This is a genomic window from Mesorhizobium sp. M0830, assembly GCF_040319965.1.
Taxonomy (GTDB): domain Bacteria; phylum Pseudomonadota; class Alphaproteobacteria; order Rhizobiales; family Rhizobiaceae; genus Mesorhizobium.
This window is the reverse complement of record NZ_JAMYOR010000052.1, coordinates 1-48,561: the sequence shown is the minus strand read 5'-3', so window position 1 is coordinate 48,561 and position 48,561 is coordinate 1. Positions and strand designations below refer to the sequence as shown.

Here is a 48,561-nt window from a genome sequence, read left to right as displayed (position 1 = left end):
CTCCTTGCCCAGCATGAAGGTTGAATCAGATTTGCACGCCTAAGGGAATCCCACGCCGATTCAGCCTCAATTCATTCCGCTCTAGCGCCCCTTCCTCTACCCCGTCGATCGGGGGAGAGGTGGCTCGGCGTAGCCGAGACGGAGTGGGGGTCGACCTGGCACGAGCATGCATTCAAGCCAAGTCCGCGATCCCGTCGCGTGCACAAATCAGTCGAAGAACGCTTCGACCACGTTGCGCTTGCCGAGCATGAAGGCATCGGCGACATGCTGGAGCGGGGCCAGATCGACATCGGAGATGCCGGCGCGCACGATCTCGGCGAATCGTCGGTAGAGCATCGGGTACTCGGCCTCCGGCTCGTCATGAACCACCTTGCCGTCGACGGCGAGCTTCGAACCGCCGCCTGAAAGCACCATCGCGCCCTTGTCGGTCTCGGCCAGGATGTCCCAGCTTTGCGGGCCCGTCTGCAGCCAGTCGAGGTCCATCGTCACCGGCAACCCGTTCGAGGTGCGGAATGTGACGTGTGCGGCAACCGGGGATGCGCGGTTTTCGGGAAAATCGAGCGCCGCCGAAGTGATGAACATCGGCGGCAGGATGTGAGTGGCAATTGACAGCGCGTTGATGCCGGGATCGAAGACGCCAAAGCCGCCGGGGGCCCAGATCCATTCCTGGTTCGGGTGCCAGCGGCGCACGTCTTCCTTCCAGTTGATGGTGGCCGACTTGATTTTGGTCGAGTTCAGGAAGGCGCGAGCGGCCTCGACCGCCGGTGCATAGCGCGAGTGCCAGCTGGCGAACAGCGAGACGCCGTTCTGCGCGGCCAATGCCTTGAGGTTCTCGACTTCGCTGACCGTGGCGCCAGGCGGCTTTTCCAGGAAGACATGCTTCTTCGCCATCAGCGCCGTGCGCGCAGCGTCGTAGCGGAACTGCGGCGGCATGCAGAGCGAGACGGCCTCGAGCTCGGGTACGGCGTCGAGCATCGCTTCGATATCGGGGAAATTCGGGATGTTTTCCACCTTGCCGTGCCGGCTGGCAGCAGCGACCAGGCGATAGTTCTTGTCTTTCGCCAGGGCCGGCAGGTGTTGGTCGCGGACGATCTTGCCGACGCCGACGATGCCTATGTTGATGGGCTGGGACACGGCCGCTCCGTCTGTTGAATGATGGTGATGGCTTCTTATCAGAACACTTGCCCCGGGCAAGCCGACAGACCAACCTCAGTCTTCCTCGATCTGAGCGCCGGCGTTCGTCGGCCAGGAAGCCTAGATAGCCGATTCGCCTCGGCAACCGATTCGAAAGCTGGGCCGAGGCCTGGGTTCAGATCGGCACGTCGAAGGTGACGATCGACACTTCGCCTTCGAGCGCGCCCTGGAAGGCGGAAAGATGCGGCTCTTCGTCGGGCACGCCGTCCATGTCGCCGATCTGGTCGAGCTCGGCCTCGGCGTAGCCTTCCGCGGCAAGCGATTCGAGTGCCCGGCGCACCGCCGAATCGTCGTCGGGCGCGACCAGCATGACGTGGACGCCTTCCGGTTTGCCGCCCTTTTTCTTCCACACCCGGCCGGTGATGATGGTGACCGGGCGTTCTTCGTTGTCGTTCACGGGCCGATTCCTCTTGGCGATATGTGGGCGGGCGAGGGGGTTGTGACTGCTCATGCGGCCTTTTCGCATGAAGAAGAGCCGCGCAACAGCGCAAAGCCGTTCACTTTGCTAAGGCTTGGCACTTTCTTCCTCGCCCTTGCAAAATTGCGAAAGAAAATTACATGCGTTTTTCGCATGGCTGCCGAGCCTTGATTGGCGCGCAATATTTGGCGCTTCGGGCTTGACGGTTCGCGGTCTTACGAGTAGAAGCCGCCCAGTCAGAACCGATGTGAGGCTCTCCCTTCCGAAGCGACACGCTTTGGAGTTTGCCTCAAACAGGGTTCGTTTTACGAGCGAAAAGACATTTCCGGCGTGCACGAAGCGGCTTCCGCTTCCTCTGCGATTTGTTCGGGCAAGACCGCGAGGCGCGGTTTGTGGCCCGAATTTGCGTATGGAAATGACGCTTTGAGCGGCCCTGACCGGGCGAGACACGGAATTGAGAGACAAGAGGGTTTAATGCCTACCGTCAACCAGCTGATCCGCAAGCCGCGCATTGCGCCGGTGAAGCGCAACAAGGTCCCGGCCATGCAGCAGAACCCGCAGAAGCGGGGCGTCTGCACGCGCGTCTATACAACGACGCCGAAGAAGCCGAACTCGGCGCTGCGCAAGGTGGCCAAGATCCGCCTGACCAATGGTTTTGAAGTGATCGGGTACATCCCCGGCGAAGGCCACAACCTTCAGGAACACTCCGTGGTCATGATCCGCGGCGGTCGCGTCAAGGATCTTCCGGGCGTTCGCTACCACATCATCCGCGGCGTGCTCGACACGCAGGGTGTGAAGAACCGCAAGCAGCGCCGTTCGAAGTACGGCGCCAAGCGCCCGAAGTAAGGCGCTCGAAGTAAGATTTTCCGGCCTTGGCGCTGCTTGAGTGCGTCGGGCTATGAGATTGAGAGACAAAAGCCATGTCGCGTCGTCACAGTGCAGAAAAGCGTGAGATCAATCCGGACCCGAAGTTCGGCGATCTGATCGTCACCAAGTTCATGAACGCCGTCATGTATGACGGTAAGAAGTCGGTTGCCGAGACCATCGTCTATGGCGCACTCGACCAGGTTCAGTCGAAGACCAAGCAGGAGCCGGTCACGGTCTTCCATCAGGCACTCGACAATGTCGCGCCGCATGTGGAAGTGCGTTCGCGTCGTGTCGGCGGCGCCACCTACCAGGTTCCGGTCGACGTGCGCCCCGAGCGCCGCCAGGCATTGGCCATTCGCTGGCTGATCGCCGCGGCCCGCAACCGCAACGAGACCACGATGGTCGACCGCCTCTCCGGCGAGCTGATGGACGCGGCCAACAACCGCGGCACCGCCGTCAAGAAGCGTGAAGACACCCACAAGATGGCTGAAGCCAACCGCGCTTTCGCGCACTACCGCTGGTAAAGCGCGAACGAGACTGAGAGGCAGCTACGATGGCCCGCGAATACAAAATCGAAGACTACCGCAATTTCGGTATCATGGCGCATATTGACGCCGGCAAGACGACGACCACCGAGCGCGTCCTCTATTATACGGGCAAGTCGCACAAGATCGGCGAAGTCCACGACGGTGCTGCCACCATGGATTGGATGGAGCAGGAGCAGGAGCGCGGCATCACCATCACGTCCGCCGCGACCACGACCTTCTGGAAGGCTCGTGACGGCAAGATGCACCGCTTCAACATCATCGACACTCCCGGCCACGTCGACTTCACCATCGAAGTCGAGCGTTCGCTGCGCGTTCTCGACGGCGCTATCGCGTTGCTCGATGCCAATGCCGGTGTTGAGCCGCAGACGGAAACTGTCTGGCGTCAGGCCGACAAGTACCGCGTTCCGCGCATGATCTTCTGCAACAAGATGGACAAGATCGGCGCCGACTTCTATCGCTCGGTCGAGATGATCGGTTCGCGCCTTGGTGCTCACGCCGTCGTCATGCAGCTGCCTATCGGCGCCGAGACCGAGTTCAAGGGCGTTGTCGACCTCGTCGAGATGAACGCGCTGGTCTGGCGCGACGAGACGCTGGGCGCCGCCTGGGATGTCGTCGAGATCCCGGACGACCTCAAGGCTCGTGCCGAGGAATACCGCGAGAAGATGATCGAGGCCGCCGTCGAAATGGACGAGACGGCGCTTGAGAATTACCTCGAAGGCAAGATGCCGTCGAATGACGAAATCCGCGCGCTGATCCGCAAGGGCACCATCGCGGTGAAGTTCTACCCGATGTTCTGTGGCTCAGCCTTCAAGAACAAGGGCGTGCAGCCGCTGCTCGACGCCGTCGTCGAATATCTGCCGTCGCCGGCCGATGTTCCGGCCATCAAGGGCGTCGATGCCAAGACCGACGCCGAGATCGAGCGTCACGCCGACGACAACGAGCCGCTGTCGATGCTCGCCTTCAAGATCATGAACGACCCGTTCGTCGGTTCGCTGACCTTTGCCCGCATCTATTCGGGCAAGCTCACCAAGGGCATCTCGGTCGACAACACCGTGAAGGGCAAGAAGGAGCGCATCGGCCGCATGCTGCAGATGCATGCGAATTCGCGCGCCGACGTCGAAGAGGCTTTTGCCGGCGACATCGTGGCTCTGGCCGGTCTCAAGGACACGACCACCGGCGACACGCTCAGCGATCCGCTGCATCCTGTCATCCTCGAGCGCATGGAATTCCCCGATCCGGTCATCCAGATCGCGATCGAGCCGAAGACCAAGAACGACCAGGAAAAGATGGGCCTCGCCCTTCACCGCCTGGCCGCCGAGGATCCGTCCTTCCGCGTCAAGACCGACGAGGAAAGCGGCCAGACCATCATCTCCGGCATGGGTGAACTTCACCTCGACATCATCGTCGACCGCATGCGTCGCGAGTTCAAGGTCGAGGCCAATGTCGGCGCGCCGCAGGTGGCCTATCGCGAGACGATCACCCGCAGGCACGAGCAGGATTACACGCACAAGAAGCAGACCGGCGGTACCGGTCAATTCGCCCGCGTCAAGATCGTCTTCGAGCCGAACCCGGACAGCAGCGAATTCGAGTTCGAGACCAAGATCGTCGGCGGCGCCGTGCCGAAGGAATACATCCCCGGTGTCGAAAAGGGCATCAACAGCGTCATGACCTCGGGTCCGTTCGCGGGCTTCCCGATGATCGGCGTCAAGGCGACGCTGATCGATGGCGCCTACCACGATGTCGACTCCAGCGTCCTCGCCTTCGAAATCGCCGGCCGCGCCTGCTTCCGCGAAGCCGCACCCAAGCTTGGCGTGCAGCTGCTCGAGCCGATCATGAAGGTCGAAGTGGTGACGCCGGAAGACTACGTCGGCAGCGTCATCGGCGATCTGAATGGCCGTCGCGGCCAGATCCAGGGCCAGGAAGCACGTGGCGTGGCTGTGGTCATCAACGCGATGGTGCCGCTCGCCAACATGTTCAAGTATGTCGACAACCTGCGCTCGATGAGCCAGGGCCGTGCGGCCTACACGATGCAGTTCGATCACTACGAGCCGGTCCCCACGGCGGTGGCTCAGGAAGTCCAGAAGAAATACGCGTAAGGGTTCCTTAGCCGCCGGCGTCGCCTCCCTTGCGCGATCCGGATCTGAAGAGCGAATAACAATTTCCCCCAAGCGGGTAGAATAGACGGAGAACGATTATGGCCAAAGGTAAATTCGAGCGTAACAAGCCTCACGTGAACATCGGCACGATTGGCCACGTCGACCATGGCAAGACGTCGCTGACGGCGGCGATCACCAAGTATTTTGGCGAGTACAAGCGCTACGACCAGATCGACGCTGCGCCTGAGGAAAAGGCGCGCGGCATCACGATCTCGACGGCGCACGTCGAATACGAGACGGCCAACCGCCACTACGCTCACGTCGACTGCCCCGGCCACGCCGACTATGTGAAGAACATGATCACCGGTGCGGCGCAGATGGACGGCGCGATCCTGGTCGTGTCGGCCGCCGACGGCCCGATGCCGCAGACCCGCGAGCACATCCTGCTTGCCCGTCAGGTCGGCGTGCCGTCGATCGTGGTGTTCTTGAACAAGGTCGACCAGGTCGACGACGCCGAGCTGCTCGAACTGGTCGAGCTCGAGGTGCGCGAGCTTCTGACCAAGAACGAGTTCCCCGGCGACGACATTCCGATCGTCAAGGGTTCGGCGCTGGCGGCTCTTGAAGATTCGGACAAGAAGATCGGCGAGGACGCGATCCGCGAGCTGATGGCTGCGGTCGATGCCTATATCCCGACGCCAGTTCGTCCGCTCGACAAGCCGTTCCTGATGCCGATCGAGGACGTGTTCTCGATCTCGGGCCGTGGCACGGTCGTCACCGGCCGCGTCGAGCGCGGCGTGGTCAAGGTCGGCGAGGAACTCGAGATCATCGGCATCCGTCCGACGACCAAGACGACCTGCACCGGCGTCGAGATGTTCCGCAAGCTGCTCGACCAGGGCCAGGCCGGCGACAACATCGGCGCGCTGCTGCGCGGCGTCGACCGTGAAGGTGTCGAGCGCGGCCAGGTCCTGGCCAAGCCGGGTACGGTCAAGCCGCACAAGAAGTTCGTGGCCGAAGCCTACATCCTGACCAAGGACGAAGGTGGCCGTCACACGCCGTTCTTCACCAACTACCGTCCGCAGTTCTATTTCCGCACGACCGACGTGACCGGCATCGTGTCGCTGCCGGAAGGCACCGAGATGGTGATGCCGGGCGACAACATCACCGTCGATGTCGAGCTGATCGTGCCGATCGCCATGGAAGAGAAGCTGCGCTTCGCCATCCGTGAAGGCGGCCGCACCGTCGGTGCCGGCATCGTCGTCACCATCAAAGAGTAATTTGGACTTAAACCGATCTGTCGCGGGCGCTGCCCGCGCCGCGCCAGAACAAGGAAGTGACGCATGAACGGACAGAATATCCGCATCCGCCTGAAGGCGTTTGACCACCGCGTGCTCGACGCGTCGACGAAGGAAATCGTGTCGACGGCCAAGCGCACCGGTGCCAACGTCCGCGGCCCCATTCCGCTGCCGACGCGGATCGAAAAGTTTACGGTCAACCGGTCGCCTCACGTCGACAAGAAGAGCCGCGAGCAGTTCGAGATGCGCACGCACAAGCGTCTGCTCGACATCGTCGATCCGACCCCGCAGACGGTCGATGCTTTGATGAAGCTCGATCTGGCCGCCGGTGTCGACGTCGAGATCAAGCTCTAAGGGAATGAGAGCGCGGTAAGGGGCGGTGCCCCTGGCCCGGAACTCTAAAGGAATTGAACCGATGCGTTCAGGTGTGATTGCAAAGAAGGTGGGAATGACCCGCATCTACAACGATGCCGGGGAACATGTTCCCGTCACCGTTCTCCAGATGGAGAACTGCCAGGTCGTGGCCCAGCGCACGCAAGAGAAGAATGGCTACACCGCCGTTCAGCTCGGCGTTGGCCTTGCCAAGGTGAAGAACACGTCGAAGGCGATGCGCGGCCATTTCGCGACCGCTTCCGTCGAGCCGAAGGCGAAGGTCGCCGAGTTCCGCGTCTCCGCCGACAACATGATCGACGTCGGCGCCGAGATCACCGTCGAGCACTTCGTCGCCGGCCAGAAGGTCGATGTGACGGGCACGACGATCGGCAAGGGTTTCCAGGGCGTCATCAAGCGCCACCACATGGGTGGTGGCCGCGCGACGCACGGTAACTCGGTCTCGCACCGTACGCACGGTTCGACCGGCCAGCGCCAGGACCCGGGCAAGGTGTTCAAGGGCAAGCATATGGCTGGCCACATGGGCGACACCCGCGTCACCACGCAGAATGTCGAGATCGTCTCGACCGATGCCGACCGCGGCCTGATCCTGATCCGCGGTGCGGTTCCCGGATCGAAGGGCGCCTGGATCCTGGTCCGCGATGCGGCCAAGGTGGCACTGCCGGCCAATGCGCCGAAGCCCGCCGCGATCCGCGCCGTTGCGGCAGCTGCTAAGAACGAGGCTCCGGCCACAGAGGGAGCGGAATAATGGATCTCAAGATCACAACGCTTGGCGGCAAGGACGCCGGCAAGGTGAAACTCTCCGAGGAGATTTTCGGCCTTGATCCGCGCGAGGACATCCTGCAGCGCGTCGTGCGCTGGCAGCTCGCCAAGAAGCAGCAGGGCACGCACAAGGCCAAGGGCCGCGCCGAGATCGCGCGCACCGGCGCCAAGATGTACAAGCAGAAGGGTACGGGCCGCGCCCGCCACCATTCGGCACGCGCTCCGCAATTCCGCGGCGGCGGCAAGGCCCACGGGCCGGTCGTTCGCAGCCACGAGCACGAACTGCCGAAGAAGGTTCGCGCTCTCGGCCTGAAGCATGCTCTCTCGGCCAAGGCCAAGAGCGCGTCGATCATCATCATTGACGAGCTGAAGCTGACCGAGGCCAAGACGAAGGCGCTGATCGCGAATTTCGCGACGCTGGGCCTGACCAACGCCCTGCTGATCGGCGGCGCCGAGCTTGACAAGAATTTCAAGCTGGCGGCGACGAACATCCCCAACATCGACGTGCTGCCCATCCAGGGCATCAACGTCTACGACATTCTGCGCCGCGGCACGCTGGTCCTTTCGAAGGCCGCCGTCGAGGCTCTCGAGGAGCGCTTTAAATGACCGACCTTCGTCATTATGACGTGATCGTCTCGCCGGCGATCACCGAAAAGTCGACCATGGCCTCCGAGCAGAACCAGGTCGTCTTCAACGTCGCCAAGAAGGCGTCGAAGCCGGAAATCAAGGCCGCCGTCGAAGCGCTGTTCGGCGTCAAGGTGATGGCCGTGAACACGCTTGTCCGCAAGGGCAAGATCAAGCGCTTCCGTGGCACGGTTGGCCGCCAGAGCGACGTCAAGAAGGCGATCGTGACGCTGGCAGATGGCCAGTCGATCGACGTCGCGACGGGTCTCTGAGCAAGGCCGCGAGGACAACAAACATGGCACTGAAAAAATTCAACCCGGTAACGCCCAGCACCCGTCAGCTGGTCATCGTCGACCGCTCCGGCCTTTACAAGGGCAAGCCCGTCAAGGGTCTGACCGAAGGCCTGACCAAGTCGGGCGGCCGCAACAACCACGGCCGCATCACCGCCCGCTTCATCGGCGGTGGCCACAAGCGTTCGTACCGCATCATCGACTTCAAGCGCCGCAAGTTCGACGTTGTCGGCACGGTCGAGCGCATCGAATACGATCCGAACCGCACCGCCTTCATCGCGCTGATCAAGTATGACGATGGCGAGCTGTCCTACATCATCGCTCCGCAGCGTCTGGCTCCCGGCGACAAGATCGTCTCCGGCGAAGCGGTCGACGTGAAGCCGGGCAATGCGATGCCGCTGGCTTCGATGCCGGTCGGCACCATCGTCCACAACATCGAGCTGAAGCCGGGCAAGGGCGCTCAGGTCGCCCGTTCGGCCGGTGGGTATGGTCAGCTGGTCGGTCGTGACCAGGGCATGGCGATCCTGCGCCTCAACTCGGGCGAGCAGCGTGTCGTTCACGGCTCCTGCATGGCCACTGTCGGCGCCGTGTCCAATCCGGACCACGGCAACATCAATGACGGCAAGGCCGGTCGCACGGTCTGGCGTGGCAAGCGTCCGCACAATCGCGGCGTGACCATGAACCCGGTCGACCATCCGCACGGCGGCGGCGAAGGCCGCACTTCGGGTGGCCGCCATCCGGTTTCGCCTTGGGGCAAGCCGACCAAGGGCAAGAAGACGCGGTCCAACAAGGCGACCGACAAGTTCATCCTGCGCTCGCGCCATCAGCGCAAGAGCTAAGAAGAGGTAACGCCAAGTGACTCGTTCGATTTGGAAAGGCCCCTTCATTGACGGCTACCTTCTCAAGAAGGTGGACAAGGTTCGTGAAGGTGGTCGCAATGAGGTGATCAAGATGTGGAGCCGTCGCTCCACCATCCTGCCGCAGTTCGTCGGCTTCACCTTCGGTGTCTACAACGGCCAGAAGCATGTTCCCGTCTCGGTGAACGAGGACATGGTCGGTCACAAGTTCGGTGAATTCGCTCCGACCCGGACCTATTACGGTCACGGCGCGGATAAGAAGGCGAAGAGGAAATAATCATGGGCAAGGCCAAAGCTCCGCGCAGGCTTGCTGATAACGAAGCGCGCGCCGTGTTGCGCACGATCCGTATCAGCCCGCAGAAGCTGAACCTGGTTGCCGCGCTGATCCGCGGCAAGAAGGTCGCGACAGCGCTTTCCGATCTCGAATTCTCGGCCAAGCGGATTTCCGGCACGGTCAAGAAGACGCTGGAATCGGCAATCGCCAACGCGGAAAACAACCACGACCTGGATGTCGATGCACTGATCGTGGCGGAAGCCTATGTCGGCAAGTCGATCGTCATGAAGCGGTTCCATGCCCGTGGCCGTGGTCGCGCCAGCCGTATCGAGAAGCCGTTCTCGCACCTCACGATCGTCGTTCGTGAAGTCGAAGAAAAAGGGGAGGCCGCATAATGGGCCAGAAAGTCAATCCGATCGGTCTTCGCCTCGGCATCAACCGCACCTGGGATTCGCGCTGGTTCGCGAACACCGGCGAGTACGGCAAGCTGCTGCATGAGGACATCAAGATCCGCAAGTATCTCGAGAAGGAGCTCAAGCAGGCTGCCATCTCGAAGGTCGTGATCGAGCGTCCGCACAAGAAGTGCCGCGTCACCATCCATGCCGCGCGCCCGGGTCTGATCATCGGCAAGAAGGGCGCCGACATCGAGAAGCTTCGCAAGAAGCTGATGGAGATGACGAAGTCCGAGACGCACCTCAACATCGTTGAAGTGCGCAAGCCGGAAATCGACGCGACCCTGGTCGCCCAGTCGATCGCCCAGCAGCTTGAGCGTCGTATCGCGTTCCGCCGCGCTATGAAGCGTGCTGTTCAGTCGGCCATGCGCCTCGGTGCCGAAGGCATTCGCATCAACTGTGCCGGCCGTCTCGGCGGCGCCGAGATTGCGCGCATGGAATGGTATCGCGAAGGCCGCGTGCCGCTGCATACGCTTCGTGCGGACGTCGACTACGGCACTGCCGAAGCGCACACCGCTTATGGCATCTGCGGCGTCAAGGTCTGGGTGTTCAAGGGCGAGATCCTCGAGCACGACCCGATGGCTTCGGAGCGTCGTGCGACCGAAGGCGACGCTGCGCATGGCGGTGGTGGTGATCGCGAACGCGGTCGTCGTCGCGAAAACGCCTGAGACATTTAGGAATTTGGAGTTAGAACGATGCTGCAGCCAAAGCGCACAAAGTTCCGCAAGCAGTTCAAGGGCCGTATCCATGGTACCGCAAAGGGCGGCACCAATCTGGATTTCGGCGGTTTCGGGCTGAAGGCGCTTGAGCCGAACCGCGTTACCGCGCGCGAGATCGAGGCGGCACGCCGCGCGATCACGCGTGAAATGAAGCGCGCTGGTCGCGTCTGGATCCGTATTTTCCCGGACGTGCCGGTCACTTCGAAGCCGACCGAAGTCCGCATGGGTAAGGGCAAGGGCGCGGTCGACTACTGGGCGGCGCGCGTCAAGCCGGGCCGCATCATGTTCGAGATCGACGGCGTCAATGAAGAAACCGCCCGTGAGGCACTGCGTCTCGGCGCGGCCAAGCTCTCGGTCAAGACGCGCTTCGTGCAGCGCATCGCAGAATAAGGACGGGCTGATCATGAAAGCCGAAGACATCCGGACCAAGACCCAGGACCAGCTGACCGACGAACTGGCCAGCCTGAAGAAGGAGCAGTTCAACCTGCGCTTCCAGAAGGCCACCGGCCAGCTTGAGAAGACCGCGCGCGTGAGACAGGTCCGTAAGGACATTGCGCGTATCAAGACCATCGCTGCGGAAAAGTCCGCGGCTAAGAAGGCTTAAGGACGAAAACCATGCCAAAGCGCATTCTGCAGGGCACCGTCGTCAGCGACAAGAACGAGAAGACGGTTGTCGTCAAGGTCGAACGGCGCTTCACGCATCCCGTGATGAAGAAGACCGTGCGCATGACCAAGAAGTACAAGGCGCACGACGAGAACAATGCCCACAAGGTTGGCGATCAGGTGTTCATCCAGGAATCGAAGCCGATTTCCAAGGACAAGCGCTGGATCGTCGTGTCTTCGGACCAAGCCTGACCTCGGGCGTAAACAACGAATTTTGGACAGACCGGGGAGGGGCTTTGAGCCCATCCCGTTAGAAAAGAAGAAGGCGGCCAGTCATGATTCAGATGCAAACAAACCTCGACGTCGCGGATAATTCCGGCGCCCGTCGTGTCATGTGCATCAAGGTGCTGGGCGGCTCGAAGCGGAAATACGCTTCCGTGGGCGACATCATCGTGGTGTCGATCAAGGAAGCCATCCCGCGCGGCCGCGTGAAGAAGGGCGATGTGATGAAGGCGGTCGTGGTTCGCACGGCCAAGGACATCCGCCGCCCGGACGGCAGCGTGATCCGTTTCGACAAGAACGCGGCCGTTCTCGTCGACAACAAGAAAGAGCCGATCGGCACGCGTATCTTCGGACCGGTTCCGCGCGAACTCCGCGCCAAGAACCACATGAAGATCATCTCGCTCGCGCCTGAAGTGCTGTAAGGAGCCGGACCAATGCAAAAGATTAGAAAAGGCGACAAGGTCGTCGTGCTGGCCGGCAAGGACAAGGGCCGTTCGGGCGAAGTCCTCTCGGTACAGCCGAAGGAAGACACCGCGCTGGTGCGCGGCGTCAACATGATCCGTCGTCACCAGAAGCAGTCCCAGTCCCAAGAGGGCGGGATCATCACCAAGGAAGCGCCGATCCAGCTGTCGAACATCGCGCTGGCCGACCCCAAGGATGGCAAGCCGACCCGCGTCGGTTTCATCTTCCAGAAGGACGGCAAGAAGGTGCGCGTCGCCAAGCGCTCGGGAGAAGTCATCAATGGCTAAGGCTCAAACCACGAAGCCCAAGGCTGAAAGCAAACAGTCCAAGGCCCAGAACACGCCACGCCTGAAGCAGGTCTACAACGAGACCATCCGCAAGGCGCTGCAGGAACAGTTCGGCTACGACAACGAGATGCAGGTTCCCCGCATCGACAAGATCGTGCTGAACATGGGCGTTGGCGAAGCGACCGCGGATTCGAAGAAGCCTTCGATCGCGGCCGAGGACCTGGCGATGATCGCCGGGCAGAAGGCCGTCGTCACCCGCGCCCGCAACTCGATCGCCGGCTTCAAGGTCCGCGAGAAGATGCCGATCGGCGCCAAGGTCACGCTGCGCAAGGAACGCATGTACGAGTTCCTCGACCGCCTCGTGAACATCGCACTGCCGCGCGTCCGCGACTTCCGCGGACTGAATCCGAAGAGCTTCGATGGCCGTGGCAACTACGCCATGGGCATCAAGGAACACATCGTGTTCCCGGAGATCAACTACGACAAGGTTGATCAGATCTGGGGCATGGACGTCATCGTTTGTACGACTGCGAAGACGGACGACGAAGCCAGGGCATTGCTCAAGGCCTTCAACTTCCCCTTCCGCCAGTAACGGCAGCGAGAAAAGGAAAAATCTGAAATGGCAAAGACCAGCTCAGTCGAGAAGAACAACAGGCGCCGCAAGCTTGCCGACCAGTACGGTCCCAAGCGGGCTGCCCTCAAGGCGATCATCATGGATCAGTCCAAGCCGATGGAAGAGCGCTTCCGCGCTCAGCTGAAGCTTGCTGCCCTGCCGCGCAACTCGGCCAAGATCCGCATCCGCAACCGCTGCGAAGTCACCGGTCGTCCGCGTGCCTACTATCGCAAGCTCAAAGTATCGCGCATCGCGCTTCGTGATCTCGGCAACAACGGCCAGATCCCGGGCCTGGTCAAGTCGAGCTGGTAAGGAGGACATAACATGTCATTGAGCGATCCTCTCGGCGATATGCTGACCCGCATCCGCAACGCGTATGGCCGCAAGAAGTCGAGCGTTTCGACGCCGGCTTCGCGCCTGCGCACCCGCGTCCTCGACGTGCTGAAGGCTGAAGGCTATATCCGCGATTACAGCCAGACCGACTTCGACAACGGCAAGTCCGAAATCGAGATCGAGCTGAAGTATTTCGACGGCGCGCCGGTCGTGCGCGAAATCGCCCGCGTCTCGAAGCCAGGCCGCCGCGTCTATGTTTCGGCCAAGTCGATTCCGCAGGTCGCCAACGGCCTCGGCATCGCCATCCTTTCGACACCGAAGGGCGTGATGGCCGACCACGAAGCGCGCGAACAGAACGTCGGCGGTGAAATCCTCTGCCAGATCTTCTGATCTGGCGTGTGATCCGGAAAATTGGAATCCGGTCTTCGGGATCATCCCCGAAGACAGAGACCTGAAACAAGAGAAGTGACGAGGACAACAAAATGTCTCGTATTGGAAAGAAACCCGTTTCGCTGCCGCAGGGCGTGACCGCGACCGTCAACGGCCAGACCGTGACGGCGAAGGGCCCCAAGGGTGAGCTGAAGTTCGTGGTGAACGACGAAGTCCTGGTCAAGATGGAAGGCAGCGAGATCGCTGTCCAGCCGCGCGACCAGACCAAGACCGCCCGCTCCAAGTGGGGCATGTCGCGCACGCAGATCGTCAACATCCTGCAGGGCGTCAAGGACGGTTTCGAAAAGAAGCTCGAGATCACCGGCGTCGGCTATCGCGCGGCACTTCAGGGCAAGAACCTGCAGCTGGCACTTGGCTTCAGCCATGACGTCGTCTACGAGACGCCGCAGGGCATCACGATCACCGTGCCGAAGCCGACCGAAATCACGGTGGCAGGCATCGACAAGCAGCAGGTCGGCCAGGTTGCGGCCGAAATCCGCGAATACCGCGGTCCCGAGCCTTACAAGGGCAAGGGCGTCCGTTACGCTGGCGAGAAGATCGTCCGCAAGGAAGGCAAGAAGAAATAGTCGTGAATGGTGATTGGTGAATGGTGAAATGGCAGTAGGGTAGAGCAGGGGCCGGGTGGCACTCCGCTTCTACCGTTCACCATTTTTCCATTCACCATTCACTGCAAATCAACGCCGCGGGGAGCGGTCGCGGGAGGCGCTTTCGCCTACCGCACATGACGGCCCCCGTTTTTTGAAGGCAAGGAAGACTATCATGGGTACTAAGGAATCCACGCAGCGCCGTGCGCAGCGCGTCCGCCGCCAGATCAAGAAGGTCGCCGGCGAGCGTCCGCGTCTGTCTGTTCACCGCACGTCGAAGAACATCTATGTGCAGGTCATCGACGACGCCAAGGGCCACACCATCGTCGCTGCTTCGACGCTCGAGAAGGACCTCAAGGGTTCGCTCAAGACCGGCGCCGACACCGCCGCCGCCGCCGCGATCGGCAAGCTGATCGCCGAGCGCGCCACCAAGGCTGGCGTCAAGGAAGTCGTCTTCGACCGCGGTGCTTACATCTATCACGGCCGCGTCAAGGCGCTCGCCGAGGCTGCCCGCGAAGGTGGTCTGAGCTTCTAAAATTTCGCCCCGGTGACCCACAGAGGCGCCGGATCTTATCAGCAACCGTGCTTCCGGAAAAAAACAAGGAACAGGATATGGCACAGGAACGTAGGGATGGCGGCCGCGGCCGCGATCGTGAAGAACGCGATGACGGCATGGTGGACAAGCTCGTCCACATCAACCGCGTCGCCAAGGTCGTCAAGGGCGGCCGTCGCTTCGGTTTTGCAGCGCTCGTCGTCGTCGGTGACCAGAAGGGCCGCGTCGGCTTTGGTCACGGCAAGGCGCGCGAAGTGCCGGAAGCTATCCGCAAGGCAACTGAATCGGCCAAGCGCGACATGATCTTCGTGCCGCTGCGCTCGGGCCGTACGCTGCACCACGACGTCGAAGGACGCTGGGGCGCCGGACGCGTGCTGCTGCGCGCTGCAAAGCAGGGTACCGGCATCATCGCCGGTGGTCCGATGCGCGCTGTCTTCGAGACGCTCGGCATGCATGACGTGGTCGCCAAGTCGATGGGTTCGTCGAACCCTTACAACATGGTTCGCGCCACTTTCGACGCGCTGAAGAGCCAGATGCATCCCAAGGATGTGGCTGCTGCTCGCGGCATCAAGTATTCGACCCTTCAGGCCCGCCGCGGCACCGCCGTTGCGGCTGAAGAATAGTCGATCTGACCAGGGATTTTGACCATGGCCAAGAAAGCAACCAAGACCGTCACCGTTGAGCAGATCGGTTCGCCGATCCGCCGTCCGAAGGAACAGCGCGCGACGCTGGTCGGCCTCGGCCTCAACAAGATGCACAAGCAGCGCACGCTGGAAGATACGCCCTCCGTGCGCGGCATGATCGCTGCCGTCCAGCATCTCGTCCGCGTTGTGGACGAGGGCTGAGCCAGAGCGCAGGAGAACTCAGATGAAACTCACCGATCTGCGTGACAATGACGGCGCGACGCACTCCAAGAAGCGTCTCGGCCGTGGTATCGGCTCAGGCTCCGGCAAGACCGGCGGTCGCGGCGTCAAGGGCCAGAAGGCGCGCTCCGGCGTCGCCATCAACGGCTTCGAGGGTGGCCAGATGCCACTCTACCGGCGCCTGCCGAAGCGTGGCTTCAACAACATCTTCGCCAAGAGCTTCACCGTCGTCTCGCTGGCCCGCATCCAGGTGGCCATCGACGCCAAGAAGCTCGACGCCAAGGCAACCGTGACGGCCGAATCGCTGGTTGCCGCCGGCGTCATCCGCCGCGTCAAGGACGGCGTGCGCATCCTCTCGGACGGCGAGATCAAGGCGAAGCTCGCCTTTGACGTTGCCGGCGCCTCCAAGGCCGCGATCGAGAAGATCGAAAAGGCCGGCGGCTCGGTCAAACTGCCGGAAAAGGCAGCTGCCGAATAACGGCAATTTGATGCGCGATCGGCAGGAGTGGGATCGGTTTTTGCTCACGATTGCGCTTTGATCTGCCTAATCAAGCGGCCGCATCCACGCGGCCGCTTGCATGTTTAGAGCCCGGAGCTTATCTCGTGAGCTTCGGTGAAACGCACCGCCTGACCTCAAGGGCCATCAAGCGTTACCAAGCGGAGAATCAGGCATGGCTTCGGCTGCTGAACAATTAGCCTCGAATCTGAATTTCTCGGCCTTCGCCAAAGCGGAGGATCTGAAGAAGCGCATCTGGTTCACGATCGGCGCGCTGCTGGTCTATCGCCTCGGCACCTATATTCCGCTTCCCGGCATCAACCCCGACGCCTTCGCCCAGGCCTTCTCCTCGCAGAGCAAGGGCGTGCTGGGCATGTTCAACATGTTCGCCGGCGGCGCCGTACAGCGCATGGCGATCTTTGCACTCGGCATCATGCCTTACATCTCCGCCTCCATCATCATGCAGCTGATGACCTCGGTCATCCCTTCGCTGGAATCGCTGAAGAAGGAAGGCGAACAGGGCCGCAAGGTCATCAACCAATACACGCGCTACGGCACCGTGCTGCTTGCGCTGGTTCAGGCCTATGGCATTTCGGTGGGCCTGGAGAACGGCAACGGCATCGTCAGCGATCCCGGCATGTTCTTCCGCATCTCGACCGTCGTCACGCTGGTCGGCGGCACCATGTTCCTGATGTGGCTCGGCGAGCAGATCACCGCTCGCGGCATCGGTAACGGCATTTCGCTCATCATTTTCTCCGGCATCGTCGCCGGCCTGCCGCATGCCATCTCCGGCACGCTTGAGCTTGGCCGCACCGGCGCGCTATCGACCGGCCTGATCCTGGCGATCATCGTGCTCGCCATCGTCGTCATCGCCTTGATCGTGTTCTTCGAGCGCGCCCAGCGCCGCTTGCTGATCCAGTATCCGAAGCGCCAGGTCGGCAACCGCATGTTCCAGGGCGATACCTCGCACTTGCCGCTGAAGCTCAACACGTCGGGCGTCATTCCGCCGATTTTCGCCTCGTCGCTGCTGCTGCTGCCGGCCACCGTCGCCGGCTTCTCGCAGACGACCAACATGCCGGCCTGGGCAAGCACGATTCTGGCCTCGCTCGGCCACGGCCAGCCGCTCTACATGGCGTTCTATGCGGCGATGATCGTGTTCTTCGCCTTCTTCTACACTGCGATTGTCTTCAACCCGAAGGACACCGCCGACCAGCTCAAGAAGCATTCCGGCTTCATCCCGGGCTATCGTCCGGGCGAGCGCACCGCCGATTATATCGACTACGTTCTCACCCGCATCACCGTCGTCGGCGCCATCTATCTGGTGCTGGTGTGCCTGCTGCCGGAGTTCCTTATCTCGGCGACTGGCGTACCATTCTACCTTGGTGGCACATCGCTTCTGATCGTGGTCAGTGTCACGCTCGATACGGTTGCGCAGATTCAGGGTCACCTGATTGCGCACCAGTATGAAGGCCTGATCAAGAAGTCGAAGCTGCGCGGGGGGAAGAAAGCCAGATGAGGTTGATATTGCTTGGGCCGCCAGGGGCGGGCAAGGGGACACAAGCACAAAGACTGGTAGAAAAACACGGCATACCCCAGCTTTCGACGGGCGACATGCTGCGTGCTGCGGTCCAGGCTGGCACCGAAGTCGGCAAGCGCGCCAAGGCGGTGATGGATGCCGGTGAGCTGGTGTCCGACGCCATCGTCAACGCGATCGTCGCCGAGCGTATCGATCAGGCCGACTGCGCCAATGGGTTCATCCTCGACGGATATCCGCGGACGCTGGTGCAAGCGGACGCGGTCGAGCAGATGCTTTCGAATCGCTCCCAGGGGCTCGATGCCGTCATTGAGCTTGTCGTTGACGATAAGGCGCTGATCGGCCGGATCGTCAAGCGCGCCGACGAGGCACAGGCAGCCGGTCTGCCCGTTCGCAAGGACGACAATCCGGCCGTGTTCGAGGAGCGTCTGCGAGAGTACTACAAGAAGACGTCGCCGCTGATTGGCTACTACTATGCCAAGGGCAAGCTCCGGAGCGTCGACGGCATGGCCGATATCGATGCGGTGACGGAGCAGATCCAAGCGGTGCTCAAGGACGCAACGCGGGGAAATTAACGATTGCACTTGACGGAGGCGGTTCGCTGCGGTATGGCGGCCCGTCTTCCTATCAGGCATGGGCTTTGCTTGTCCGCAAGGGCAAGGCAGTCGCTTTGAACTGGAAACTCCCGCATGGGCCGGCCTCCACCGGACGCGGGGCAACTTAAGATAGCGCCGGACCCGCCTTTCTGAAGGTTGGCCGGCCCACATGGAGAAGAGAAGAACATGGCTCGTATAGCCGGCGTCAACATTCCGACCAACAAGCGCGTCGTCATCGCGCTTCAGTACATTCACGGCATTGGCAAGAAGTTCGCCCAGGAGATCGTCGACAAGGTCGGCATCCCGGCCGAACGTCGCGTCAACCAGCTCACCGACGCGGAAGTGCTGCAGATCCGCGAAGCCATCGACCGTGATTATCAGGTCGAGGGCGACCTGCGTCGCGAAGTCTCGATGAACATCAAGCGGCTCATGGACCTCGGCTGCTACCGTGGCCTGCGTCACCGCCGCTCGCTGCCGGTCCGCGGCCAGCGCACGCATACCAATGCGCGCACCCGCAAGGGCCCGGCCAAGTCGATCGCCGGCAAGAAGAAGTAAGTGAGCGAATAGCGAGTAGCCAATAGCGAGTAGGAATTCCTATTCGCTATTCCCTACTCACTACTCGCTCTCCAGGTGGAGCCGCTGGCATTACGGCGGTGTAGAGATCAACTGAAAGGACCATCATGGCCAAGGAAGCCGCCCGTGTTCGCCGTCGCGAACGCAAGAACATTTCGTCGGGCGTTGCCCACGTCAATTCGACCTTCAACAACACGATGATCACCATCACCGACGCGCAGGGCAATTCGATCGCCTGGTCGTCGGCCGGTGCCCAGGGCTTCAAGGGTTCGCGCAAGTCGACCCCGTTCGCTGCCCAGATGGCTGCCGAAGATGTTGCCAAGAAGGCCCAGGAACACGGCATGCGCATGCTCGAGGTCGAGGTCTGCGGACCTGGCTCGGGTCGTGAATCGGCGCTGCGCGCCCTGCAGGCGGCCGGCTTCACCATCACATCGATCCGTGATGTGACGCCGATCCCGCACAATGGCTGCCGCCCGCGCAAGAAGCGCCGCGTCTAAGCAATTTACCGAACGTCGCGCGAGCGCCCTTGGGGCGCTCCTCCACGGCATTCCAGGTCGCCCGCCACGATTGGATGGTGGCGGGTCAACGGAAGGAAAGCATCATGATCCAGAAAAATTGGCAGGAACTGATCAAGCCGAACAAGATCGAGTTCTCGTCGAAGAAGAAGACTCTGACCACGCTGGTCGCCGAGCCGCTCGAGCGTGGCTTTGGCCTGACGCTGGGCAACGCGCTGCGTCGCGTGCTTTTGTCTTCGCTGCGCGGTGCGGCCGTTACCGCCGTGCAGATCGACGGTGTTCTGCATGAATTCTCGTCAATCGCCGGCGTGCGCGAGGACGTGACCGACATCGTCTTGAACATCAAGGAAATCGCCATCCGCATGGAAGGCGATGGTCCCAAGCGCATGGTCGTTCGCAAGCAGGGACCGGGTGCGGTTCTTGCCGGCGATATCCAGACGGTCGGCGATGTCGAGATCCTCAACCCCGACCACGTCATCTGCACGCTGGACGAGGGTGCGGAAATCCGCATGGAATTCACCGTCGACACCGGCAAGGGCTACGTGCCGGCCGACCGCAACCGCGCCGAAGACGCTCCGATCGGTCTTATCCCGGTCGACAGTCTCTATTCGCCGGTCAAGAAGGTCTCCTACAAGGTCGAGAACACCCGCGAGGGCCAGGTTCTCGACTATGACAAGCTGACCATGACGATCGAGACCGACGGTTCGATCACCGGCGAGGACGCAGTGGCTTTCGCCGCCCGCATCCTGCAGGACCAGCTTGGCCTGTTCGTCAACTTCGACGAGCCGCAGAAGGAAGTTGCCACCGAGGCCGTCACCGAGCTCGCCTTCAACCCAGCGCTGCTCAAGAAGGTCGACGAACTCGAGCTTTCGGTCCGTTCGGCCAACTGCCTGAAGAACGACAACATCGTCTATATCGGCGACCTGATCCAGAAGACGGAAGCCGAGATGCTGCGCACCCCGAACTTCGGCCGCAAGTCGTTGAACGAGATCAAGGAAGTCCTGGCGGCGATGGGCCTGCACCTCGGCATGGAAGTGCCGGACTGGCCGCCGGAAAACATCGAAGACCTCGCCAAGCGTTACGAAGATCAATATTGAGCATGAATTCCAAGGATCGGCGGCGTGGGCCGCTCGATCCGACGGTCATGCGGAAAACCATCAGGGGCCTCGGCCTCTTGAACAACTGAAGAAGGAAAAGAGCCATGCGCCACGGTTTCAAAGGCCGTCGCTTCGCCCGAAGCATTAGCCATCGCAAGTCGATGTTCGCCAACCTCGCCGTGTCGCTGCTCGAGCATGAGCAGATCGTCACCACCCTGCCGAAGGCGAAGGATTTGCGTCCGATCGTCGAGAAGCTGGTGACGCTCGGCAAGCGCGGCGACCTGCACGCCCGCCGCCAGGTGATCGCGCAGATCGGCAATGAAGGCGTCGTCAAGCGCCTGTTCGACACCATCGCCCCGCGCTACTCCACCCGCAATGGAGGCTATCTGCGCATCATGAAGGCGGGCTTCCGCCACGGCGACAACGCCGCCATGGCCGTCATCGAGTTCGTCGATCGCGACACGTCGGCCAAGGGCGCTGGCGACCGCGCCCGCATCGAAGCCGAAGGCACCGAAGCGGACGCCGCAGCCGCATAAGGCTCGGTCTATCCTGGAATTCAAAGGGGCCTGCGGGCCCCTTTTTGTTTTGTGAACGTAGAAAACTTGCGGCCAGAGCCGATTTCTGGCCGGAACCAAGGGTCTTTGGCCGAAATAATCGGATCTCGGCGGCTTAGCCTTTCATTTTGCACAATCGTCGGGACAATGGCCCCGAACTCGCCTTGGAGGATTCGTGAATGCGCGCCAACCGACTGTCCCTTGTTCTGCTCTTCGCCATGACGGCGTTTGCGGCCGCACCGGTGGTCAGGCCGGCATTGGCCGAGGAGACCAAGACCGATCCCGGCCTGTCGGACGTGCTGACCGATCTGCTGCATGGCGTCGAAGGCGAGAATGCGACGTCCGGTCCCGACAAACGCGTGCCGTTCGGTCGTGAGGAGGTGCAGCTGTCGTTCGCTCCGTTGGTCAAGCAGACGGCGCCGGCCGTGGTCAATGTCTATGCCTCGCAGACCGCCAAGGTGACGTCGCCCTTCGACGGCGATCCGTTCTTCGAGGAATTCTTCGGCCGCTCGCAGCCGCGCGCCCAGTCGTCGCTCGGCTCCGGCGTGCTGGTCGACCCAACCGGCGTCGTAGTCACCAATTACCACGTCATCAAGGATGCCGATCAGGTCAAGGTGGCGACCGCGGATGGGCGTGAATTCGACAGCAAGGTGCTGCTCAAGGACGAGACGTTCGATCTTGCCGTGCTCAAGATCGCCTCCGACAAGCCGTTTCCGGTGATTGCCATCGGCGATTCCGACGCGCTCGAGGTCGGCGATCTGCTGCTGGCCATCGGCAACCCCTTCGGTGTCGGCCAGACCACCACCAGCGGCATCGTCTCGGCACTTGCCCGCAGCCATATCGGCGTGTCGGATTCCAGCTTCTTCATCCAGACCGACGCCGCCATCAACCCCGGCAATTCCGGCGGCGCGCTGATCAACATGGGCGGCCAGCTGGTCGGCATCAACACGGCCATCTACAGCCGCGGCGGTGGTTCGATCGGCATTGGCTTCGCCATTCCCTCGAATATGGTTCGCGCCTTCGCCGACGCCGCCAAGGCTGGGCTCGACTTCTTCGAGCGGCCCTATATCGGCGCCGAGTTCGAAGCGGTGACGCCGCAGATCGCTGAATCGCTCGGCATGGAAAAGCCGACCGGCGCACTGGTCTCGTCGATCGAGGCGACCGGACCGGCCGCCAAGGCGGGGCTCAAGCCCGGCGACGTCGTGCTGCAGCTCAACGGCAAGCCGGTCGAGAGCATCGAGGCGCTGGACTACCGGATGGCGACGCTGTCGATCGGCACCACCGCAAATTTCGCGGTTCTGACCAAGGGCCAGCAGGCGGCGATGGACATCGCGCTGGAGCGCGCTCCGGAGGGCATGAAGGCTGCCGAAGTGACTTTGCATGGCCGCAGCCCTTTTTCGGGCGCCAAGGTCGCGGAACTGTCGCCCCGGCTCGCCCAGCGGCTCGGCCTGCGCACTGACATCAAAGGTGTCACTGTGGTCGATATCAACCGCGATTCGCCGGCCGCCGATTTCGGCTTCCAGCCCGGCGACATCGTGCGCGAGGTGAACGGCACCACCATCGACACCGCGGCGACCCTGGAACTGGCGGCCAAGACTGATACGCGCTGGTGGCGCTTTACGGTCGAGCGCGGCGGGCAGATACTGCGTCAGGTGTTGCGTTATTAGGGCACAGCCCCGAGCATCAGGGCTCATGCTCCAACGAAAAGAAGTGCATGGCCGATCTGTTCAGCGTCGATGAACCGGAAAAAGCGTCGCCCGGGCGGCCGCTGGCCGACAGGCTGCGGCCGAGAAACCTTGGCGAAGTCGTCGGCCAGGAACATCTGACCGGCCCTGACGGCGCGCTGACCCGTTTGATCGGTTCCGGTTCGCTTGGCTCGATGATCTTCTGGGGACCGCCCGGCACCGGCAAGACGACGGTGGCGCGGTTGCTGGCCGGCGAAACCAGCCTGGCCTTCGAACAGATATCGGCGGTGTTTTCCGGCGTCGCCGATCTGAAGAAGGTGTTCGAGGCAGCCAAGCTGCGCCGTACGAACGGCCGCCAGACCTTGCTGTTCGTCGACGAGATCCACCGCTTCAACCGCGCCCAGCAGGACAGTTTTCTCCCTGTCATGGAGGACGGAACCGTCGTGCTGGTTGGCGCCACGACCGAGAATCCGTCCTTCGAGCTGAATGCCGCTCTGCTGTCACGCGCGCGCGTCCTGGTCTTCCATTCGTTGGGCGAGGAGAGCATCGCCAAGCTGATGGCACGGGCCGAGGAAACCGAGGGCAGGGCGCTGCCGCTCGACGAGGAGGCGCGGGCCATGCTGATTCGCATGAGCGATGGCGACGGCCGGGCGTCGCTGACGCTCGCCGAAGAAGTCTGGCGGGCAGCCAAACACGGTGAGGTCTTCGATCCCGAAGGACTGCAGCGCATCGTCCAGCGCCGCGCACCGATCTACGACAAAGGCCAGGACGGCCAATACAATCTGATCTCGGCGCTGCACAAATCGGTACGGGGCTCCGACCCCGACGCGGCGCTCTACTATCTCGCGCGCATGATCGATGCCGGAGAGGATCCGCTCTATCTTGGTCGCCGGCTGGTGCGCATGGCCATGGAAGACATCGGCCTTGCCGATCCGCAGGCGCTGGTCGTCGCCAACGCCGCCAAGGACGCCTACGACTATCTAGGTTCGCCCGAGGGCGAACTGGCTTTTGCCGAGGCCACCGTCTATCTCGCAACAGCGCCCAAATCCAACGCCGTCTATAACGCGTTCAAGGCAGCCACGCGGGCCGCGAAGGAACACGGGTCGCTGCTGCCGCCCAAGCACATCCTCAACGCACCGACGAAGCTGATGAAGGAGGAGGACTACGGTGCCGGCTACCGGTATGATCATGACGAGCCGGACGCCTTTTCGGGCCAGGACTATTTTCCGGAGAAGATGGGCCGCCAGACCTTTTATGATCCGCCCGAGCGCGGCTTCGAGCGCGACATCAGGAAGCGGCTCGATTATTGGGCGAAGCTGCGCAAGGAGCGGGGATAGCAGGCTTGCGTGCCCGGTCTCGTCACGCGTCGAAACGAGGTCTCGCCATGGGGCGTTTCCGCGGCGCGGCGGTCGTTCTCGCCGCGACGCTGGCTTGATGCCGTTGCCGAAGCGGCCATGGACCAGCTACGCCGCTGGCGGGCGGATAATCAGCCGGAGCGGATCGTGCCCGACGCAATCTGGTCCCCGGGGAAATGGCACGAGCTTGGCCTGCCGGTGGTGCATTGACCGAAACTGGTGGGCTTCACCAGGCAGCCAGCCGGCCGCGATAGCAGGGGCCGTTGTGTGGTAACCCAAAAAACCTTATCAAGGCGCACGACCGGGCGGTGGTCGTTGCCGTGATTTGGGCACCTCATTCGCAACAGGATCGCGCGTCGCGCGTGGAAAAATGACAAAAACCCTTCGCAAAACCCTTCGCAAATTCGCCATTGCCATCCCGCTTCTCGCCCTTGGCTTCTATTTCATTCCCATCCTGACGACGATCTTCATCGTTTGCGGCCTGATCGACGTGCTGCGCAACGATCGCAAGGACCTATCGCTGTTCAGCGGTTACTTCCTCGGCAACGGCCTGTTCACCTGGCTGCTGTCGCCGTTCAACCTGCTGGTCGATTTGCTCTGCTACAGAAACCCCGGCGTGTGGAAACTGGAACAGTTTCCCGCTGACTATCAGCGCGAGGTCAATGAGGTCCTGGACATCTTCAAGGCGCGCAAGGACGAGATCATCGCCGACATCGACGCCAATTTCGGCGCCGGCCGGCGCGGCATGTATGTCTACCAGTGGTACGGCAAGCACAAAATCGACAACGTCGCCGAGTTCAACAAGGATTTCAAATACATCAAGACCATCGCCGTTTCCGTCTTCAGCAAGCGCGAATCGACCTCCTGGCACTTCGGGCCGCTGCGGCTCAGCCTGCGCATCCTCTACAATCTGGTCCCGGTGAAATCGGAGATCTTCGTCGAGTGCGGCAACGTCAAGAACTACTGGTACGACAACCCGCTGTTCATTTTCGACGACACCCTGCTGCACCGCTCGGTCAACGAATATGACGGCCGCCGCTACTGCGTGTTCATGGACATCATCCGTCCGTCCCCTGTTCCCGGCCTGATCGCGGCCATGCTCGCCATCGTCTCGGTGAGCGTCGAGCGCATCAATTCGATGTTCTACAAGAACTGGAAGATGATCGGCTCGACCAAGCCAAAGAAGGCAGAGACGACCTGAGCTTAAATTTGTGAATACTCCACCGCCTAAAGGCGGTGGCTTCAAGTTACGGCTTAAAGCCGGATCGGTCCGCCGTTCGGCGGACAGGGCGCGAACTCACGTCACGTTGAAGTTGTCGTCGGGCTCGGGCGGCTCCTGGTTCATGATGTATTCGGCCCACATCTCGTCGGTCACATTCCCGCTGCTCACCACCCAATAGCCTCTCGCCCACAGGTGCTGGCCCCAGTAGCGCTTGCGCAGTATTGCGAACTCGCTCAGCAGCTTGTGCGAGCTGCGCCCCTTCAGGTGCTGCACCGCGCGCGACACCGACAGCCGCAGCGGGATCGACACCAGCATATGCACATGGTCGCGGTTGATCGAGCCGGCATGCACAATCATCTCGTGCGCGCGCGCCGTCTCGCGCAGCAACTCCCGGCACCGGTTTCCAACGTCGCCGCCAAGCACCGCGTAACGGCACTTCGTCACCCAAACCAGGTGATACTTGCAGTCCCAAACCGTGTGGCTGCCACGCTTGTACGCTTCCATCCAGCCAGTCTACACGGCAAGCGCCGCGATCCCAGCCTCCTAAAGGCGTGGGGTTCCTGATCCCCTATCGGGGACTCTAAATGCTGCTGGCTTCGCTGGCGGCATTTAGGCACATTTATAATATAATCGATTGCTACTTTAGTGTGATCGTAAGTTTTGCTATTATTTGCGCTTGCGGCGGCCGCCGGTTCAAGTGTACATCCCCCCTCAACTTGATGAATATTGTTCCGAATCGCGTGGGCTCCGTTCCCGTCTGTATCGGTAGGAGTCCCGGTTTGACCTCGACAATCCTGCACTTGTTTTCTTTGGCGGCCCCAAGTGACGAAGAACGAGACTTTCGGATTCTGCATAAGGACCTACCTATGTACGATCTTGCTTGGTGTTGCATTTGTAGCCATATATGTAGCGCTTGAAGAGCCAATATATTATTGGGATTTCGCTGCCTATTTCGAGATATTCAACCAGCAGGGTGTGTTGTTGGTCGAAGATCCTGTTCGGTGGCTGCGCTTGCTGAGGGGCTCTATCGCCACGGACGATTACAGCACGGCAATTTTGGCGCCCCTGATGCCGTTTTACTTACTATTTGGCGGATCGAGGCTTTCATATGTCGCCGGAGTGGTCGCGGTCTACCTGGTCCCGACCGCTCTTTTCATGGGCAGAATGAGCTACATGGAGGCGGTCTCCGAGACGTCTCCATCCTGGGGCTGGCCTGCGGTATGGATTGCGGCCTTTCTTTACACGCCGTTCTGGGCGGCAACGCTTCGCGGATGGCCGGATATCGGCGGTTGCCTGGCGCTTTCTGCAGCGACCTATTTTCTCTGGAAATCGAAGTTTCTGACCCGTGAACCGGTGATCAGCGGAATACGTGTCGGTGGGTACCTGTGGTTGGCGTTCATGCTGCGCCGCTGGTATGCCTATGCCGGTATAGGCGCTGGAATTTCGGCGGCCTTTTTCTGTTTGTTTCAGGCGGCAAAAGACCGGGACTTTCCGGTGCTCCTGAAAGCCGCGTTAGGCGGCGTGTGCGCGCTTCTCGTCGTCGCCGGAGCCGCACTGGCCTTCCAGCAACCTCTGATCCTCAGGATTCTGTGGACCAACTATGGTGATATCTACAGCGGATACAAGACGACCTTGGCATCCCAGCTCGATCAGGTGGTATCCCGGCTCAGCTATGTGAACTGGCTGTTGATAATATTTGGCCTTTACATCTCTTTTTTACGTCGCAATCGCTTTTCTTTATTCTGTGCCGTCGCTTCGATAACCACCTTTTTTCTATTCACTCGGACACAAGATCCGGACCTTCATCATTCGATGCCAATGTTTCTTTGGCTCTTTCCCGCATACGCCCAGGCAATCGTTGCGATCGTTTCGATGCCGGCGCTGAGATCGCGATTGTCGGCCGCCATCATAGTCGTTGTCGCCGGACTTGCTTTTTCGGGCACCTTTTTCCCGATCGGCCGCCAGTTGCTGTCGCCGATCAATTATGTTTATGCCAGCCAAGGTATTCTCCCTCTTCATCTTGACAGTATGTCTGAATACAAACGCCTTACTGATGACCTTACCAGGGAAATGCGTCCTGAGGACCGTTTTGCGGTATTTGCTTCAGGCTCTGTCATGAACAGCTGGCTGTTGTTCGCCCTGAAAAGAAGCCTATACCCTCACATTGAATGGCCTTGCCAAGTGGACAGTCGCGATGGATTCGCACCTGACACATTGAAGTCAAGATATGCTGTCGTAACCGACCCGCCCGTTACCCATTTGCAATCGGGCGCGCAGCTCTGCGTTACGCTTTCCAACCAGCATATTCTCGACGGGAAAGGCATCGGTACCGCCTACAGACGCCTCGCGGAATACAAGTTGTCCGGTGGCGTTACCGGTTATCTCTACGAACAGACGCGCCCGGTCAGCAAAGCTGAAGTGGACGCCCTCTACACCGACTTCAGGAAGAAATATCCAAGCTGGATAACACCTGAGTGGTGACCAGTTCGACTGGTCTGCGCAGTTCTGCCCAACGCAGGGATTGACCAGGCTGCCTCTGTAGGGGCAGTAAAACGGTCATGTTGAATCTGCTTCTCGTTGTGGTCGGTGGCGGCATCGGTGCCGGCATTCGTCATCTTACCAGCACGGGGGCGCTGCGCCTTGTCGGGCCCAACTATCCCTGGGGCACGATGGCCATCAACATCGTCGGCTCCTTCGCCATGGGCCTGTTCATCGCCATCCTGGCGCGTCGCGGCGGATCGAACGAACTTAGGCTGTTCGTTGCCACCGGCATGCTCGGCGGCTTCACCACTTTCTCAGCCTTTTCGCTCGATTTCGCGACGCTGTGGGAGCGGGGAGCGACACTGCCGGCGTTCGGATATGCGCTTGCCAGCGTCATTGGCGCCATTATCGCCCTGTTTCTGGGACTTTGGCTCGCAAGAACCGTTTCATAATGCTATTGCCGCGCCGAGAGCAGGGCCGAGCCCTGCCGGGAAACGGATAAGCGAAGAAGAATATGGCAGGCGTTGAACAGATCACGGTGGAGACCGGCGAGGCGGGCATGCGGCTCGATCGCTGGTTCAAGACCCATTTCCCGGGCCTTGGTTTCGGCCATCTGCAAAAGCTGCTTCGCTCCGGCCAGATTCGCGTCGATGGCGGCCGGGTCAAGGCCGACACGCGTGTCGAGCCCGGCCAGATGGTGCGTGTCCCGCCACTCGAAGTCGACAAGAAGGGCGAGAGCGCGCTGACCGGCCATTCGATCCGCAACCAGGGCGATGCCGATGTTCTCGCCAAGATGCTGATCCACGAGGACCCCAAGGTCTTCGTCTTCAACAAGCCGGCAGGCCTTGCGGTGCAGGGTGGCTCCGGCGTCACCCGCAATGTCGACGACATGCTGGAAGCCTGGCGCAACCAGAAGGGCGAGAAGCCGCGCCTGGTGCACAGGCTCGACCGTGACACCTCGGGTGTGCTGGTCGTCGCCCGAACGCGCCTTGCCGCCATGAAGCTCGCTGAAGCGTTTCGCGCCCGCGAGACCAAGAAGACGTATTGGGCGCTGGTCAAGGGCGTGCCGCCCAAGCGCGAGGACAAGATCTCGACCTGGCTGATCAAGGAGCCGACGCCGGATGGTGACCGCGTCCGCGTCGCCGCGCACGGCGAAAAGGGCGCCGACCACGCAGTGTCCTACTATCGCATCATCGAGCAGGCAGCGCAGACGATGACCTGGCTGGAGATGGAGCCCTATACGGGCCGGACCCACCAGCTTCGTGTCCATGCCGCTTATATCGGCTGCCCGATCCTGGGCGATCCGAAATATTTCGAGGCCGACACCAATTGGGATTTTCCGGGCGGCATTCAAAACCGCCTGCACCTGCATGCGCGCCGCATCATCATTCCGCATCCGGACAAGGGCGTCATCGATGTCACCGCGCCGATGCCGCCGCACATGCGCCAGAGCTGGAACCTGATCGGCTTCGACGACGCCAGCGCTGAGGACTGATCGTGAGCGGGGCCACCGACGCGCTCGCCACCGATACGCTTGATCGCCGCGATACGGTCGACATGGCCGCCGCCGCCATCATGGTCGGCCTGACTTTTTCCTGGGGACTGAACTACGTCGCCGCCAAGATTTCCTATGCCGGTTACGACCCGGTCTTCCTGTCGATCGCGCGCTCGATCGTCGGCGGCTTCTGCGTCTTCCTCTGGTGCCGGTGGCGCGGCATAGCGCTTTTCACGCGCGACGGGACATTGCGCGCCGGCATCGCCGTGGGCGTGCTGTTCGGCATCGAGTTCCTCTGCCTCTATGTCGGCCTGGAGCACACGACCGTCGCCCGCAACACGCTGCTGGTCAACACAATGCCGTTCTGGATGCTGCTCGGCGGCCATTTCCTGCTTGGCGAACAGATCACCTTGAGGAAATTCCTCGGTCTGTTGCTGGCCTTTGCCGGCCTTGCCGCAGTGTTTTCCGACAAGCTTGGCGGTGGCGGAGACATGCTGTTCGGCGATCTCCTGAGCCTCGGCTCCGGATTTTTCTGGGCCCTGACCAACATCCTCATCAAGCGGTCGAGGCTGGTCGAGGCGACTGCCGAAAAGCTTCTGCTCTACCAGCTCGCCGGTGCTGCAATTGTCGGCATATTGGTGCTGCCTCTCGCCGGTCCGCCCGTTCGCGATCCGACCGTACTGCCGACTTTGGCGCTGCTTTTCCAGGCGGTCTACATCGTCGCCTTCACCTATGTGCTGTGGTTCTGGCTGCTGCGGCGCTATCCGGCATCTGGCCTGTCCAGTTTTACCGTCCTGTCGCCGGTTTTCGGCGTTTTGTGCGGCGCCGTGTTCTTGAATGAGCCGCTGACCATGCGCATTTTCCTGGCACTTGGCCTGATTGCCGCCGGCCTGATCATCGTCAACCGGCCTGCGCGCAAGATCGTACCGGTGTGAGAGACCTCTATGCGTGATATCCTCAACGACCTCGAAGCGGGCAAGCATCTTTCCGACCCCGATCCGGTGCGCCGCGCCCAGATCCAGATGAAGACGCATCTGCCGAAGCGCTTCTACAAGACCGTCTCGGTCGCGCCGGTGGAAGACGGCTTTGCCGTGCATCTCGACGGCAAGCCGGTGCGCACGCCGGGCAAGGCGCTCCTGGCGCTGCCGACCGAGGCGGCGGCTGCGCTCGTCGCCAACGAGTTCGCCGCCCAGGGCGAGACCATCGATCCGGTGACCATGCCGGTGATGCGCCTCGTCAACACCGCCATCGACGGCGTTGCCAGCGATCCACAGGCGGTGCTGGAGGACATCCTGCGCTTTGCCTCGTCCGATCTGCTTTGCTATCGCGCCGACGCGCCGCAGGGGCTGGTGGAGCGGCAGAACCAACATTGGGATCCGGTTCTGGATTGGGCGAGGGAGACGCTCGGGGCAAGGTTCAACCTCGCCGAAGGAATCATCCATGTCGAGCAGCCGCGCGAAGCCATCGCCGTGCTGGGCAGCCATCTTGCCCGGCGCACCGATCCGCTGCGGCTCGCCGCCATCCATGTGATGACGTCGCTGACCGGCTCGGCGCTGCTGGCGCTGGCCGTCGATTTCGGCGAACTCGACGCCGACGGCGCCTGGGCTGCCGGGCATGTCGACGAGGACTGGCAGATCGAGCATTGGGGGCAGGATGCGGAGGCCGTCGCGCGCCGCTCGGCCCGCAAGCGCGACATGTTGGCAGCCACCGGTCTGCTCGAGGCGCTCAGGGGCTGACGGGTTCCACCGCTCGCTCGGATTCATCCCGCAGCGCACCTAATACCAAAGTCATAATCCCAAAGACGCGCTGCCTTTGGCCAGCGCTTTCTGTCATTTTTCCCGTTGATGGCTGCCCTGAGTCCGCGTTCGGAGGAGAACACGGATGTTGCCGCGCAGCTTCGAGGTCAACGGGTCTCACGGGAGGAAAACACAATGGCAATGGCATCGACCGCCGGCGGAACGAGCCGCGGCATGACGCGGGAAGAGAAGAAGGTCATCTTCGCTTCCTCGCTCGGCACCGTTTTCGAATGGTACGATTTCTATCTCTACGGCTCGCTCGCAGTGTTCATCGGCTCGACGTTTTTCAGTCCGACCATTCCGGAAGCGACGCGCAATATCTTCGCGCTGCTGGCTTTCGCGGCCGGCTTCCTGGTGCGCCCGTTCGGCGCACTGCTGTTCGGCCGCATCGGCGACCTTGTAGGCCGTAAATATACGTTCCTTGTCACCATGACGATTATGGGCCTGTCGACCTTCCTGGTCGGTCTGCTGCCTGGTTATGCGACCTTGGGTATCGCCGCCCCGATGATCCTGATCATCCTGCGCATGCTGCAGGGCCTGGCGCTGGGCGGCGAATATGGCGGCGCGGCCACTTACGTCGCCGAGCACGCCCCGGACAATCGGCGAGGCTACTACACTTCCTGGATCCAGACGACGGCGACGCTCGGCCTGTTCCTGTCGCTAATTGTGATCCTGATCGTACAGGCTTCATTGAGCAAGGAAAGCTATGCCGCCTGGGGCTGGCGTATTCCGTTCATCGTCTCCTTCCTGCTGCTCGGCATCTCGATCTGGATCCGGCTTTCGCTCTCCGAATCGCCGACCTTCCAGCGCATGAAGGATGAGGGAAAGGGCTCCAAGGCGCCGCTCACGGAAGCCTTTGGCCAATGGAAGAATGCCAGGATTGCCCTGCTGGCGCTGCTCGGCCTCACCGCCGGTCAGGCTGTGGTCTGGTACAACGGCCAGTTCTATGCGCTGTTCTTCCTGACCAACGTGCTCAAGGTTGACGCGCAGTCGGTCAACATCATGATCGCCATCGCACTGGCGGTCGGTTCGATCTTCTTCGTCGTCTTCGGCTGGCTCTCCGACAAGATCGGCCGCAAGCCGATCATCATGGCGGGTCTTGCTCTGGCTATCGTCTGTACCTTCCCGCTGTTCAAGGCGCTGACCTGGGCTGCCAATCCGGCGCTTGCCACGGCGCAGCAGAACACGCGCGCGACGGTGACGGCTGCACCCGGCGACTGCAGGTTCCAGTTCAATCCGGTCGGCACGGCGAAGTTCACGACGTCCTGTGACATCGCAACGTCGTTCCTGACCAAGAACTCGGTTCCTTATGACGTGGTGTCGACGGCTGCGGCCGGAACAGCCGCATCGGTCAAGATCGGCAACGAGACAGTCGACTCTTATGACGCCGTCGCCGCTGGCGATCAGGCCAAGGCCAAGGACGCGGCCTTCGTGAAAGCGGTCAACATGGCTCTGAAAGACGGAGGCTATCCACTGAAGCGCGCGGCGATCAAAGTTGCGGACCAGAAGCTCGACGCGTTTGTCGCCGCCAACCCGGAACTGAAGCTGGACGCTGCCGCGATCCGCGCCGGTGAAAAGGCTACTGTGCCAGTCGACCAGGCGGTGAAGGACAAGTTGCTGACCACCGATGAAGCAGCGGGCGCGCCTGAAGTCACCGTCTACAATATCCCGGCTGGCGGCGCCTTCGCTATGTTTGCCGACCCGGCGGCAGTGAACTGGCCAATGACCATCGGTATCCTGTTCATCCTGGTCCTGTTCGTGACCATGGTCTACGGGCCGATCGCGGCGATCCTGGTCGAGATGTTCCCGACTCGCATTCGCTACACCGGTATGTCGCTGCCCTACCACATCGGCAATGGCTGGTTCGGGGGCCTGCTGCCGGCAACGGTGTTCGCGCTGAGCGCTTACAAGGGCGACATATATTATGGCCTCTGGTATCCGGTGGTGATCGCGGCGATGTCGCTGGTCATCGGCATGATCTTCGTGAAGGATACGCTCGGCACCGATCTGCACGCCAAGGAGTAGGCGGGCTGAAGCGGCTAAAGAAAAACCCGGCGCGAGCAATCGCGCCGGGTTTTTCTGTTGTATGGCCTGGAGACGTCTAGCTCTTGCGTGGCGGTTCGGCTTCCGCGATGGCAGCCTCGTGATACCAGGCCTCGCCATGGTCGAGCGGATGATCGCGCAAAGAGGCAAGCTCTGCCGCGAACTTAGCCCTTACGCCTAAATTTGAGGCAGTCATGCGCGATGCCACCGGGAACATCAGGATTTTTGCCGACGGACGGGCTGACGTGATCTCCATTGGCTGTCTCCTTCCTTCTGCGGACCCTTGTCGATTCATCTTTGCATTAAAGTAAGTCCTGCGAACCATTTAGGCAAGATGCCTAAGGAAAGATCAGTAGTTGCTTGTTATTTATGCAGATTTCGTCTTTGGTCGATCTTGGCGCATTGCTTAGGCGGCTTGGTTGCATCGCAGGTGTGGACTGGCATTTTTGACGCACCCAGCGCAGCGGAAATGGCACACGAATTGCATTTTATCGACTTGGCAGCTGGGCTGCTGGATGGCTCGGCGCGCCTGCGTCATCCAGGTTCGGTGATTAAGCAACGAGAGGCTAGAATGACGAAATACAAGCTCGAGTACATTTGGCTCGATGGATACACGCCGGTTCCCAACCTTCGCGGCAAAACGCAGATCAAGGAATTTGCCGAATTCCCGACGCTCGAGCAGCTGCCGCTATGGGGCTTTGATGGTTCGTCGACCCAGCAGGCCGAGGGGCACAGCTCCGACTGTGTGCTGAAGCCGGTCGCCGTCTATCCGGACCCCGCCCGCACCAACGGCGTGCTGGTTATGTGCGAAGTCATGATGCCCGATGGCGTCACGCCGCACGCTTCCAACAAGCGCGCCACCATCCTCGACGACGAGGGCGCCTGGTTCGGCTTCGAGCAGGAGTATTTCTTCTATAAGGATGGCCGCCCGCTCGGCTTTCCCGAGAGCGGCTATCCCGCACCGCAGGGCCCGTACTACACCGGCGTCGGTTATTCCAATGTCGGCTCCGTCGCGCGCCAGATCGTCGAGGAACATCTCGATCTCTGCCTCGCCGCCGGCATCAACCATGAAGGCATCAACGCCGAAGTGGCCAAGGGCCAGTGGGAATTCCAGATTTTCGGCAAGGGCTCCAAGAAAGCCGCCGACCAGATGTGGATGGCTCGCTATTTGATGCAGCGCCTGACCGAGAAATACGGCATCGACATCGAATACCACTGCAAGCCGCTCGGCGACACCGACTGGAATGGCTCGGGCATGCACGCCAACTTCTCGACCGCCTATATGCGCGAAGTAGGCGGCAAGGCCTATTTTGAAGCGCTGATGGCCGCCTTCGACAAGAACCTGATGGATCACATCGCCGTCTACGGCCCGGACAACGACAAGCGTTTGACCGGCAAGCACGAGACCGCGCCGTGGAACAGGTTCAGCTACGGCATCGCCGACCGCGGCGCTTCGATCCGCGTGCCGCATTCCTTCATCAACAACGACTACAAGGGCTATCTGGAAGACCGCCGCCCGAACTCCCAGGGCGACCCCTACCAGATCGCCTCGCAGATCCTGAAGACAATCGCCTCGGTACCGGCAAGCGCCCAGGTTTCAGCCGCGGCATAAGCCTTCGTCACGGCGGAAACCTGCCGTGACCGTCTCAGGCCCATCCTACGGTCTTCCCAAGCAAGAACCCCGGCGAAAGCTGGGGTTCTTTTGTGTGATGCAAGATTGGCGCGTTCCTTGCTCTATCGAAATGCCTCAAGAGCTGTCGCCACATCGCCACAGAAATTGAAACACCATTGTCTGGCATAGTCCTGGTCTATTCCAACCAAGGTGGGCTGCTTGAACGCATTCCTCTGGGACGGATCGTTATGCCGGCCGGCTGAGTCGCGCAGTATTGCTTGCCCTCAGGTTTGCCGTCCGGGCGGCGGCTTACTGCGGCCATCCAGAATTCAGCGTCCGGCCCGCTCGCAAGAGCCCGGCCAGGGACCCGGGTTCTTTTCCCGATAACCGGCAGATCGCATCCCGGCCGGAACATACCCAGAAAAAGTCAGGCAATTCGGGTGGTCGCAATCCTGCCGACGTCCCGGTTGCCGACCTGTCCGATTCCGGCGATCACCTGTCAAAAAAGCCCGGAAAACAGCGCTTTCCAGCACTTATTTGTGGCAAAGACCCTCCCATAAGCACCTGTTCACGTTGCGAAATCGACTGTCCACGGCCCATTTGGCGGCGTTGACAGGTTGCAGCGCAGCATGCGAATTCGCAGGTCTTGGGGTTACGTCACGCAATGCTGTTCGGACGGGCGGGGTTTTCTTGAACGGCGGCATTGGCGGGGGGCGCCGGACGAGCGGTCACTGTAGCCTGAGACAGTGCGCCGCTCGCTCCTGGCTCCATGTTCGCGCTCGAACAGTGATCCGCTTGTCACCCACCAGATCTTGCTGTCCCGAGACGGCGTCACCGGATTGACGTGCCGTGCTTGCCGATTGACCCAGCGCCAGCGGACTAGGCATACACACGATCGTCAAAAACAAAACGCAAAAGCGTTGCCCATCTGCAGCGGGCGCCAGCGAGAGCGGGCCGACGGCAGGCACGGCTATCGGAGTGCAGCAAAGAGCCCTTGAAAGAGGAAAATCTTTCAAGGGCTTGAATATTACGCTGAACCTTTAGTCTGAGAGTCAATCTCAGACGGAGTAGTACATGTCGTACTCGACCGGATGCGGGGTCATTTCGAAGCGCATCACCTCGGCCATCTTCAGCTCGATGTAGCTGTCGATCTGGTCGTCGTCGAAGACGCCGCCGGCTTTCAGGAAGCCGCGGTCCTTGTCGAGGCTCTGCAGGGCTTCACGCAGCGAGCCGCAGACGGTCGGGATCTTCTTCAGCTCCTTCGGTGGCAGGTCGTAAAGGTCCTTGTCCATCGGCTGGCCGGGATGGATCTTGTTCTTGATGCCATCGAGACCGGCCATCAGCATGGCGGCGAAAGCGAGGTAGGGGTTCGCGCCTGGATCGGGGAAACGGACCTCGACACGCTTGGACTTGGGCGACGAGCCGAACGGGATGCGGCAGGAGGCCGAGCGATTGCGCGCCGAATAGGCGAGCAGCACAGGCGCTTCATAACCCGGAACCAGGCGCTTGTAGGAGTTGGTCAGCGGGTTGGTGAAGGCGTTGATCGCCTTGGCGTGCTTGATGATGCCGCCGATGTAGAACAGGCAGCTCTCCGAAAGGCCGGCATATTCGTTGCCGGCGAAGGTCGGCTTGCCGCCCTTCCAGATCGACTGGTGGACGTGCATGCCCGAGCCGTTGTCGCCGAAGATCGGCTTCGGCATGAAGGTGGCCGTCTTGCCATAGGCGTTGGCGACCTGGTGCACGACATATTTGTAGATCAGCATCTTGTCGGCGTTGCGGACCAGCGTGTCGAACTTGATGCCGAGTTCGTGTTGCGCAGCCGCCACCTCATGGTGATGCTTTTCGACGCGCACGCCCATCTCGGCCAGCACGGTCAGCATTTCCGAGCGCATGTCCTGCGCACTGTCGATCGGCGGCACCGGGAAATAACCGCCCTTAATGCGCGGACGGTGGCCGAGATTGCCGGTCTCGTAGTCCGTGTCGTCATTCGACGGCAGTTCGGTCGAGTCGAGCTTGAAACCGGTGTTGTACGGGTCGGCCTTGTACTTCACGTCGTCGAACACGAAGAACTCGGCTTCCGGGCCGACATAAATGGTGTCGCCGATGCCTTCCGATTTCATGTAGGCCTCGGCCTTCTTGGCCGTACCGCGCGGATCGCGGTTGTAGGATTCACCCGAAACCGGATCGAGGATGTCACACAGGATGACCATGGTCGACTGGGCGAAGAACGGGTCCATGTGGACGGTGTCCGGATCAGGCATCAGCACCATGTCGGACTCGTTGATGGCCTTCCAGCCGGCAATCGACGATCCGTCGAACATGACGCCATCGGCGAACATGTCTTCCTCGACCTCGATGACATCCATCGTCACGTGTTGCAGCTTGCCCTTCGGGTCTGTGAAGCGCAGGTCGACGAATTTTACGTCGTTGTCCTTGATCTGCTTCATGATGTCTTTGGCTGTCGTCATGTCATGTATCCCTGTGTGATGACGTTTTTTTATGATGACGTTAGGAGAATGCCGGGTCGGGTCAGACCGCGTCCATGCCTGTTTCGCCGGTACGGATTCGCACGACTTCCTCGATATTGGAAACGAAGATTTTGCCGTCGCCAATACGGCCGGTCTGGGCGGCCTTGCGGATGGCCTCGATCGCGCCTTCGACCGCATCGTCGCCAAGCACCACCTCGATTTTCACCTTGGGCAGGAAATCGACGACATATTCGGCGCCGCGGTAGAGCTCGGTATGACCCTTCTGACGACCGAAGCCCTTTGCCTCGGTAACAGTAATGCCCTGCAGTCCGGCCTCCTGAAGCGCTTCCTTCACTTCGTCCAGCTTGAATGGCTTGATGATCGCTTCGATCTTTTTCATGTAAAAAGTGGCCTCCACTGCCAAAAAAAACGGGTTGTGAACCCCCCGCTTGCGCTTCGATCTAGCACGAACTGTGCCAATTGGACGGATTCGAAGCAGTATCACACGATTTCAAAGTCGCACCGCACCTGGATACAAATTCACGTCATTCCCTGTACCGGAAGCGGCACGGGCTGCCGGAGACTACACGGCAACGCCAACTGCATCTGCCCAAAAACTAGGCATATCGCCTATCCTTCAGGCAATCCTGTGCCTTCGTGCCAACAATGTGGCCGCAGATCTCGGCAACTCCCCCTTGTTTGCTTCGGATCGAAAATTGGACAATGCTTGATCGAATGCGGATCGGCAATCCATGAGCAACGAACTTCTTGTTCCTTCAGAAATGAACGAGGCAGATCGGCTTACGGTTGCCGCTGGTCCCGCCGACGGTATCGGCCTGATGCGCAGAGCCGGCCAGGCGGTCGCGGCCGAGGTTCTCAAGCGCTATCCCTCGGCGACGCATGTCCATGTGCTGTGCGGCCCAGGCAACAATGGCGGTGATGGCTACGTCGTCGCGCGCATCCTGGCCGACAGCGGTGTGCGCACCACAATCTGGGCATCCGGAGCACCAAGACCGGAAAGCGATGCGGAGCTCGCCGCTGCGCAATGCCCGATCAAGCCGCGGCCGCTGTCTGGATTTGATGCCGAGACCGGCTCGATCGTGGTCGACGCGCTCTATGGCGCAGGGCTGTCCAAGTCGCTGTCTGGCGATGCCGCCAAGGCCATAGATACCGCTACCGCCTTGGGCTTGCCTGTGATCGCGGTCGACCTGCCGTCTGGCGTCTCGGGAGCCGGCGGCGAAATATTGGGCAGGGCGTTTCGCGCCGAGATCACAGTCACCTTCGCGCGGAAAAAGCCTGGCCACCTGCTGCTCCCAGGACGCGGACAATGCGGTGAAATCGTGCTTGCCGATATCGGCATCGGCGACGACATCATCGCCCAACTCGCTGTCTCGACTTTCGAGAATGTGCCAAACCTGTGGTTGCAGGAATTTCCCGTGCCGGCGGTCGACGCGCACAAATACAAGCGCGGCCATGTCGGCGTCTTTTCCGGTGGCCCCAGCGCCACGGGCGCCGCGCGGCTGTCGGCGCTCGCCGCGGCGAGAAGCGGGGCAGGGGCGGTCACCGTGCTGTCGCCAGCCAATGCCATGCAGGTCAATGCGACACACCTGACCTCCATCATGCTGCGGCAAGCGGGCTCGCTCGGAGAGGTGCAGGAATTCCTGATGGCGCGCCATCCCGAAGCACTGGTGTTCGGACCGGGGCTCGGCCCAAAACCCAAGGTCGGCGATTTTGCCCTGCAACTGATCAAGGCTTTGGCGGATGGTGCGCGCGCATCGGCGACCGCAAGCCACGCAGATGCGATCGTCCTGGATGCCGACGCCATCACGTCGCTGGCTCACCAGCCCCAGGCACTGTTCGAAGTCGCCCGTCAGCCGAACGCGCCGGCATTGGTGATAACGCCGCATGAGGGTGAATTCGGCCGATTGTTTCCTGACATCGCCGGCGTCATGACCCTGTCGAAACTGGCCAAGGCGCGAGCGGCCGCAGCACGGGCCAATGCCGTCATCGTCTACAAGGGCGCTGACACGGTGATTGCTGCTCCCGATGGCAGGGCAGCGATCAATTCCAACGGCGCTCCATGGCTGGCCACTGCCGGGTCAGGCGACGTGTTGTCCGGCATCATTGCCGGTCTCCTGGCGCAAGCCATGCCGCCCTTCGAGGGGACTTGCGCTGCGGTGTGGCTGCATGCCGAAGCCGGCAGCCGTTTCGGACCCGGTCTGATCGCCGAGGATCTGCCGCTAGCGCTGGTGCCGGTGCTGCGCGAACTCTTCGAAGCGCGGTAGTTACTCACAGCGGAATGTTGTCGTGCTTCTTCCAGGGGTTCTGCATGTCCTTGTTGCGCAGCATGCGCAGCGCCCGTGCGATGCGGCGGCGGGTCGAGTGCGGCATGATCACCTCGTCGACATAGCCGCGCTCGGCGGCGACGAAAGGCGACAGGAAGCGATCCTCGTAAGTCTTTGTATGCGCTGCGATCTTTTCGGCATCGCCGATGTCCTTGCGATAGATGATCTCGACCGCGCCCCGTGCACCCATCACCGCGATCTGCGCCGTCGGCCAGGCATAGTTCATGTCGCCGCGCAGATGCTTTGACGCCATCACGTCATAGGCGCCGCCATAGGCTTTTCTGGTGATGACGGTGATCTTCGGCACGGTGGCCTCGGCATAGGCGAAGAGAAGCTTGGCGCCATGCTTGATCAGCCCGCCATACTCTTGCGCCGTGCCGGGCAGGAAGCCGGGCACGTCGACGAAGGTGACGATCGGGATCGAAAAACAATCGCAGAAGCGCACGAAGCGCGCGGCCTTGCGGCTGGCATCGGAATCGAGCACGCCGGCCAGCACCATCGGCTGGTTGGCGACGAAGCCGACCGTGCGGCCCTCGATGCGCCCGAGACCGGTGACGATGTTTTTCGCGAAATTCTGCTGGATCTCGAAGAAGTCGCCTTCATCGGCGACTTTCAGGATCAGTTCCTTGATGTCGTAGGGCTTGTTGGTGTTGTCGGGGATCAGCCGGTCGAGCGACAAATCATGGTCGGTCACCGACTGATAGCATTCTATTTCGGGAAGCTCCGATGTGTTGGAGGCCGGCAGCAGGTCGATCAGCCGGCGCATCTGCAGCAACGCCTCGATGTCATTGTCGTAGGCGCCGTCGGCGATCGAGGACTTCGTCGTGTGGACGGAAGCGCCGCCGAGGCTCTCGGCGGTCACCGTTTCGTTGGTCACGGTCTTCACCACATCCGGCCCGGTGACGAACATGTAGGAGGTGTCGCGCACCATGAAGATGAAGTCGGTCATGGCAGGCGAATAGACGTCGCCGCCGGCGCAAGGACCCATGATGACAGAAATTTGCGGGATGACGCCGGAGGCGAGCACGTTGCGCTGAAAGATTTCGGCATAACCACCGAGTGCCGCAACGCCCTCCTGGATTCGCGCCCCGCCGGCATCATAAAGCCCGATGATCGGCGCACGGTTGCGCAGCGCCATCTCCTGCACCTTGATGACCTTCTCGGCATGCGCTTCCGACAGCGAGCCGCCGAACACGGTAAAGTCCTTGGCGAAGAGGTAGACCGGACGACCATTGACGGTGCCCCAGCCAGTGACCACGCCGTCGCCGGCGATCTTGGTCTTCTCCATGCCGAAATCGGTCGAGCGGTGCTCGACATACATGTCGAATTCCTCGAACGAGCCTTCGTCGAGAAACACCTCGATGCGTTCGCGCGCGGTGAGCTTGCCCTTCTTGTGCTGGGCATCGATGCGCGCCTGGCCGCCACCCATGCGGGCGATCTCGCGCCGGCGCTCGAGTTCCTTCAGCACGTCCTTCATCGATTACCTCCCAGGCCAGCGGCATTTCGTGGTAATCGTGCCTGCAGGCGAGCGCAAGCGCCGCTTACGCCGTGGGTTTTGTTGCACTGCAGCATGACGCCCCTTGCATTTGACAGCGAACTGGGCCATATGCGGCGACATAGGCGCTTGGGCCGGGACAATCCGGCCTTCTCGACGAATGAGACTGGTTGCGTCTGTTTTCCCTCTTTTCCGGTATATCGGCCCCTCTTTCCGGTACATCACAAAGTGGCGAAAAAGCCCCGTGGCATGATGCCTGCGGGCACGACAGCGCAGCCGCGCGGACGGAAACGTCCGCCGCCTTGTCGTTCCATGACAATTTGTTCGACGGCAGGTTGCGCCCTGCCGCCATCGATGTTTGCGGCCAGAAGCCGCGTGAAAGAAGATTATTTTGACCAACCAAAACACTTTGCCCGGTAGCAACACTGCGGAACTTACCGGTTTCGCCGCACTGGGTATTTCGGGCGCGCTGCTCAAGGCCACCCATAACGCCGGTTTCACCGAACCGAAGCCGATCCAGGCGCAGGCGATCCCGCCGCAAATGGAAGGCCGCGACATTTTCGGCATCGCCCAGACCGGCTCCGGCAAGACCGCAGCCTTCGCGCTGCCGATCCTGTCGAAGATCATTGCACTTGGCACCAAGCGCCGGCCTAAGACGGCGCGTGCGCTGATTCTGGCACCAACGCGCGAACTCGCCGTGCAGATCGAGGATACGATCAAGATCCTCGCCAAGGGCGCGCATGTCTCGACCGCGCTCGTGCTGGGCGGCGTCTCCCGCTTCAGCCAGGTGAAGAAGGTTGCGCCCGGCGTCGACATCCTGATCGCAACGCCCGGCCGGTTGACCGATCTGGTGCGTGAAGGCGACCTCATGCTTGCCGACACCAAATGGCTGGTGCTCGACGAAGGCGACCGCATGCTCGACATGGGCTTCATCAATGACGTCAAGCGCATCGCCAAGGCGACCGCGCCCGACCGTCAGACGGTGCTGTTCTCGGCGACCATGCCCAATGAGATCGCCGAACTGGCGAAGGGCCTGCTGAAAAACCCGATCCGTGTCGAAGTCGCGCCGCAAAGCACGGCAGCGGCCGAAATCGTGCAAGGTGTCGTCTTTGCCCGTACCAAGCAGAAGCGCCAGGTGCTGTCGACGATGCTCGCCGACGAGGCGATGAAGTCCGTCATTATCTTTTCGCGCACCAAGCATGGTGCCGACAGGGTGACGAAGGACCTCGAGCGCGACGGCTTCAAGGCCGCCGTCATCCACGGCAACAAGTCGCAGAATGCCCGCCAGAAGGCGCTCAACGATTTCCGCGAGGGTTCGGTGCGCATTCTGGTGGCGACCGACATCGCTGCGCGCGGCATCGACGTGCCCGGCATCAGCCATGTCGTGAATTTCGACCTGCCGGACGAAGCGGAAAGCTATGTCCACCGCATCGGCCGTACCGGCCGCAACGGCATGGACGGCATTGCGATTACGCTTTGCGATCCTTCCGAGAACAGCAAGCTGCGCCAGGTCGAGCGCATCATCCGCACCAAACTGCCGATCGTTGCCGACCATCTCGGCAGCCCCGATCCGCTGCGCAATCCGGCTGAAAAGAACGAACGATTCGAGCCGGCCAACGACCGCAATGGTCGTCGCGACGGCAGGCGGCCCGGTGGCGAGAACAAAGGCAACGGTTTTGGCAAAAAGCGCTTCGGCGACAAGCCGGCCTTCGCCGGCGAGCGCAAGCCGGAAGGCGCCAAGCCGGCCTTTAAAGGCAACAACAAGCGCCGCTTCGGCGGCAAGCGTCCGGCGGCGCGGGCTGCGTAAGCCAGGCCGCGTTTTAATCAGTCAAGCGTAGCCTGGCTGATTGCCGAGACCGACCGGGAAAGGGCGGCTGAAGCGATGCTTCGGTCGCCCTTTTTCGTAAGCTTACTTCACCACCGCCTCGATCCAGACGGCGATCCTTTGCGCCAGAAAGGTCGTGGTCGATGGCGAAAGCGCGTCGCCGGCGATAACGTGATTGTCTATGTCGCCCGTATCATCGACCGGGACCAGTTCACACGGAGCGCCCCAGCGCCCGGCGATCTCGCGGGTGCGGTCGGGCCGCACCACTTTGTCCGAATCCGAAAAGATGAACAAAGCGGGGATGGTCGCCTTTTCCACCGGGGCGCCATAGGCAAGCTCGGTCAGCGCCTGCATCGGCAAGGTCGCTTCGATCGGGTAGCGGGTGGTCCAGAATTTTTCATGCAGCGCGTTGCGCGGCAAAAAGCTGTGTTCCTTGCCGGCGACCAGCCTGGCGATCTGTTTTCCCCATGGCATGGTCAGTATCTCGGCGCCGGACGCTTTCACGCCGAAGTTTGGCGAGATGAACGCGATCGCGGCAACCCCGTCCGATGCGCCCGGCTGCGTTGCCGCCCATGTCGCCAGCGAGCCGCCGGTCGAGGTCGAGATGACGATCACCTTGTCGCCGATCGCCCGGCCGATGGCGAGCGCCTCCTCATAATCGTTGACCCAGGCATTGATGCTGCCTTGCGTCATCGCCGCGCCGTCCTGCCCATGACCGCTAAGGCGCGTGTAAAAAAGATTGGCGTCGAGCTGGTCGGCCACGTCGTCGGGCAGCGGGCGGACCTCGCCCTTCGATGCGGAAAAGCCGTGGATGTAGACGATCGACAGCGGCGTCCTGGCATGCACCATCGGATTGGCCCAGACGATCTCTTTCTCCAGCCCGTCGCGGATTCCGGGGACCGCGGCTTCCACCCTTGCCACATAGGCCTGCGGATCGTCGCCGATGACCAAGGGATCAAAGCGGATCGTGGTGTCGACGGGAACGCGAGGGCCGAGCACGACGGCCAGTGCGAGAATGGCGACAAGGCCCAGCACAGCAAGCACGATCCGTCGCCCCATCTCTGGCTCCACGCAACAATCTCTCAACCCATGGCTGTCACCCGCCCGAAGCGGGTGCTTGCCAACTTCGACGGCTTACCTATTCGATTGGCGGCCTGCGGTCGTAATGCAGCGGCCGCGCCTTCCAACTGGTCATCAGGCTGATAAACCCTCTGCAAAGCGGCCTCGGCAACACGCTAAGCAGTTTCAGGGGCCAGCTTGTCCGGCGCGGGAAGGTGACTTCGAAACCGCCGGACTTGATGCCCCGCGCCATGCGGCGCGACGCGCGGCTGACCGGCATCAGTCCCGGCATCGGCAGCATGTTCTTCTCGGTCAGCGGGGTATCGATGAAGCCAGGATTGAACACCTGGATGCGGACGTTCATCTTGTCGAAATCATACTTCAGCGATTCGGCCAGGATGTTGATTGCCGCCTTGGTGCCGCCATAGGCCGCCGTTGTCGGCCAGCCGAAATAGGACGTGACGGAGCCGACCAGTACGACATGGCCGCGCGCCCGCACGCGCATGCGTTCGATGACGGGCACCAGGCCATTGATGATGCCGAAATAGTTGACCTCGAAGGACCGGCGAAAGTCGTTGACGACAAGATTTTCACCCGGCGTCGAAATGTAGTTTCCGGCATTGAAGATGGCGAGCACGATGGGACCGAGTTCCTTCTCGATCGCGGCGACGGTTCTTGCCATGCGCGGTTCGTCGGTGACGTCGCAGGGAAAGGCGGTCACACTGCCCGGCATCTGCGCCGTCTCGACGACAAGCGTGTCGATCGGATCGTCGTCGAGCGCCGTCACCGCCACGGCATAACCCTGGGAAGCAAGATCCCTCGCCAGCGAACGGCCGATACCGCTGCTGCCGCCCGTGATCCAGGCGACGCCGTGCTTCGGGTTGGCCCGGTAAAGTGTCATGCTGCGCCCTGTCGACTTGTTGGTGCTTTGCTCTAGCGATGAAGAAATCGAATGAAAAGCTGCTTTTCAACGTCGGTCGGAAAATGAACAGTGGCGATAGAGGCTGGTCTTGGAAAGCGTCGACGCAACAACAGTACCGCAATTGCGACTGGACCAGACACATTCTTGCCTTGAAACCGAGGCCTCGGGTTTCTAGGGTCTCGGCGCACCTACACAAGGAATCCTGAATGCTCCGTTCTGTGATCGACGCGATCGGCAACACGCCTCTGATCCGCCTCAACAAGGCTTCTGAACAAACAGGCTGCGAGATCCTGGGCAAGGCCGAATTCATGAATCCGGGCCAGTCGGTCAAGGATCGCGCGGGCCTGTTCATCATCCGCGACGCCGAGCAGCGCGGGCTGCTGAAGCCCGGCGGCGTTATCGTCGAGGGAACGGCCGGCAACACCGGCATCGGACTGACGCTGGTTGCCAAGGCGCTCGGCTACCGCACCGTCATCGTCATTCCCGACACGCAGAGCCAGGAAAAGAAAGACACGATCAAACTGCTCGGCGCCGAGCTGATCGAGGTGCCCGCGGTGCCGTACAAGAACCCCAACAACTATGTGAAGCTGTCCGGCCGCTTGGCAGAGCAGATGGCGCGGACGGAACCGAATGGCGCCATCTGGGCCAACCAGTTCGACAATGTGGCGAACCGCGACGGCCATATCCGCACCACGGCCGAAGAAATCTGGAACCAGACCGGCGGCAAGGTCGACGGCTTTGTCTCGGCGGTCGGCTCGGGCGGAACGCTGGCCGGCGTCGCCTTCGGGCTAAGGGCGAAAAGCAAGGACGTAAAGATCGCGCTCGCCGATCCGCTGGGCGCCGCGCTCTACTCCTTTTATACCAGCGGCGAGCTGAAGTCCGAAGGCAGCTCGATCACCGAAGGCATCGGGCAGGGGCGCATCACGGCCAATCTCGAAGGGTTCACGCCGGATTTTTCCTTCCAGATTCCCGACGAGGATGCGCTGCCGATCGTCTTCGACCTGATCCAGGAAGAAGGCCTCTGCGTCGGCGGCTCGACCGGCATCAACATTGCCGGCGCGATCCGTCTGGCGCGCGAACTTGGCCCCGGCCACACGATCGTGACCATTCTTTGCGACTACGGCTCACGCTACCAGTCGAAGCTGTTCAACCCGGAATTCCTGCGCGAGAAGCAGCTGCCGGTGCCGGGCTGGATGGAGCTGAAGAGCAAGATTTCGGTGCCGTTCGAAAAGGTCGCGTGATGGCGCACAGGACGGACGCGCTGTTTCGCGACGACGCCTATCTGCGCAGGGCGGATGCGACAGTCGTTGCCGTCAACGACCGTGGTGCCATCATTTTGGATCGCTCGATCTTCTACGCCACATCGGGCGGCCAACTGGGCGATACCGGTCACATCGAGCGCGGCGACGGCAGCCGCATCGCCATTGCCGCCGCTATTACGGGCGAGACCAAGGATGAGATCATCCATGTGCCGGCGCCGGAGCAAGCGGGGCCATGGATCGGCGAGAAGGTGAGTTTGGCGATCGACTGGGACCGGCGGCATCTTTTGATGCGCATGCATTCGGCCTGCCATCTGCTCTCGGTCGTCTGTCCGTTTCCGATTACGGGTGCCGCGGTTTCCGAGGACGACAGCCGTGTCGACTTCGACATGCCGGATGCCAGCTTCTCTAAGGAGGAGGTGACAGCGAGCCTGATGGACCTGGTGCGGGCCGACCACCCGATCTTCACCAGGTTGATCAGCGACGAGGACTTGGCCGCCAATCCTGGCCTGGTCAAATCCAAGAACGTCCGGCCGCCGGTCGGCACCGGCAGTATCCGTCTCGTGTGTATCGGCGACAACGCTTCGGTGGACAGCCAGCCCTGCGGCGGCACCCATGTGAAGAGCACGGGCGAAGTCGGTGAAATCCACATCGGCAAGATCGAGAAGAAAGGCCGCGAAAACAGGCGTTTCCGCATCCGCTTCGGTCCGATGCCGGCGAACTGATATGCTAGCCGTTCGCGAGGCGAAACAAGGAGGATAAAGATGGCCGAGGACAGCCCTTTCACCGTCGATGCGGACTGGCTGCAACAACGTCTCGGCGAGCCGGGCCTGACGATTGTCGATGCGTCCTGGTATCTACCAGCGCAAAAGCGCGATGCGCGCCGCGAATACGATGCGGCGCACATTCCGGGCGCGCGGTTCCTGGATCAGGACGCGGTTTCCGACCCGGACTCGCCACTGCCGCACATGTTGCCGTCGCCGCAGGACTTCGCCCAGTATGTCGGCGCCATGGGCGTTTCGGCGGACGACACCATCGTCGTCTATGACGGCCCGGGTTTCTTCTCCGCGCCTCGGGCATGGTGGATGTTCCGGGTAATGGGCGTCTTCCAGACCTATATTCTGGACGGCGGCTTCGATGGGTGGAAGGCGGCCGGCCGACCGGTGACGGCCGAACCGACGAAGATCGCACCATGCGTGTTCCATGCCGATTTCGACGCCGGTCGCGTCGCCAGCCTCGCCGACATGCGGCGGATCGTCGACACTGGGGAAAGCCAAATCGCCGACGCCCGTGGGGCGGGCCGCTTCACTGGCGCGGAGCCTGAACCGCGCGCAGGCATCCGCTCCGGTCATATGCCTGGCGCGCGAAATCTGCCCTATTCGGCGCTGTCGGAAAATGGCGAGCTGTTGTCGAAGGACCGGCTGCGCAAGGTGATAGAGGAGGCCGGCATCGATCTGTCGAAACCTGTCGTCACCTCATGTGGCTCCGGCATTACGGCGGCGGTGGTGACGCTGGCGCTGGAAACACTTGGCCATACCGACAACAGGCTTTACGACGGCTCATGGACGGAGTGGGGTGGGCTTTCGGACACGCCCGTCGTGACCGGCAAGGAATGAAGACGATGGAAAACGGCGTGCTGGAAGACATCGAGGTCACGGTGACGTTTCTCGAAATGCACGTGCCTCCGGCCTATACGCCGCCTGTGCCCTATAATCGTCAGGTTGCGCTGCTGAAGACCAAGGACATCCCGCTGCATTTCTATCGCTATCTGATGGACCGGGTGGGGCGCAAATGGCACTGGGTCAATGTTCTCAGGCTCGATGATGACGAGCTTTCCGCCGGTATCCACCGCGAGGATCGCGACATCAGGGTGCTCTACCTCGACGGCGCACCAGCCGGCTTCTTCGATCTCAAGCCGCATCTGCCGGAAGAAGTCGAGCTCGCTTATTTCGGCATGATGGAACATGCCACCGGGCAAGGCATCGGTCGCTGGTTCCTGGGCTCCGCGATCGCAGCCGCATGGTCGTATGGGCCGAAGCGGGTGACGGTGCAGACCTGTACGCTCGATCATCCGGCGGCGCTGCCACTTTATCAGAAGCTCGGCTTTGCACCTGTGGCGCAGAAGAAGGAGACTGTGCATCCGATGCCTTTCGCCGAACGTTCCGCCAGCGTCATGCGGCCGTGATGCCGGCCGCAATCAGGACCGATTGCTGAGAATCGATCGGTCCCGCACCTTGCAGGACTGTCCGGGGAAAGTTATTCATATATGAAGGCCATCTGATTGAGGGAGGATCGGTCTCTTGGTCGGCTCGGATTGACCG

Annotated in this window: 57 protein-coding genes; 48 read left to right on the top strand and 9 right to left on the bottom strand. The window is 61.4% G+C overall.

The window, feature by feature from the left end:
- Positions 1-207: 207 nt before the first annotated feature.
- Positions 208-1,134, bottom strand: coding sequence for a Gfo/Idh/MocA family protein (locus NKI20_RS25345; protein ID WP_352835438.1), 927 nt, complete (start codon positions 1,132-1,134; stop codon positions 208-210).
- 175 nt (positions 1,135-1,309) lie between these two features.
- On the bottom strand, positions 1,310-1,591 hold the full coding sequence (locus NKI20_RS25340) for a transcriptional regulator (RefSeq protein ID WP_023762912.1): 282 nt from the start codon (positions 1,589-1,591) through the stop codon (positions 1,310-1,312).
- 495 nt (positions 1,592-2,086) lie between these two features.
- On the opposite strand from NKI20_RS25340, the gene rpsL reads away from it, so the two are divergent.
- The 35 genes from rpsL to NKI20_RS25165 all read left to right on the top strand — a co-directional run bounded on the left by rpsL (position 2,087) and on the right by NKI20_RS25165 (position 25,419).
- A complete protein-coding gene (gene rpsL / locus NKI20_RS25335) occupies positions 2,087-2,458 on the top strand; it encodes a 30S ribosomal protein S12 (protein WP_006333356.1) in 372 nt (123 codons plus the stop codon).
- A 74-nt stretch (positions 2,459-2,532) separates the two neighbouring features.
- On the top strand, positions 2,533-3,003 hold the full coding sequence (gene rpsG, locus NKI20_RS25330; RefSeq protein ID WP_008875664.1) for a 30S ribosomal protein S7: 471 nt from the start codon (positions 2,533-2,535) through the stop codon (positions 3,001-3,003).
- A 29-nt stretch (positions 3,004-3,032) separates the two neighbouring features.
- Positions 3,033-5,123, top strand: a complete 2,091-nt coding sequence (gene fusA, locus NKI20_RS25325; RefSeq protein WP_023762913.1) for an elongation factor G — start codon at positions 3,033-3,035, stop codon at positions 5,121-5,123.
- 98 nt (positions 5,124-5,221) lie between these two features.
- Positions 5,222-6,397, top strand: a complete 1,176-nt coding sequence (tuf, locus tag NKI20_RS25320; RefSeq protein WP_013531404.1) for an elongation factor Tu — start codon at positions 5,222-5,224, stop codon at positions 6,395-6,397.
- A gap of 63 nt (positions 6,398-6,460) precedes the next feature.
- Entirely contained in the window at positions 6,461-6,769 is a 309-nt protein-coding gene (gene rpsJ, locus NKI20_RS25315; protein ID WP_010909272.1) for a 30S ribosomal protein S10, read from the top strand.
- Positions 6,770-6,830: 61 nt separating this feature from the next.
- Complete coding sequence (gene rplC / locus NKI20_RS25310) at positions 6,831-7,553, top strand: 50S ribosomal protein L3 (protein WP_023757978.1); 723 nt, start codon at positions 6,831-6,833, stop codon at positions 7,551-7,553.
- On the top strand, positions 7,553-8,173 hold the full coding sequence (gene rplD, locus NKI20_RS25305; protein ID WP_023757977.1) for a 50S ribosomal protein L4: 621 nt from the start codon (positions 7,553-7,555) through the stop codon (positions 8,171-8,173). Before rplC ends, rplD begins: the two co-directional genes overlap by 1 nt.
- On the top strand, positions 8,170-8,463 hold the full coding sequence (locus tag NKI20_RS25300; RefSeq protein ID WP_023757976.1) for a 50S ribosomal protein L23: 294 nt from the start codon (positions 8,170-8,172) through the stop codon (positions 8,461-8,463). Before rplD ends, NKI20_RS25300 begins: the two co-directional genes overlap by 4 nt.
- Before the next feature lie 23 nt (positions 8,464-8,486).
- On the top strand, positions 8,487-9,320 hold the full coding sequence (gene rplB, locus NKI20_RS25295; RefSeq protein WP_027026960.1) for a 50S ribosomal protein L2: 834 nt from the start codon (positions 8,487-8,489) through the stop codon (positions 9,318-9,320).
- A 16-nt stretch (positions 9,321-9,336) separates the two neighbouring features.
- Positions 9,337-9,615, top strand: coding sequence for a 30S ribosomal protein S19 (gene rpsS, locus NKI20_RS25290; RefSeq protein ID WP_006205463.1), 279 nt, complete (start codon positions 9,337-9,339; stop codon positions 9,613-9,615).
- 2 nt (positions 9,616-9,617) lie between these two features.
- Positions 9,618-10,007 (top strand): 50S ribosomal protein L22, encoded by a 390-nt coding sequence (gene rplV, locus NKI20_RS25285; protein WP_006205462.1) that lies wholly within the window; start codon positions 9,618-9,620, stop codon positions 10,005-10,007.
- On the top strand, positions 10,007-10,732 hold the full coding sequence (gene rpsC, locus NKI20_RS25280) for a 30S ribosomal protein S3 (RefSeq protein WP_023672753.1): 726 nt from the start codon (positions 10,007-10,009) through the stop codon (positions 10,730-10,732). Before rplV ends, rpsC begins: the two co-directional genes overlap by 1 nt.
- Before the next feature lie 27 nt (positions 10,733-10,759).
- Complete coding sequence (gene rplP / locus NKI20_RS25275) at positions 10,760-11,173, top strand: 50S ribosomal protein L16 (RefSeq protein ID WP_013531427.1); 414 nt, start codon at positions 10,760-10,762, stop codon at positions 11,171-11,173.
- A 13-nt stretch (positions 11,174-11,186) separates the two neighbouring features.
- The gene (rpmC, locus tag NKI20_RS25270) at positions 11,187-11,387 is read left to right on the top strand and encodes a 50S ribosomal protein L29 (RefSeq protein WP_023799289.1); all 201 of its coding nucleotides are present in this window, start codon (positions 11,187-11,189) and stop codon (positions 11,385-11,387) included.
- Between the two features lie 11 nt (positions 11,388-11,398).
- Positions 11,399-11,638, top strand: coding sequence for a 30S ribosomal protein S17 (gene rpsQ / locus NKI20_RS25265; RefSeq protein WP_010909280.1), 240 nt, complete (start codon positions 11,399-11,401; stop codon positions 11,636-11,638).
- 83 nt (positions 11,639-11,721) lie between these two features.
- Positions 11,722-12,090, top strand: a complete 369-nt coding sequence (rplN, locus tag NKI20_RS25260) for a 50S ribosomal protein L14 (RefSeq protein WP_006205457.1) — start codon at positions 11,722-11,724, stop codon at positions 12,088-12,090.
- A gap of 12 nt (positions 12,091-12,102) precedes the next feature.
- Positions 12,103-12,417, top strand: a complete 315-nt coding sequence (gene rplX / locus NKI20_RS25255; protein WP_013531428.1) for a 50S ribosomal protein L24 — start codon at positions 12,103-12,105, stop codon at positions 12,415-12,417.
- On the top strand, positions 12,410-13,009 hold the full coding sequence (rplE, locus tag NKI20_RS25250; protein ID WP_013531429.1) for a 50S ribosomal protein L5: 600 nt from the start codon (positions 12,410-12,412) through the stop codon (positions 13,007-13,009). Before rplX ends, rplE begins: the two co-directional genes overlap by 8 nt.
- A 27-nt stretch (positions 13,010-13,036) precedes the next feature.
- Positions 13,037-13,342 carry a 30S ribosomal protein S14 gene (gene rpsN, locus NKI20_RS25245; RefSeq protein WP_010909282.1) on the top strand — a complete coding sequence of 102 codons (306 nt, stop codon included), beginning with the start codon at positions 13,037-13,039 and terminating at the stop codon, positions 13,340-13,342.
- 12 nt (positions 13,343-13,354) lie between these two features.
- Positions 13,355-13,753, top strand: a complete 399-nt coding sequence (gene rpsH, locus NKI20_RS25240) for a 30S ribosomal protein S8 (protein WP_013531431.1) — start codon at positions 13,355-13,357, stop codon at positions 13,751-13,753.
- 92 nt (positions 13,754-13,845) lie between these two features.
- On the top strand, positions 13,846-14,379 hold the full coding sequence (gene rplF, locus NKI20_RS25235) for a 50S ribosomal protein L6 (RefSeq protein WP_013531432.1): 534 nt from the start codon (positions 13,846-13,848) through the stop codon (positions 14,377-14,379).
- A gap of 193 nt (positions 14,380-14,572) precedes the next feature.
- Complete coding sequence (gene rplR, locus NKI20_RS25230; protein ID WP_023757972.1) at positions 14,573-14,932, top strand: 50S ribosomal protein L18; 360 nt, start codon at positions 14,573-14,575, stop codon at positions 14,930-14,932.
- A gap of 77 nt (positions 14,933-15,009) precedes the next feature.
- Positions 15,010-15,573 carry a 30S ribosomal protein S5 gene (gene rpsE / locus NKI20_RS25225; protein ID WP_006333394.1) on the top strand — a complete coding sequence of 188 codons (564 nt, stop codon included), beginning with the start codon at positions 15,010-15,012 and terminating at the stop codon, positions 15,571-15,573.
- A gap of 24 nt (positions 15,574-15,597) precedes the next feature.
- The gene (gene rpmD / locus NKI20_RS25220; RefSeq protein WP_023736690.1) at positions 15,598-15,795 is read left to right on the top strand and encodes a 50S ribosomal protein L30; all 198 of its coding nucleotides are present in this window, start codon (positions 15,598-15,600) and stop codon (positions 15,793-15,795) included.
- A 22-nt stretch (positions 15,796-15,817) separates the two neighbouring features.
- Positions 15,818-16,291 carry a 50S ribosomal protein L15 gene (gene rplO, locus NKI20_RS25215; RefSeq protein ID WP_023757971.1) on the top strand — a complete coding sequence of 158 codons (474 nt, stop codon included), beginning with the start codon at positions 15,818-15,820 and terminating at the stop codon, positions 16,289-16,291.
- 193 nt (positions 16,292-16,484) lie between these two features.
- On the top strand, positions 16,485-17,825 hold the full coding sequence (secY, locus tag NKI20_RS25210) for a preprotein translocase subunit SecY (RefSeq protein ID WP_023757970.1): 1,341 nt from the start codon (positions 16,485-16,487) through the stop codon (positions 17,823-17,825).
- On the top strand, positions 17,822-18,418 hold the full coding sequence (locus NKI20_RS25205) for an adenylate kinase (protein WP_352835429.1): 597 nt from the start codon (positions 17,822-17,824) through the stop codon (positions 18,416-18,418). The genes secY and NKI20_RS25205 overlap by 4 nt, the downstream gene beginning before the upstream one ends.
- Positions 18,419-18,625: 207 nt before the next feature.
- Entirely contained in the window at positions 18,626-18,994 is a 369-nt protein-coding gene (rpsM, locus tag NKI20_RS25200; protein WP_023757968.1) for a 30S ribosomal protein S13, read from the top strand.
- 125 nt (positions 18,995-19,119) lie between these two features.
- A complete protein-coding gene (rpsK, locus tag NKI20_RS25195) occupies positions 19,120-19,509 on the top strand; it encodes a 30S ribosomal protein S11 (RefSeq protein WP_006205444.1) in 390 nt (129 codons plus the stop codon).
- Between the two features lie 104 nt (positions 19,510-19,613).
- Positions 19,614-20,624, top strand: a complete 1,011-nt coding sequence (locus NKI20_RS25190) for a DNA-directed RNA polymerase subunit alpha (RefSeq protein ID WP_352487615.1) — start codon at positions 19,614-19,616, stop codon at positions 20,622-20,624.
- Positions 20,625-20,728: 104 nt separating this feature from the next.
- On the top strand, positions 20,729-21,160 hold the full coding sequence (gene rplQ / locus NKI20_RS25185) for a 50S ribosomal protein L17 (protein ID WP_352835425.1): 432 nt from the start codon (positions 20,729-20,731) through the stop codon (positions 21,158-21,160).
- Between the two features lie 197 nt (positions 21,161-21,357).
- Positions 21,358-22,845, top strand: a complete 1,488-nt coding sequence (locus tag NKI20_RS25180) for a Do family serine endopeptidase (protein ID WP_352835422.1) — start codon at positions 21,358-21,360, stop codon at positions 22,843-22,845.
- A 47-nt stretch (positions 22,846-22,892) separates the two neighbouring features.
- Positions 22,893-24,200 carry a replication-associated recombination protein A gene (locus NKI20_RS25175; protein WP_352835419.1) on the top strand — a complete coding sequence of 436 codons (1,308 nt, stop codon included), beginning with the start codon at positions 22,893-22,895 and terminating at the stop codon, positions 24,198-24,200.
- A 9-nt stretch (positions 24,201-24,209) separates the two neighbouring features.
- The gene (locus NKI20_RS25170) at positions 24,210-24,428 is read left to right on the top strand and encodes a hypothetical protein (protein WP_352835416.1); all 219 of its coding nucleotides are present in this window, start codon (positions 24,210-24,212) and stop codon (positions 24,426-24,428) included.
- Between the two features lie 160 nt (positions 24,429-24,588).
- Entirely contained in the window at positions 24,589-25,419 is an 831-nt protein-coding gene (locus NKI20_RS25165; RefSeq protein WP_352835413.1) for an aspartyl/asparaginyl beta-hydroxylase domain-containing protein, read from the top strand.
- Between the two features lie 96 nt (positions 25,420-25,515).
- Here NKI20_RS25165 and tnpA read toward each other — a convergent pair whose 3' ends face one another.
- Complete coding sequence (tnpA, locus tag NKI20_RS25160) at positions 25,516-25,944, bottom strand: IS200/IS605 family transposase (protein WP_352835410.1); 429 nt, start codon at positions 25,942-25,944, stop codon at positions 25,516-25,518.
- A 318-nt stretch (positions 25,945-26,262) separates the two neighbouring features.
- On the opposite strand from tnpA, the gene NKI20_RS25155 reads away from it, so the two are divergent.
- From NKI20_RS25155 to NKI20_RS25130, 6 genes are all read left to right on the top strand, one after another.
- The gene (locus NKI20_RS25155; RefSeq protein WP_352835407.1) at positions 26,263-27,921 is read left to right on the top strand and encodes a hypothetical protein; all 1,659 of its coding nucleotides are present in this window, start codon (positions 26,263-26,265) and stop codon (positions 27,919-27,921) included.
- Positions 27,922-27,998: 77 nt separating this feature from the next.
- Positions 27,999-28,373, top strand: coding sequence for a fluoride efflux transporter CrcB (crcB, locus tag NKI20_RS25150; protein ID WP_352835404.1), 375 nt, complete (start codon positions 27,999-28,001; stop codon positions 28,371-28,373).
- A 62-nt stretch (positions 28,374-28,435) separates the two neighbouring features.
- Positions 28,436-29,416, top strand: coding sequence for an RluA family pseudouridine synthase (locus NKI20_RS25145; protein ID WP_352835401.1), 981 nt, complete (start codon positions 28,436-28,438; stop codon positions 29,414-29,416).
- A 62-nt stretch (positions 29,417-29,478) separates the two neighbouring features.
- Positions 29,479-30,351, top strand: coding sequence for a DMT family transporter (locus NKI20_RS25140; RefSeq protein ID WP_352835441.1), 873 nt, complete (start codon positions 29,479-29,481; stop codon positions 30,349-30,351).
- A gap of 9 nt (positions 30,352-30,360) precedes the next feature.
- Positions 30,361-31,152 carry an ATP12 family chaperone protein gene (locus NKI20_RS25135; protein WP_352835398.1) on the top strand — a complete coding sequence of 264 codons (792 nt, stop codon included), beginning with the start codon at positions 30,361-30,363 and terminating at the stop codon, positions 31,150-31,152.
- A 195-nt stretch (positions 31,153-31,347) separates the two neighbouring features.
- Positions 31,348-33,237 carry an MFS transporter gene (locus NKI20_RS25130; RefSeq protein WP_352835395.1) on the top strand — a complete coding sequence of 630 codons (1,890 nt, stop codon included), beginning with the start codon at positions 31,348-31,350 and terminating at the stop codon, positions 33,235-33,237.
- A gap of 76 nt (positions 33,238-33,313) precedes the next feature.
- Here the strand turns inward: NKI20_RS25130 and NKI20_RS25125 are convergent, their stop codons facing one another.
- A complete protein-coding gene (locus tag NKI20_RS25125) occupies positions 33,314-33,511 on the bottom strand; it encodes a DUF2735 domain-containing protein (RefSeq protein WP_352835393.1) in 198 nt (65 codons plus the stop codon).
- 315 nt (positions 33,512-33,826) lie between these two features.
- Here NKI20_RS25125 and NKI20_RS25120 point away from each other — a divergent pair, with 315 nt between their 5' ends.
- Positions 33,827-34,867: a glutamine synthetase beta-grasp domain-containing protein gene (locus NKI20_RS25120; RefSeq protein ID WP_023757956.1), complete on the top strand. Its 1,041-nt coding sequence runs from the start codon at positions 33,827-33,829 to the stop codon at positions 34,865-34,867.
- Between the two features lie 1,058 nt (positions 34,868-35,925).
- Here NKI20_RS25120 and glnA read toward each other — a convergent pair.
- Positions 35,926-37,335: a type I glutamate--ammonia ligase gene (gene glnA, locus NKI20_RS25115; protein ID WP_023757955.1), complete on the bottom strand. Its 1,410-nt coding sequence runs from the start codon at positions 37,333-37,335 to the stop codon at positions 35,926-35,928.
- Between the two features lie 61 nt (positions 37,336-37,396).
- Positions 37,397-37,735, bottom strand: coding sequence for a P-II family nitrogen regulator (locus NKI20_RS25110; protein ID WP_006205430.1), 339 nt, complete (start codon positions 37,733-37,735; stop codon positions 37,397-37,399).
- Between the two features lie 352 nt (positions 37,736-38,087).
- On the opposite strand from NKI20_RS25110, the gene NKI20_RS25105 reads away from it, so the two are divergent.
- The gene (locus NKI20_RS25105; RefSeq protein WP_352607679.1) at positions 38,088-39,620 is read left to right on the top strand and encodes an NAD(P)H-hydrate dehydratase; all 1,533 of its coding nucleotides are present in this window, start codon (positions 38,088-38,090) and stop codon (positions 39,618-39,620) included.
- Between the two features lie 4 nt (positions 39,621-39,624).
- On the opposite strand, the gene NKI20_RS25100 is transcribed toward NKI20_RS25105, so the two are convergent.
- Complete coding sequence (locus tag NKI20_RS25100; RefSeq protein WP_352835388.1) at positions 39,625-41,157, bottom strand: acyl-CoA carboxylase subunit beta; 1,533 nt, start codon at positions 41,155-41,157, stop codon at positions 39,625-39,627.
- 409 nt (positions 41,158-41,566) lie between these two features.
- Between NKI20_RS25100 and NKI20_RS25095 the strand changes: the two genes are divergently transcribed.
- Positions 41,567-42,982 (top strand): DEAD/DEAH box helicase, encoded by a 1,416-nt coding sequence (locus NKI20_RS25095; RefSeq protein ID WP_352607683.1) that lies wholly within the window; start codon positions 41,567-41,569, stop codon positions 42,980-42,982.
- Positions 42,983-43,084: 102 nt separating this feature from the next.
- Here the strand turns inward: NKI20_RS25095 and NKI20_RS25090 are convergent, their stop codons facing one another.
- The gene (locus tag NKI20_RS25090; protein ID WP_352835384.1) at positions 43,085-44,059 is read right to left on the bottom strand and encodes an alpha/beta hydrolase; all 975 of its coding nucleotides are present in this window, start codon (positions 44,057-44,059) and stop codon (positions 43,085-43,087) included.
- A gap of 79 nt (positions 44,060-44,138) precedes the next feature.
- Entirely contained in the window at positions 44,139-44,960 is an 822-nt protein-coding gene (locus tag NKI20_RS25085; protein WP_352835381.1) for an SDR family oxidoreductase, read from the bottom strand.
- A 227-nt stretch (positions 44,961-45,187) separates the two neighbouring features.
- Here NKI20_RS25085 and NKI20_RS25080 point away from each other — a divergent pair, with 227 nt between their 5' ends.
- From NKI20_RS25080 to NKI20_RS25065, 4 genes are read left to right on the top strand one after another with little or no spacing between them, the layout of a single operon-like run.
- On the top strand, positions 45,188-46,222 hold the full coding sequence (locus NKI20_RS25080) for a cysteine synthase A (protein WP_352835378.1): 1,035 nt from the start codon (positions 45,188-45,190) through the stop codon (positions 46,220-46,222).
- Positions 46,222-46,965 carry an alanyl-tRNA editing protein gene (locus NKI20_RS25075; RefSeq protein WP_352835375.1) on the top strand — a complete coding sequence of 248 codons (744 nt, stop codon included), beginning with the start codon at positions 46,222-46,224 and terminating at the stop codon, positions 46,963-46,965. Before NKI20_RS25080 ends, NKI20_RS25075 begins: the two co-directional genes overlap by 1 nt.
- 39 nt (positions 46,966-47,004) lie before the next feature.
- Positions 47,005-47,856, top strand: coding sequence for a 3-mercaptopyruvate sulfurtransferase (gene sseA / locus NKI20_RS25070; RefSeq protein ID WP_352835372.1), 852 nt, complete (start codon positions 47,005-47,007; stop codon positions 47,854-47,856).
- A gap of 5 nt (positions 47,857-47,861) precedes the next feature.
- Positions 47,862-48,425: a GNAT family N-acetyltransferase gene (locus NKI20_RS25065; protein WP_352486694.1), complete on the top strand. Its 564-nt coding sequence runs from the start codon at positions 47,862-47,864 to the stop codon at positions 48,423-48,425.
- Positions 48,426-48,561: the final 136 nt, after the last annotated feature.

Coding starts and splice junctions, on each gene's coding strand:
- NKI20_RS25110 (WP_006205430.1), bottom strand. CDS start 37,735: ATGAAAAAGATCGAAGCGATCATCAAGCCATTCAAGCTGGACGAAGTG.
- NKI20_RS25135 (WP_352835398.1), top strand. CDS start 30,361: ATGCGTGATATCCTCAACGACCTCGAAGCGGGCAAGCATCTTTCCGAC.
- rplO (WP_023757971.1), top strand. CDS start 15,818: ATGAAACTCACCGATCTGCGTGACAATGACGGCGCGACGCACTCCAAG.
- NKI20_RS25165 (WP_352835413.1), top strand. CDS start 24,589: ATGACAAAAACCCTTCGCAAAACCCTTCGCAAATTCGCCATTGCCATC.
- NKI20_RS25100 (WP_352835388.1), bottom strand. CDS start 41,157: ATGAAGGACGTGCTGAAGGAACTCGAGCGCCGGCGCGAGATCGCCCGC.
- NKI20_RS25300 (WP_023757976.1), top strand. CDS start 8,170: ATGACCGACCTTCGTCATTATGACGTGATCGTCTCGCCGGCGATCACC.
- crcB (WP_352835404.1), top strand. CDS start 27,999: ATGTTGAATCTGCTTCTCGTTGTGGTCGGTGGCGGCATCGGTGCCGGC.
- rpsL (WP_006333356.1), top strand. CDS start 2,087: ATGCCTACCGTCAACCAGCTGATCCGCAAGCCGCGCATTGCGCCGGTG.
- rpsK (WP_006205444.1), top strand. CDS start 19,120: ATGGCCAAGGAAGCCGCCCGTGTTCGCCGTCGCGAACGCAAGAACATT.
- NKI20_RS25090 (WP_352835384.1), bottom strand. CDS start 44,059: ATGGGGCGACGGATCGTGCTTGCTGTGCTGGGCCTTGTCGCCATTCTC.
- rpsH (WP_013531431.1), top strand. CDS start 13,355: ATGTCATTGAGCGATCCTCTCGGCGATATGCTGACCCGCATCCGCAAC.
- rplD (WP_023757977.1), top strand. CDS start 7,553: ATGGATCTCAAGATCACAACGCTTGGCGGCAAGGACGCCGGCAAGGTG.
- NKI20_RS25175 (WP_352835419.1), top strand. CDS start 22,893: ATGGCCGATCTGTTCAGCGTCGATGAACCGGAAAAAGCGTCGCCCGGG.
- NKI20_RS25125 (WP_352835393.1), bottom strand. CDS start 33,511: ATGGAGATCACGTCAGCCCGTCCGTCGGCAAAAATCCTGATGTTCCCG.
- glnA (WP_023757955.1), bottom strand. CDS start 37,335: ATGACGACAGCCAAAGACATCATGAAGCAGATCAAGGACAACGACGTA.
- rplB (WP_027026960.1), top strand. CDS start 8,487: ATGGCACTGAAAAAATTCAACCCGGTAACGCCCAGCACCCGTCAGCTG.
- NKI20_RS25085 (WP_352835381.1), bottom strand. CDS start 44,960: ATGACACTTTACCGGGCCAACCCGAAGCACGGCGTCGCCTGGATCACG.
- rplR (WP_023757972.1), top strand. CDS start 14,573: ATGGGTACTAAGGAATCCACGCAGCGCCGTGCGCAGCGCGTCCGCCGC.
- NKI20_RS25105 (WP_352607679.1), top strand. CDS start 38,088: ATGAGCAACGAACTTCTTGTTCCTTCAGAAATGAACGAGGCAGATCGG.
- NKI20_RS25080 (WP_352835378.1), top strand. CDS start 45,188: ATGCTCCGTTCTGTGATCGACGCGATCGGCAACACGCCTCTGATCCGC.
- NKI20_RS25205 (WP_352835429.1), top strand. CDS start 17,822: ATGAGGTTGATATTGCTTGGGCCGCCAGGGGCGGGCAAGGGGACACAA.
- rplX (WP_013531428.1), top strand. CDS start 12,103: ATGCAAAAGATTAGAAAAGGCGACAAGGTCGTCGTGCTGGCCGGCAAG.
- tuf (WP_013531404.1), top strand. CDS start 5,222: ATGGCCAAAGGTAAATTCGAGCGTAACAAGCCTCACGTGAACATCGGC.
- rplQ (WP_352835425.1), top strand. CDS start 20,729: ATGCGCCACGGTTTCAAAGGCCGTCGCTTCGCCCGAAGCATTAGCCAT.
- secY (WP_023757970.1), top strand. CDS start 16,485: ATGGCTTCGGCTGCTGAACAATTAGCCTCGAATCTGAATTTCTCGGCC.
- NKI20_RS25145 (WP_352835401.1), top strand. CDS start 28,436: ATGGCAGGCGTTGAACAGATCACGGTGGAGACCGGCGAGGCGGGCATG.
- rpsC (WP_023672753.1), top strand. CDS start 10,007: ATGGGCCAGAAAGTCAATCCGATCGGTCTTCGCCTCGGCATCAACCGC.
- NKI20_RS25075 (WP_352835375.1), top strand. CDS start 46,222: ATGGCGCACAGGACGGACGCGCTGTTTCGCGACGACGCCTATCTGCGC.
- rplP (WP_013531427.1), top strand. CDS start 10,760: ATGCTGCAGCCAAAGCGCACAAAGTTCCGCAAGCAGTTCAAGGGCCGT.
- rpsM (WP_023757968.1), top strand. CDS start 18,626: ATGGCTCGTATAGCCGGCGTCAACATTCCGACCAACAAGCGCGTCGTC.
- rplF (WP_013531432.1), top strand. CDS start 13,846: ATGTCTCGTATTGGAAAGAAACCCGTTTCGCTGCCGCAGGGCGTGACC.
- rpsQ (WP_010909280.1), top strand. CDS start 11,399: ATGCCAAAGCGCATTCTGCAGGGCACCGTCGTCAGCGACAAGAACGAG.
- rpmD (WP_023736690.1), top strand. CDS start 15,598: ATGGCCAAGAAAGCAACCAAGACCGTCACCGTTGAGCAGATCGGTTCG.
- NKI20_RS25065 (WP_352486694.1), top strand. CDS start 47,862: ATGGAAAACGGCGTGCTGGAAGACATCGAGGTCACGGTGACGTTTCTC.
- NKI20_RS25120 (WP_023757956.1), top strand. CDS start 33,827: ATGACGAAATACAAGCTCGAGTACATTTGGCTCGATGGATACACGCCG.
- NKI20_RS25190 (WP_352487615.1), top strand. CDS start 19,614: ATGATCCAGAAAAATTGGCAGGAACTGATCAAGCCGAACAAGATCGAG.
- sseA (WP_352835372.1), top strand. CDS start 47,005: ATGGCCGAGGACAGCCCTTTCACCGTCGATGCGGACTGGCTGCAACAA.
- rplV (WP_006205462.1), top strand. CDS start 9,618: ATGGGCAAGGCCAAAGCTCCGCGCAGGCTTGCTGATAACGAAGCGCGC.
- rpmC (WP_023799289.1), top strand. CDS start 11,187: ATGAAAGCCGAAGACATCCGGACCAAGACCCAGGACCAGCTGACCGAC.
- rpsE (WP_006333394.1), top strand. CDS start 15,010: ATGGCACAGGAACGTAGGGATGGCGGCCGCGGCCGCGATCGTGAAGAA.
- NKI20_RS25180 (WP_352835422.1), top strand. CDS start 21,358: ATGCGCGCCAACCGACTGTCCCTTGTTCTGCTCTTCGCCATGACGGCG.
- rplE (WP_013531429.1), top strand. CDS start 12,410: ATGGCTAAGGCTCAAACCACGAAGCCCAAGGCTGAAAGCAAACAGTCC.
- fusA (WP_023762913.1), top strand. CDS start 3,033: ATGGCCCGCGAATACAAAATCGAAGACTACCGCAATTTCGGTATCATG.
- NKI20_RS25140 (WP_352835441.1), top strand. CDS start 29,479: ATGGCCGCCGCCGCCATCATGGTCGGCCTGACTTTTTCCTGGGGACTG.
- rplC (WP_023757978.1), top strand. CDS start 6,831: ATGCGTTCAGGTGTGATTGCAAAGAAGGTGGGAATGACCCGCATCTAC.
- rpsG (WP_008875664.1), top strand. CDS start 2,533: ATGTCGCGTCGTCACAGTGCAGAAAAGCGTGAGATCAATCCGGACCCG.
- tnpA (WP_352835410.1), bottom strand. CDS start 25,944: ATGGAAGCGTACAAGCGTGGCAGCCACACGGTTTGGGACTGCAAGTAT.
- rplN (WP_006205457.1), top strand. CDS start 11,722: ATGATTCAGATGCAAACAAACCTCGACGTCGCGGATAATTCCGGCGCC.
- rpsN (WP_010909282.1), top strand. CDS start 13,037: ATGGCAAAGACCAGCTCAGTCGAGAAGAACAACAGGCGCCGCAAGCTT.
- rpsJ (WP_010909272.1), top strand. CDS start 6,461: ATGAACGGACAGAATATCCGCATCCGCCTGAAGGCGTTTGACCACCGC.
- NKI20_RS25130 (WP_352835395.1), top strand. CDS start 31,348: ATGGCAATGGCATCGACCGCCGGCGGAACGAGCCGCGGCATGACGCGG.